Raw genomic sequence first — 56944 nt, 5'->3', positions numbered from 1 at the left:
ACGGCCCGCCGAGCGGATGGCGAACAGGGCGGGGCCGACCCGCGCGCCATGCCGTCGGCACATGGGCGGGCGGCATATCCGTCGCCGCCCGGATAACCTGGCCGTCGCGCTCGTACGGCGTGGTGACCAGGACGGACAGAACAGGGGGCGATGGTGGCGACATGGGATACCTGACGGCGGCGGAACGGCACTCGCGCATCGTCGAGGCGGCCACGCAGGTCATCGCTCGTGACGGGCTCGCCGCCGCGACCACCCGAAGGATCGCCGACGAAGCCCAAGTGAACCTTGCCTCGTTGCACTACAGCTTCAAGGGCAAGGGTGAGATCTACGCTGCGGTCGACGACGCGCTACGCACCAGGATCATAAATTCGAGCCCCGAATCGGCGCAGGCCCACAGCTGCCAGGAGATCGTGCGCTCACTGATCGGCCGGTTCCAGAACCTGTTGCGCACCGAGCGGGAACTGGCCATCGCCCAGTACGAGTTGCTGTTGTGGGCGCTGCGCACCAAGCACAAGGAGCAACACGCGGCCGACAGCTATCAGGCTTTCATCAGCGCGTTCGCCGACGAGCTCGCGCGAGCGGTCGACCTCGAGGACAGGGACGTCACGCTGCTGGCACGCTACGCGGTGGGCGCGATCGACGGTATCTACATGCAAAATCTCGCTGCGGGGACGGGAGGCGTGAGCGAGCCCGAACTCGACGCGATCTCCCGTGCCATCGTCGACATCGCCGACTCGGTACAACCGCGCACGTAACGGGGGCTCGCGCCGGGCTCTCCGGGTGCGAGGTGATCCGAAGGGGACGGCCTTGCCCAGTCGGTTGTTCGCAGCGAGGACCGGGGCGTAGTCGGCGAGTTGCCCCGGAGTGGTCGTCAGGCGGATGTCCGGGCCGTGGGCGTGCGCCTCGGGGAGGGGCGCGCGCAGGTCCTTCCACATGCCCGTCTCGGTCTCCGAGGCTTCGAGCCCGGCGGCGCATCCGGACCGCACCCGCTGCGCGATCCGGATGCGCCGGAGTGGGACGAGGACGAGGTGCCGGTTGGCACCGCGGGCCAACCGGGTTCTCGGTTCCGGTGTCCGTGGTCGCGTGGAGGCGAGGCCGGAGGACACGCCTCAGCGGTCAGTCGAGCAGCGCGGTGGCCTCGACCTCCACGAGCACATCCGGCTCGAAGAGGTACTCGACACCGATCAAAGAGGCCGGCGGCATGGGGAGCCGAAGGCCGATCTCGTCGGCGACGGACTCCACACCGGCCATGAAGTCGCCGATTTTCTCCGGGCTCCATCGGGTCACGTAGAACGTCAGGCGCAGTACATCCGCGAACGACGCGCCCGCGCCTGCCAGTCCGACGGACGTGTTGCGCAGCGCCTGGGCGACCTGCCCGGCCAGATCGCCGGGAGCGACCGGAGTCCCGTCGGCCCGCCGTGCGACCTGGCCACTGACGTGGATGTGTGTCGCGCCGGTACCAAGGGCCACGTGGTGATACGGAGCCGGTTGCAGCATGCCTTCCGGCGTGAAGTGCCGAACAGTCATCGGGGTTCTCCCTCTGAGTAGGTATCTGTAAGCTACCTAGTTGAAGAAGGACACTTCAACGAGACCAGGTTTCTCCATGGATACCGAGAGTGAATTCCTCATCGGCCCTCCGCATCGCGAACTGCTCGATCAGGTCCTCGACAAGTGGTCGCTCAGCGTTCTCGGCGAACTGTGCGAACGCCCTTGCCGCTTCAACGAGTTGCGTCGGGCCATCCCGCAGGTCACGCAGAAGTCGCTGACCGCGACGCTGCGACGACTCGAGCGAAACGGCGTGATCGAGCGCGAGGTCGTCTCCACCCGCCCGGTCGCGATCAGGTATCGGATCACGCCACTCGGCAAGACCCTGCGGCCTCCCGTCGACGCGTTGATGGCGTGGGCCTCGGAGAACATGCCCGCCATCACCCATGCCCGTGAAGCCTTCGACACGAGAGAGGAGACAGCCCTGTTCTCGCATAGCTGATCAGTACTTGACGGCTCTGGTTCGGGACGTTGCTCCCGGACCGGGGTGTTCGAGTGCCGGACCGCCACGCCTGTCGTATACCCGCCGTCCGATGCCTTGCCGTAGAGCGGCGGCCCCGGCGACCGTGCACCGCGTCCTCACCCGCGAACACCACCGGCCCCGGCGCGCGACGGCCGAGGCCCGCCCACACCGTCCGCCAGTGGGTGGAGGCGTGGCGAGCACACGGGTGCTGTGCCGGGTGGTGACGGGGTGTCAGTGGGCGGTGGTGGCGGGAGTGTTCGTAGGGGCATCGACGGCGGGCGGCGGGCCGACCTTCTTCAGTGGCACTTCGATGACGAACAGGGCGGCGAGGAACGCCACGGCGCAGGCGATCGCCGCGGCGAGGAAAATCTGGTGGGTGCCGTCGGTCACGGCTTGCAGGTAGGCGTGCCTTGCGGCGGCGGGAAGCCGGTCCAGGGCATCGGGGTCGGTTGCGGTGTCGCTCGCTGCGGCGGGTACGTGGGAGTGGAGGGAGCGGGTGAAGAGCGCGCCGAACAGGGCCACGCCGAGGGAGCCGCCGAGGGTGCGGAAGAGGTTGACCGAGCTCATGGCTGCGCCCATGTCCCGCATGGACACGCTGTTTTGGGCGATGGTGGAGGCCATCTGCAGGGTGAAGCCGAGGCCGATGCCGACCAGAACCATGTACAGGGCGGTCGTCCCCGGTGAAGTCGCGGTGTTCATGGTGGCCAGCAGGCCGAGGCCCGCGGCCAGGAACGTGGTGCCCAGGACGGGGAAGATCTTGTAGCGGCCGGTGGCGGACATCACCTTGCCTGCGATCGCGGAGACGATAACGACGGGGATCATCATGGGCAGCATGAGCAGGCCCGAGTGGGTGGCCGAGGTGCCCTGCACGGTTTGTTGGAACAGCGGCAGGTAGAGTCCGGCGCCGAACATGACGACGCCGGCGACCAGGATCAGGACGGCGGCGAGCGGGTAGTTGCGGTGGTCGGTGAACACTGTCGGCGGCAGCAGCGGCTCCGCAGCCCGCCGCTCCACCGCGATGAACGCGGCGAGTCCGGTGACGGCGACGGCGGCCAGGGCGAGGATCTGCCAGGACCCCCAGGCGTAGGTGGCGCCGGCCCACGTGGCGGCGAGCACGATCGCGCTGATGGTGAGGGTCAGCAGTACGATGCCTGCCCAGTCGATCCTCGCCTTGATGCGCTTGGCGGGTACGTGGAGTGCCAGCCACAGCCACCCCAGGGTGAGCAGGCCGAGCGGCAGGTTGACGTAAAAGGCCCAGCGCCAACCGAAGTGACTGGTGATGAACCCGCCGAGCAGCGGGCCGCCGATGGTGCCGATCGCCATGATGGACGCGCCCATGCCCTGGTACTTGCCGCGTTCGCGCGGCGGGACGAGGGCGCCGATGAGGGCGAAGGCGCCCGCGCCGATGCCGCCTGCGCCGATGCCTTGCACGATGCGGAAGACGATCAGCTGGGTCATCGATTGGGACAGGCCGCATAGTGCGGATCCGGCGACGAACACCGCGATCGAGGCCAGGTACATGGGCTTGCGGCCGATGAGGTCACCGAACTTGCCCCAGACCGGAGTCGTGACGGCGGTGACGAGGGTGTAGGCGGTGACGACCCAGGAGATGTGCTCCAAGCCGCCGAGGTCGCCGACGATCGTGGGCATCGCGGTGCCGACGACCATGTTGTCGAGCATCGACAAGAGCATGGCGAACATCACGCCGAGCAGTACCCAGCGCACGTTCTTCGGTTCGGCGGCGGGCGTTGCCGAGTCGGCGGAGGGGAGGGATGCAGACATGACTGATCGCTCCTTTCGGGCAGGGGAAGAGAAGGAGGCGGTCGGGCAGTGCCCCACGACCGCCACCCCAGAAGAGCACACTCGTAAACTAAGTGCAACCAATGCACTTTTGAAGTTGGGCAATCGAAGGGTAGGCTCCGCATATGACCGAGACCGGCGCCGCGCCCGCACCACTGGGCCGCCGTGAGCGCAAGAAGGCCGCTACCCGCCAGGCGATCGCCGACGCCGCGCTGCATCTGTTCCTGGAGCGCGGCTACGACGACGTCAGCATCCGCGAGATCGCGGACGCCGCCGACGTGTCCACCACCACGCTCTTCAAGCACTTCTCGGGCAAAGAGGCCCTGGTCTTCGACCGGCAGGACGAGATGAAGGCCCACCAACTCGCCGTGGTGCGCGAACGCCCCCGGGGCCAGTCCATCCCCGCTGCCCTGCGCGAGCACGCCCTGCGCTACCGACAGATCAACCCCGGAGACGAACCCGGCGTCGTCGCCTTCCTCGATCTGGTCAACACAACCCCGGCGCTACTCGACTACCAGCACGCCGCATGGCTGGCGAACACGACGGCCCTGGCCAGGATCATCGCCGAGGAAAGCGGCCTTCCGGCGAACGATTCGGCCTGCACCGCCCTGGCCCACTTCGCCCTCGAAGCACCCCGTGCCGCCCGCCACCACAACGACAGAGCCGAAGCCATCAACCGCGCCTTCGACCTCCTGGAACACGGCTGGCAGAGCATCACGTCAAGGACTCGGAGGTCCTGACACAGGCGTTTCACGCGGCGGTGTATGAGATCCCCGTACTCGGCGATCACCTCGCGCGCCGCGCCCACGATCGCCGCGCGCAACGGATCGGTGTCGCTGCGCATGAGGTGTTCGATGTGCTGCTGCAGGGTCATGTGCCTGGTTTCGGCGGGCTGGCGGGCGGCCTCGGCCGCGTCCTCCTCCAGGCGCACGTTCGGCCGGGCCTTCGCCATACCCGTCGTGCCGGCGGACGCCAGTCCGTGATGCGGGCGGACGATGTCTTGTCCGGCGTGACCGGGCCCGGGGGTCCGGCCGTTGGTGGACTGGGTCGGGATCGGGTTCGGCCACGGTGAGGCCGGATTCGGCGCCGGCCGATCGTCGGGGTCTGTCTCATCAGGGCACGGCCGGGGCGAGGGCCGATGGTCACGGCGCGGATGGTCGTCCGTGGGATTCACGGCCGGCGGCAACGCCCGCATGTGCTCGCGGAGTTCGTCGCCGGCGCGTACGTCCCGGGGCAGGCTGTGGGTCAGGCGGTCGAGGCGAGGGCGTGGTGGTCGTGGGTGGCGATGAGGTCTTGAGCGGCGAAGACGAGGCCAAAGTCGCGGGTGACGGCGCTATGACCGCCCGGTTCGCCCACCCCGACGCGTGGGGGCGTGGTGCGCCTGCCGCCCGGGTTCTTCGGCACCCCGGTCGTACTCGTCGATACCGCGCCGCCGCGCCGGCGCGCACGGTGCCCTCGCGTCGATGCCGGGCCGAACCAGGTCGACGGGACGCCTGCCGTGCGGTTCCGCGCCACCGGTCGGATTCCCGGTCCGGGCTTGCCTCGGTCCGGGGATCTCAGCCGGAAGGGCTCGCCTGGGAGGAGGGCTGCTCGGGCCGTGCGTAGTAGCCGGCGATGTCGCAGTGTAGGGGACCCCACACGCCCGGCTTGCCGAGTTCGCGGAAGTTGACGTCGACGTCGGTGACGGGTCGGCCGCCCGGGATCCGGGCGTTGGCCGCGGTGCAGGTGAGTTGGTGGATCGCCTCCACCGGCACTCGGCCGGCGTCGAGGGGCAGCGTGAGTGTGACGCTGCCGTCCCCGGTGTCGACGCCGACCCGGCCGGCCACGTTCGTCAGGGCGGTCGCGAATCCCTGCCGCTGTTCGGCCACGGTCGGTCCTTCCAGCAGCAGTGCGAGCGCCTCGCGGGGGTCGAGGGTCGTGTCGGTGGGTCGGGACACGGCTTGGACACCGTCGAGGGACACGAAGAACAGACGAGTCCGGTCGGGGACGGCGCCGATCTGAGGAACGCCACTGGCAGGCGGACCGACTCCGTGTGGCTTGGTGGCGGAGATGCCGCATCCGGCGACGAGGGCGGCCGTGAGGGCGGCGACTGCGGCGGTGGGGAGTTTCACTGATCCTCCGGACGTCGGTGTGCGATCTCGCCCGACGAAGCAGGCGCGTCGTCGTGATCGGTTCCGTGTGTGCCGATGTCGTCGAGCCGTCGGGGGTCCGGCGGGGTGGAGGGCGGTACCAGGGGGAGTTCGATGGTGAACACGGTGCCCTCGCCCGGGGCGGTGGTGGCTCGCAGGGTGCCGCCGTGCAGGTGGACGTTCTCGCGGGCGATGGCAAGTCCCAGGCCGCTGCCCTCGGATCGGGTCCGGGCCGAGTCGCCCTTGTAGAAGCGGTCGAAGATGTGGGCGAGCACCGCCGGATCGATGCCGGGACCGTGGTCGACGATGTCGAGCACGACCCGGGCGTCGGCGCGGCGCAGCTCGACCCGGACGGGGCTGCCGCCGTGGCGCAGGGCGTTGCCGACCAGGTTGGCGAGGGCGACGTCGAAGCGTCGAGGGTCGAGTACGACGCGGATCCCTTCGGCGAGTTCGGTGTCGACCCGGTCGCTCCAGCCGCGGGCCCGGAGGGTCCGGCGTACCGCGGCGGCGACGTCGACCTCGTCGGTGTGCAGGATCGCGGCCCCGGCGTCGAAGCGGGAGATCTCCATGAGGTCGTCGACCATGCGGGCGAGTTTGCGGGTCTCCTCGGCCACCAGTCGAAGCGCTTCGGAGGTGTCGGGGTCCAGGTGGGCGGTGTCCTCGTCGAGAACCTCGGTGACGGCGACCATCGCCGCGAGGGGGGTGCGCAGTTCGTGAGAGACGTCGGCGGCGAACCGACGGGCGCCGGCTTCGAGGCGGCGGCGTTCGGTGGCGTCGCGTTCGATGGTGTCGGCCATGGTGTTGAACGTCGTGATCAGGTCCGCGAGTTCGTCGTTGCCGCGGACGGGGATGCGGGTGTCGAGTGCGCCCTCGGTGATGCGGTGGGCTCCCGCGCGCAGTCGTCGTACCGGGCGCAGCACGTGCGCGGCGGCGATGAGCGCCGGGACGAGGGCGAGCGCGACGGCGGGGATGGCGCCGTAGCGGGCTGCGGTGACCAGGGCGTGGATGTCGGCCTGCTCGCCGCGCAGGGACATTTCGGCGTACACCACGATCCGGGTGGGGGCGTCGTCCTGCCGCGTGTGCGTGACCGGCATCCCGACGACCAGCCACGGGCCGCCGGGCCGTGTGACGCGCTGGGCCACCGCGCCGTTCTCCCGCAACAACGCGGACCGCAGGCTCGCGGTGATCACGCCGGGATCACCGGGCGCCTCGGCGGGGACGAGCGGGCCGTCCTGGTAGGAGACGTGCGTCCGCCAACCGCGCGGAGTGCCCGCGCGGTCGAGCAGGACGGTCAGTCGCAACAGGTCCTCGCTGCTGGGCGGATACGGTAGATCGGCCGCGCGCGAGTCGAGTTGGGCGCGCAGTTCGTCGGTCGCGGCGCTCTCGGCGCGATCGAGGATCGCGTCGCGGGCCTTGTCGAACGTCAGCGCGGAAGTGATCAGGGCGCTGAATGCAGCAACCAGCAGAAAGGCGACAACCAACCGGGGACGAAGACTCCGTGGCGACAACCACCGCCGGCGTCCGAGGGTTCGCGGCGACCGGGGCGCGGGATGGGAACGCGCGGCGGGCTCGGTCACAGCGGTCCGAATCGGTAACCGAAGCCGCGGACCGTCTGTACGTAGCGGGGGCGGCGCGGGTCGTCCTCGACCTTCCCGCGCAGCCGCAGCACGCACGCGTCCACCAGTCGGGCGTCCCCGGCGAAGCTGTGTTCCCAGACGCGTTCGAGGAGGATGTCACGGCTGTAGACGCGCCCGGCGGAGGCGGACAGGTACAGCAGCAGTTTGAGTTCGGAGGGCGCGAGCGCGAGGTCGGTTCCGTTCTTGGACACGATGAGGGCGGCCCGGTCGACGGTCAGATCGCCGTACCGGTCGGCCCGGGCCGACACCGAGTCCTCGGCGGTGCCGTCTTCGGGGTCGGCGGGAACGGCGCGGCGCAGGGCGGCCTTGATCCGGGCGCCCAGGACCTCGCCGCCGGCCGGCTTGACGACGTAGTCGTCCGCGCCGGCCTCCAGGCCGACCACGATGTCGATGTCGTCGCCGCGGGCGGTGAGGATGATGATCGGGAGTTGGTGTCGCTCCCGGATCCGGCGGCACACCTCCAGGCCGTTGATGCCCGGCAGCATCAGGTCCAGCAGGACGAGATCGGGGCGGAAGTCCTCCAGGGTGGCGAGTCCGGCCTCCCCGGTGGGCGCGACGGCGACTTCGTGGCCGCGTCGTCGCAGTGCGATGCCGACGCCTCTTCGGACCGCGGGATCGTCTTCGATGAGCAATACGCGTGGCATGGTGGTGACAATTCCCTGCTGAGTCGTCACGGCGGATTACGGGGGCCGTGTCCGGGCCGTCCGACGATGTCGTGGTGAGGCGGGGACGGCGGTCTGCGGTGGCGTTCGACTTTACGACGGATTTCGCGATGCCGATCCCCTCCGGAACCGGTCGGCGGGCGGTGGGCGCCTGCTCGCACGGCTCAGAGCCTCGCCGTTGACCACCGTATGGTCCCGGGATGACGGACCCGTGCGCGATATGTGACGAGACGATGACGGCCTCCGGTTTCGATACCCGAACGTGTTTGGCTCGGCGAGCAGTCGAACGAAGACCCGGGATATCGAGACAGGAATATCTGTGATGATGGGTGGAATACGTCGCCGCGACATGGCGAGGGGCGCGGGCACGGCAATAGCCGTCATCGTGACCGCGGCAACCCTCGCGAGTTGCGCCGGCGCCTCCGACACACCGGCGAACCGGCCCGTCGGCGGCACCCGCCAGGCGGCCCGCCCGGTGCCGGGCGCCGCCGGTGTCGAACCGCCGATCGCCCCGCGCCCCAAGGAGGGCGCCAGGGTCGATCCGTCGATATCGCGGCACTCGGAGGACGGCGGCAAGACGGTCAACCTCACCCTCGACGACGGCCCGGACCCCGTGTGGACGCCCCGCTTCCTGGATCTGCTCGGGAAGCACGACGCCAAGGCCGTGTTCTGCGTCCTGGGGCCCGCGGCAAAGGCCAACCCCGAACTGCTGGGCAGGATCGTCGACGCCGGCCACCGCCTGTGCGACCACTCGGTGCATCACGACACCGGCATGGACAAGAAACCGGTCGACTACCAGACACGGGAAATCCTCGACGCCAAGGACATGATCGACCGGGCGTCGGGAGGCCGACGGATCTGGTACTACCGCGCACCCGGTGGCGCGTTCACCCCGGAAAGCCGCCGGGTCGCCGCCGACCACGGCATGCGTCCCCTCGGTTGGAACGTCGACCCGAGCGACTACCAGCGCCCCGGAGTCGACGCCATCGTCACCCGCGTCCAACAGCAACTGGCCAAGGGACCCACCGTCTTGATGCACGACGGCGGCGGCAACCGCGAACAGTCCTTCCAGGCTCTCGAAAAGCTCCTGACCTGGTTCGACGAACAGGGCTACCACTACAGCTTCCCGCAATCGTGAACCCGCGTGGGCGACCGGCCGCAGCTCGCCGAGGCGCTCCGACTCGCGGCATGCGCGCCACGCCCTCGAGGCCCGGGACCGGCCGGCCTCGTCGCGCAAACCTCAACGCGCGATGGTGAGTTGGGTGATGTCCACGGGGTCCCGCCCCACTGCGGGGCTCCGGGATCACCGCCCACAGGACCGCCATCGTGGCGAACGTGGCCACCAGGGCAACGGCCCCGGTCCGACCGCGCGCCCAGCCGGCCCGGAATCGGATCGGATCCTCCACCACGACCTTGGAAAACACGGCGGCGGCAACGGAGACGGCCACGATGACGGCCGTCCGTTCACTGAAGGCCCGCCCCGCCCGGCTACGACGGTCGAGGTTCGCCCCGGTTCATCCGTTCGCACGGCGCCGCCGGCCCTCCCAGCCTCGTTGGGTGGATATGGGAATGCGGGACAAGAAGAGTGCGGAACAAGCGGATCGGGCCGCAGAACCACCCGCAGGTCCTCGCGGCCGTGGAGTTCGCCGGCACGTGGCCTGCCGCCCTATCCGGTCCCTGCGGCGCGGCCGGCGCGACGCGACAGCTCCGCGAACGCCGCACGCAGCTCCGGCGGGGCAAACACCTCGATCTCGGTGTCGAAGCGGACCAACGCCGCCGCGAGGGCGTCCCAGGACCAGGATCCCGTCGTCAACCTGGTCCGGTCGGCGCCGAGTTCCTCGACGCCACCGTCGCCGGCGAACGGGGCCACCTCCGCCACCGGCAGGCCGAGGATCACCTCGCCACGGCAGGGCCAGGCGTCCGCGCTCTCGGAACCCTTGAACCGGGCCGACAGGAAGGCGGTCACGTCGCCACCCGGCACTTCACGGGGAACGAACCGCGGCCCGGTCGGGACCCGCGGTGTCATCCGGTCGACACGGAAGGTCCGCCAGTCGCCGCGGTCGGGGTCCCAGCCGACGACGTACCAGCGCCCGGCCCGCACCACCAGGTGATGTGGCTGCACCCGGCGAGGCGGGCGCGGCTCGGCATCCTCGGTGCGCCCCGGTGAGCGGTAGTCGAACCGCAGCTCCTCCCCCGCGCGGACCGCGGCACTCAGCGTCAGCAGGACCCCGGTATCGACCTGCGGATCGACACCGTGCCCGGCCGCGCTGATCTCGAGGGCGTCGACCCGCTGCCGCAACCGCAACGGCAACACCTGCCGCACGGTGGCCAGCGCCCGCGCGGCAGCCTCCTCGATGCCCGCGCCCGTCCCGACGGCGATCCGCAGCGCCACGGCCAGCGCGACCGCCTGCTCCTCGTCGAACAGCAGTGGCGGCACCTGGCTGCCCGCTTCGAGCCGGTAGCCGCCGTCGGGGCCCTTGATCGCCCGCACCGGGTACCCCAGCTCGCGCAGCCGGTCGACGTCGCGGCGCACGGTTCGTTCGCTGACGCCCAGCCGCTCGGCGAGCAGGCCGCCCGGCCAGTCGCGGCGGGCCTGCAGCATGGACAGCAGCGCCAGCAGCCGGCTGGAGGTCGTCGTCGAGGAGGCGATCGGCACGTTTTCACCATGCCACAAGTAGCGGACGTTCCCTGACCTGTACTGCCGACATCGTCGGTCCCGTCGCCGGAAACCTCCGGCACCGGAAATCACTCGTGAAGGACCGGAACACGATGTCGCTCAACGCTGTCACGCACCTGAACTTCCACGGCCAGGCCCGCGAAGCCCTGGAGTTCTACCAGTCGGTCTTCGGCGGCCGGCTCACCGTCGCCACCTACGCCGACTTCGGAATGCCCGCCGAACTGCCCGGCGCGACGAACGTCGTATTCGGCCAGGTCGTCGCCGACAACGGCTTCCGGGTCATGGCCTACGACGTACCCGGCGAGCACACGCCGGCCGCCCCTGGCACGCCCACCACACGTCGGGAAAACGGCACCACGATCACCCGGGAACCGTTCTTCCTGTCCGTCCGCGGCGACAGCGTCGACGAGGTCACCCCCGTGTGGGAGGGCCTCGCCAAGGGCGCGACCGTGATCGAGGCGTTCGGTCCCGCCCAGTGGGCGCCTGCCTTCGGGATGCTGGCCGACCGCTTCGGCGTCACCTGGATCGTCGACGTCGCGGCCGAGTACACCCAGGCCTGACCGTTCCGCGAGGTGTGCGGCCGGACCGGCCGCACACCTCCACCCCGGGAGAAACCCATGCGAACCCGTCCGCTCGGCCGTACCGGCATCCAGGTCAGCGCCTACACCCTGGGCACGATGATGTTCGGCCCGTACGGCAACCCCGACCCCGACGACTGCGTCCGCATCGTCCACCGCGCCCTCGATGGCGGCATCAACGTCATCGACACCGCCGACGTCTACGGCGGCGATGGTGAAGCCGAGAAGATCGTCGGGAAGGCCCTGCGCGGCCGCCGCGACGACGTCGTCCTGGCCACGAAATTCAACGGCCCGATGGGATCCGACCCCAACCGGCGCGGCAACTCCCGCCGGTGGATCGTTTCCGCCGTCGAAGGGTCGCTGCGCCGCCTGGGTGTCGACCACATCGACCTCTACCAGGCCCACCACCCCGAGCCCGGCACCGACGTCGAGGAGACCCTCGGCGCGCTGACCGACCTGCTGCGCGCGGGCAAGATCCGTGCGATCGGCCACTCCAACCTGCCCGCCTCGGACATCGTCGAAGCCCAATGGGTGGCCGAACAGCGCGGGCTCGCCCGCTTCCGCTCCGAACAGCCGCACTACTCGATCCTCAACCGCGGGATCGAACGCGAGATCCTGCCGGTCTGCGAGCGCTACGGGCTGGGTGTCCTGGTGTGGAGCCCGCTGGCGATGGGCCTGCTCGCCGGTCGCCTCCGCAAGGGCAGCGCGGAAACGGCCTCGGCCGGGCGCCTGCACTGGGCACGGCGGCACATGACCGACGAACGCAAGCTCGACGCCGTCGAAGCACTCGCCCGGATCGCCGAGCAGGCCGGACTGTCGCTGCCCCACCTCGCCCTGGCGTTCGTGACCGCCCACCCTGCGGTCACCTCGGCGATCATCGGCCCACGCACACCCGACCAGCTCGACGACCTGCTCGCGGGCGCGGACACGCTCCTCGACGACGACCTGCTCGACCGCATCGACGAGATCGTGCCGCCGGGAACCGACGTCGGACCCGTCGACGTCGCCTACGTCCCACCGGCGCTCGCGCAGCCGGAACTCCGCCGACGCACCACGGAAACCCGGGCAGCGCACCGACAGTCGCCACCGTGACGACGGCTTCGGCATTGCCAGGACTGGCATGGGGCCACAAGTCCGAGTCGTCGGAGGTGTGCCTTCGGCCGTTTTGGCAAGCCGAGTTGCCTTCTCAGTCGTGCACGGGTGAACGCGCTCGGATTCCTGCCGCCTCAGCGTGTATCCGACCGGTCCGACCGGTCCGACCCCGGCAAACGGGGCGGTCCCGGCTCACGAGCTTGTGGGTGTGGTTTCCGGACCCGTCGGGTTTCGGGGCCGGCACGGGCTTGTACTGGTGTTGTCGAGGTTCTCTTCGACCCAGGTGCGCAGCAGGCCGAGGGGGACGGCGGCGCTGTGGCCCAGATCGGTGAGGGCGTATTCCACATGCAGGGGTACGGCGGGGTAGACGGTGCGGGTGAGGATGCCGGAGTCCTCCAGGCGGCGCAGGGTCTGGGTGAGGACTTTGGGGCTGATGCCCTGGAGGCGCCGCTGGAGCCATCCGAAGCGTTGCGAGCCCTGTTCGAGTGCGCCGATGACCAGCGCCGACCACTTGTTGGCGAGCAGGTCCAGCATCGCGCGGCAGGGGCACTGGGCGGCGTAGACGTCGTGGTCGCCGTGTCGGCCTGTTGCACACTCCATGGCCATGAACCGCTCCTCGCCTGGTTGCTTCCCAGAGGGAAGTAGTGAACCTTGCGGGTAACTATATGCGCGTGGATACGGTCGTCAGCATCAACGGGAGGCCGCACGAGCGACCTCCCGCCGTTCCACCCACTCGGAGTTGACGCATGTCCGCAACATTGATGCGCGCGGTGATCCAGAACGATTTCGGCGGTCCGGAAATGCTGCGGGTGGAGCAGGTGCCCCGGCCTGTGCCCCTCCCGACCGAGGTCCTGGTGCGGGTGCACGCCGCCGGGATCAACCCGGTGGACTGGAAGACGCGTTCCGGCACGGGTATGGCCGGGGTACTGGGCGAGCCGCCGTTCATTCTGGGCTGGGACGTCTCCGGGGTGGTGGAGGAGACCGGCTTCGGGGTGACCATCTTCGAGCCCGGTGACGAGGTCTTCGGGATGCCGTGGTTCCCCCGCGCGGGCGGCGGCTACGCCGAGTACGTCACCGCACCGGCGCGCCAGTTCGCCCGCAAGCCCGCCGGTCTCACCCACGAACAGGCCGCCGCCGTTCCCCTGGCCGCCCTTACCGCGTGGCAGGCGCTGGTGGACACCGCGGGGCTCCGCGCCGGCCAACGGGTACTGATCCACGCGGCGGCGGGTGGGGTGGGGCACTTCGCGGTCCAGTTCGCCAAGCACCTGGGCGCGCACGTCATCGGCACCGCGAGCAGTGGCCGCCACGACTGGCTGACCAAACTCGGCGCGGACGAACTCGTCGACTACACCGCCGTCCGCTTCGAGGACGCCGCCCGCGACGTCGATGTGGTCATCGACCTGGTCGGTGACGATCACGACCGCACCAGCACCCGATCGCTCGACGTGCTGCGCCCCGGTGGCCTGCTCGTGGCGATCCCCGCCGGGGTCTCGGCCGAGCTGGCCGAGGCTGCTCGTTCGCGCGGGATGCGCGCGAGCGCCTTCCTGGTCGAACCCGACGGCCCGGCCCTGACCCGAATCGCCGAGCTCATCGATGCCGGCGTGGTGACCGTCGAGGTCGAGGCGGTCTTCGCGCTGGAGCAGGTCGCCCGGGCCCACGCCCGCGGCGAAACCGACCGTACCCGCGGCAAGCTCGTCCTGCGCGTCGCCTCCTGACGCAGCCCTTGCCGGCATCCGCACCACCACCTTCGCCGGGCGCACGACCGGCCGGCCTCGACCGGGCCACGCCGCCCGGCTCCGAACGTCCGGCAACCACCGGGGCGCAGCCGCGTCCCGGTGACGCCTGCCGACGCTGGTCGGCGATCAGGGAGGAGACCCCGTCGTGTTCTACGAGCTCCGCCGCTACCAGACCCGACCCGGACGCCGGGACGAATGGGTCCGCTACATGGAACAGGTCGTGATCCCGTTCCAGACCTCGAAGGGAATGATGGTCACCGCGTCCTTCACCGACGAGGAGGACCCGGACGGCTACATCTGGATCCGGCGGTTCGACAACGAGGTGCAGCGCGTCGAGTTGTACGCCGCCGTCTACGACAGCGACCTCTGGAACGACGTGATCGAACCGGTTGTGAAGGACCTGTTGATCCTTGAGAAGTCCGTGGTCACCCGCGCGGCCCCGACGCCCTGCTTCGCCCCGGGCTGACGCGTCCTCGAACCCCCTCCACGAACACCACGAACACCCCTGCACAACAAATCACCCCCAACCTCATCCGTCTCGCAAGAAGGCACCGATGACCCGTCGAACGCAGGCGAAGTCACAGTCCGCTCCCACCATCACCCGCTCCGCGGCCTCCGCGCTGATCGAAGCAGTGCTCGCCACCGCCGATGAGATCAGCTTCCCGGTCGCGGTTGCGGTCACCGACACCGGAGGTCATCTCAAGGCGTTCGAGCGCACCGATGACGCGCCGTTCCTGGCCGCCGAGGTGGCGGTCGACAAGGCATGGACAGCCGTGTCCTATCGCGTCGCCACCCATGTGTGGAACTCCTACGTCACCGACCCCCACGTCGCGCCCCTCGCGCACCACCCCCGGCTGATGGCCGTGGGCGGCGGCTACCCGATCATCGAAAGCGGCACCGTCGTCGGCGGACTCGGCGTCTCCGGCGGCAGCTACGAACAGGACCGGCAGGCCGCGGAGGCCGCACTCGACATGCTCGGCTTCGACATCCCCGCATAGCGGCAACCACCGCATTGGCGGGGGCTCGACGCCGGCGGGCGGTGGGACCGCCGGGAAGGACACGAACGAACCTGCTCGCCGGCACGACGGCACATCCGACGTCGCCCGGCCCTGATCGACAACCGTCTCACCGGAACCGGAACCGGACCGGACCGGACCGGACCGGACCCACCATCCGACAACACCCCGAGCCGATCACCAGGAAATGAGGACTCACTTCATGCCGATCCCACTGTCCGCGTTGGATCTCGTGATCGCGGAGCAGGGACGCACCGCCGCCGAGTCGCTCGGCGCGACCAGCCGAACCGTGATTCGTCTGGACGACCTCGGATACCGGCGTATCTGGTTCGCCGAGCATCACGGAACCGACCTTTCCGCGAGCGTGGTACCGGCGGTTCTGATCGCGCACTTCGCAGCACGGACCAGCAGGATTCGACTCGGGTCCGGCGGCGTTCTGGCACCCAACCATGCGCCACTGGCACTCGCGGAACAGTTCGCCACACTGGCGACGCTGCACCCGGATCGCATTGACATGGGCATGGGCCGCGGACCGGGTACCTTCGACCAGTCGATCGTGCGGGCGCTGCGCCGAGGCGGCGAACCGAGCACGGACCTGGAGTACGGCGAAGACGTGGCCGCGGTGCTGCGTTACCTTTCCGGCGAAGGCGGCGTGCAGCTGATCGCGGGCCGGCAACCGGACAAGGGCGGCACCCGCCCGTGGCTGCTGGCGTCCAGCCCGGCCAGTGCGGAACTGGCGGCACGACTGGGACTGCCGATCGCGCTGGCGCACCACATCCGCCCGGACCGGACAATCGCCACGGCAGTACGTTATCGGGAACTGTTCACGCCATCACGGTGGGCGGACCGGCCCTACGTGATGGTCGCGGTCGAGACGGTCGTAGCGGACACGGAGGTGGAGGCCGCACGCCTGGCCCGCCCGACCGACGTCGCGAGATCCAGGCAGACCTCATCGGCGCTGCTGTCCCCGGAAGAAGCAGCCGTCCACGAGATTCCGGAAGAGACCCGCGGCTACGTGGAGGCCACCGGTGCGGCACAGGCACGCGGCACGGTGACGACGGTACGGCGACGATTCGCGGAGATCGTTGAGCAGACCGGCGCGAACGAGCTGATGCTGTACGCCTCCATCTACGATGCCGACGCACGGATCCGCTCCTATGAGCTGGCCGCAAAAGCCGCCGAGTAGGCCCAACGGGCGACACGACACTTCCGACCAGGTCTTCGAGGTCCGGCAGGAGGGTGCGGGCGGTATGGGGTGGTGAGGAGTTCGTCGGGCGTGCGTGGGGTGGCGCAGTGCGAGTCGGTGGTGGTCGGGGTCGTGGGTGTGGCTTTATTCACGAGTAGTTTCTCGTGAACATTCCCGAGCCCGTCGACCTCCAACTGCTGCCCGAAGTGTCGGACAAAACGCTGCTGTCGACGCCATCGGGGCCGCACGCCCACAGCAGTGAACCGGTACGCCCGGGCGGCCACGCCCACCGCCGAGGAACCGGCGCCCATCGAGGTGCAGGCGCCCGGACGAAAGCGGCGGCGCTCTCGGGCACCGCACTGAAGAACACCGCTCGCCCACGTCGACGGCCTTCGCCACCCACCGCCGTCACGGGGTCGACAAGCGAATCGAGGACCATCGGCACAACGGACGCCGAGGCGGCGAGCAACTCCGTCCCAGCGCGTCGGGGGCGAGGGGAGAAGCGCCGGCCGTCCTCTCTCATCCCTCTGCCTTGCGCTGCTCCTACTCGTCGCCGCGCCTCAGGCGTTCGCGCAGGTCAGGGGCTGTCCTGCGCGAGTAGCCGCGCAACGACGTCGTCGAGGATGGCGAGCAGGTCGTGCAGGGGGTACGTGTAGTCGCCGAGTGCGTGGTGGAGTTCGATGCCGTCGACGGCCGCGTAGACGAACTCGCCGATGACGCGCAGGCGTTCGGGATCCAGCATCGGACGTTCGTTCGAAGCGGCGTCGCCGTGGATCGTGTCGGCGAACGCACGGACCGTCCAGGCGTTCAGTTTGGCGAGCCGGGCGCGCAATGCGTCGTCGTGGAGGCCGAGTACGGCAATGGCGAAGTACGCGCGGGTTGCGTCGCCGTCCTGACACATGCGTACGACGCCGTCGAGGTACGCCTGCCAGCGCTCGCGCCCGGGTCGCAGTTCGCGGGCCTTGTCGGCGAAGTCGGCCGCCTGGTCCTGGTAGAGCCGGTCCATCAGGGATTCGATGAGTCCGTGCCGGGTGCCGAAGTGGTACGAGACGGTGGTCACGTCGACGTGGGCTTCGCGAGCGACGGCGACCAGAGTCAGCCCGGCCGTCCCGGCGCGGAGCAGGACGCGGTGCGCGGCGTCGAGGATCGCGGCAGTCGTCCGTGGAGAGTCCGCGGGGCGACGGTCCAGCGGGGTGCCTTCCCCGGGGGCGCGGCGGACGACTTCGCGCGGCCGACCGCGTCTGCGGCGAGGCTGGGGTGTGCCGGGTGATGTGTCCATGTCACTCCGTTGAGATGCCGGCGAATTCTTCCCATGGTCGCGCGTTCTGCGGCGACTAGCGTCACCCGCCTGTCACGTCGCGAAGGGGAGACACGGATGAAGCATCTCAGTGCGGACGCAAAGTGGGGGATGACCCGGGCATGTCTGGTCGGCGCGAAACATCTTGCCTTGCCGTTCAAGGAACTGCCCTCGGCGTCGCCGGAGCGTTTCCCCAAGGTGCGGGTGGTGCGGGGCGCGATGGTGTCGATGCGCGACGGCGTGCGCCTGCTGACGGATGTCTACCTGCCGGCCGACCGCACCGCACGGCCGTCCGGGAACCGGCACCCGGCGATGCTGATCCGGATGCCGTACGGGATCCGCGAGGCGTACGCGTACATGCCCGCCGTCGGCCGTTTCTGGGCCCGGCGCGGCTACGCGGCGGTGGTGCAGGACGTCCGCGGCCGGTTCGGTTCGGAGGGCGAGTGGCGTCCGTTGGTGCACGAGGTCGACGACGGCTACGACACGATCGACTGGGTGGCCGACCAGCCCTGGTGTGACGGCCGGGTGGCGATGACCGGCGAGTCCTACTACGCCTTTACCCAGTGGGCCGCCGCAGCGTCCGGCCATCCCGCGCTGGCCTGCATCTCGCCGGGCGACATGGGGCTGGACATGCACACGCTGCTGTTCGAGGGCGGCGCGCTGTGCCTCGGCAGCACCGCGATGTGGGCGTGCGACCAGGCCGGGCGCGGGTTCCTCAACTGGCACCGCTTCGATACCCGGCATCTGCCGGTACGGGACATGGCGGACGCGGCCGGACTGCCCAGCGGGCTCTACCGCGAGTTCGCCGACCGCCCCCAACGCACGGAGCGCGACGACGACTTCTGGAACGCGCACGACTTCCGGCACCTGCTCGACCGCGTCGAGGTGCCGACGATGGTGTGGAGCGGCTGGTACGACAACCTGCTGCCGGGCACGCTGCAGTGCTGGACCGAGCTCGAGGAGCGCCGCCCGGACCTTGCGCACCTCAGGCGCCTGGTGATCGGCCCGACCGACCACGAGACGAGCTGCGACTTCGACGGCAAGGTGGGCCGCATTGCGATCCCGACCGGCTCTCGCTCCTGGGACCGGGTGCTGGCGTTCACGGACGAGGTCCTCGCCCAAACCGGCGGGTCGACGGCGGTACCCGTCAAGCTCGACGGACCCCGGGTACGGGCGTACGTCACCGGAGCCGACCGCTGGCACACCGACGACGCATGGCCACCCCGCGACACCGCCGAACTCCGCCTCTACCTGCGGGGCAACCGCGAACTCACCGCCGGCGAACCCGAGGTCACCGAGCACGCGGCACGGTTCGCCTACGACCCGGCCGACCCGGCGGCGCCGTGGGAAGGCAAGGACCTGTGGGCGATGACCAAAGCGCTGGCAGACCGCCGCGATCTCCACACGCGCCCCGATGTGTTGGTCTACCGCAGCGATCCGCTGACGGACGAAATGGTCGTCGTCGGCCCGATCACGGCCACGATCCACGCCTCCACGACCGCTGATGACGCGGACGTCACCGTCGCGTTGGTCGACATCGCCCCTGACGGTTGCGCCCAGCTCGTCCAGGAGGGCATCCGGCGCCTGGCGCACCGCGATCCCGCCAACGCGCCGACGCCGGTGGAACCGGGTCGCGTGTATGCCGCGCACGTCAGCCTGGGGGCCACCGGTCATCGCTTCCGCGCGGGTCATCGAATCGGCGTCGAGATATCCGGCAGCGCCTTCGACCGCTGGGACCGCAACACCCGTGCGGGCACGACGACGATTCATCACGACGCGGCCGCCGCGTCCCACCTGGACCTGCGGGTTGCCGGAGGCACGTCATGACACGCCCCGCATGCGCCCGGGCCCTGCCGAGACGCGTGCGGTGGGGGTATGGAGGCGGCGAGTGGGCCAACGCCGTGATGTGGACGGCGTTTTCCACCCTGTTCCTCTACTACATGACCGACGTCGTCGGCGCGTCCGCCGCGCTCGGTGGAACGGTGGTGGCGCTGGGCACGGTGTGGAACGCGGTCCTCCAGCCGTACATCGGCCGGCGCTCGGACCGCCTGCGCTCGCGCCACGGACGCAGACTCCCCTTCCTGACGGCCGCGGCGATCCCATACACGGTAACGTCCTGGCTGCTGTTCACCGACTTCGGCCTGACGGGCATCGCCCGTGCGGCCTACTACACCGCGGTCGCACTGGCCTGGTTCACCAGTCTGACCGTCTTCTACGTGCCGTACGGAGCCCTCGGCGCCGAACTGAGCACCGACCCGACCGAGCGCACCGCCCTGTCGAGCGTACGCACCGCCTTCTCACAACTCGGCGCACTCGTCGGCGCAGTCACCCCCCTCGCGCTCCACGAGGTACTCGGCGACGCCCTGGGCGGGAGCGACAAGGCGGGCTGGTCGGCCGCCGCCGCGGTATGCGCCCTGTTGGCCACCGGCGGCCTGCTGGTGACCTGGGCGACGGCGCGCGGCCGCGAACCGGCGGCAGAACCGGCGACCGTCCGACCACGAGACGGCATGGCGATGGTTCGCGAGTCCCGGACCGTGCGACTGACGCTGGGCATGCTCGCGTTCGGTTGGGCACCCTTGAGTGTCACGGGCGCGGTCGCGGTGTACTACGGCATCCATGTCATGGGCTACAGCGAGGACACCGCGTCCCTGGTGATGCTCACCTGGTTCGCGGCCGGACTCGCGTGGCTGCCGTTGGTGCGCCGAATGACCGACCGGTTCGGCAAGCCCCGTACATACCTGCTGTTCACCGGCTGCTGGGCCGTGGTGCAGTGCCTGTTCGTCTTCCCGGGCCGGGGCGACGACGTCCTGTTCTGGACGCTCATCATGCTCAGCTCGGCCGGCAGTATGGCAGTCGCCGTCACCGGCTGGGCCCTTCTCCCCGACATCGCCGACATCGAATCGGCCCGCACCGGAGAACGCCGTGAAGGCACCCTCTACGGCCTGGCGGCCTTCGCCCAAACCGCACTCGCCGCGGTCGTCGTCTGGATCGCCGCCCTTGCCCTGTCCTTTGCCGGGTACGGCGGCGGCGACCACCCGGATGCCCGAGCACGTCACGCCATCACCGTGCTGATGTCCCTGGGAACCGCCATGTGGATGCTCCCGGGCATGTGGTGCGGCTGGCAGATCCACAACACCGTCCGCGCGCCCCAACCACAGGTGGGGGTTCTCCCCGATGCGAGGACACGTCTTATGCGGCTTGAGTGAGTGTGGTTGTGCTTGTGGTGAAGGCCGCTTCGTAGGCGGTGGGGCCGACTTGTCCGAGGCTTGAGTGCCTGCGGCGATCGGAAGGTGTCGAGGCGGGCCTGGCAAGCGGTGTCCCGGTGTGTCATGCGACTGGTGTTCGCGTATGCCATCTCGTACAGGTCGGCAAAGTAGGTGCCGCGGGTGTGGTGGATGGGGGTGTGGTGGCCGCGCCGGTGGGTCCCGGGCAGTCGACAAGCCGGCCTTCGGGGCCGTGCCGGATCCGTTCGGGCGGCGCTGGGCGTACGGCTGGGGAGCAGGCGGACCGGGATCGTGGCTGCGACCGCCACGCCGCACGTGAAGATCGAGGACGTCGCCAACGCACGGGCCGCAGCGCCGCCCCGGTCACCGGCGGCCGGGGCGAAGGAGCCGAAGAAAGAACACTCCGATGACGGCGCCCGCGAGCGCGCCGCCGACCTCGCCGCCCGAGGTCTGCTGCCCGGCGTGGAACTGATCGTCGTCGAACCCGCTGCCGGGAACGACACCGCCCCGTCGATTGCGGCGGGGAAGCGCGTGCGCATCCCCGTCCCGCACACGATCGCCGACCGGCCAACCATGTCAGGTCAACTGACGATGCCACCGGAGAGACACGCTCCAGTGAGGATCGCGTGAGCGCGCCAAATATGACCGTCAGTCTAAATCTGCCGCGCAAAATTCAGCCGAAGCGCCAAAGATGCCCAGGGCATCGGCTGGTCTACTGATCGGAATACGAGACGCACATTCCGCGAGGGCGCACCTTCGAGGACGTGGACACGCCGGTCGCCGGCGTGAGGGAGGCTCAGTATGTCGTGGAGATCCGCATCAGGTTGTCGCAGGTTTCACCCCCGAGTCTCTTTCTCGCGAGTCGCCACCGCGTCTCTGGCAGCGATAGCTCTTGCAGCGTTCCTTACCAGCATGTTTACCGCGTCCTCCGCCGTTGCCGGTCATCAGTCGGGGACCGATGCGGTTGCATCAGGACCTGGCAGCGCAGGCACGCGGGGCGCGGGCGGAAAGCTCACTATCGGGGCCGTTGGCGAGGTCGACACGCTTAATCCCTTGACATACATCCTGTCCAACTCGTACGCCCTCATACCGTACCTGTTCGAGGCGCTGACCTCGCCCTCTCACGATTCCCTCACCGAACAGGGACCGGGGCTCGCCGAATCGTGGAATGTCGCGACTGACGGCCTTACCGTCACGTACCACATGCGGCCTGGTCTCAAATGGAGCGACGGGACACCGCTCACCGCGGCCGACGCAGCATATACGCTCGGCCGCGTGCTTAAGGGTGGGCAGGGGAACAGTACATGGGGAAATTATCTCGACAACGTGCAAACCGTGGAAGCCCCGGATGACAACACCGTCGAGCTGAGCCTTGGCGCGCCGAGCGCGACACTGCCAAAAATGCCGATCCCTATACTCCCGAAGCACATCTTGGAGCATTATCCCGACGAGAAACTCGACCGGTATCCTCTCGGTCCGAAAAGCTTGGTGACATCCGGGCCCTACCGACTTCTTGAGGGAGGGACGGGCAGCTCGCTGTACCGCTTCGAAGCGTGGCCCGGCAACTGGCGTGGGCTCAGTCCGGTCACGTACGTCGACTGGCAGTTCTTCAAAGCACAGGACACGATCATGCAGGCGATTCGAAAGGGGGAGATCGACTATACAGCGAGCGTGAACGCGCTGCAGGTTCGAAAGCTCAAGAGTCAGCAGCACATGTTCGCCGATCAATTCCCGCTCCTCGGCAACTTCGTCGAAGTGGGTTTCAATTCGGGCTCTGCCGACCTCGAGACAGGCCACCCGCTCGGTGATCCGAACCCTGCGGTTCTCGATCCGAAGTTCCGTTTCGCGTTGTCCACCGCCTTCGATCCGGCGGAGCTTTCACGCAAGGCGTTCAAAGGAGGCCTGTCACCTCTGCGGACGATCGTCCCCGACGGCTTCCCGGACTTCCAGTGGAAGCCGCCGGCAGACGGCACGGCGTACGATCCGAAACTCGCCGCCAAGAGGCTCGACGAGGCCGGCTACAAGCTGGACGCCCACGGAAGGCGCACCCTTCCGACCGGCCGCTCGGTACCACGGCTCCGGATCGCGGTTGACGCGTCGGACCAGTCATCCCTTCTCGCCACTCGACTCATCCGCGAGTGGATGGAGAATCTCGGATTCGACATCACGATCGACGCGATGACGGCCGACAAGCTGACCGATGAAATCCTGAGCGGGAATTACGACATGTTCTGGTGGGGGTGGGGATTCAGTGACGACCCCGACTCGATGCTCGTCTACCTGACCTGCGGCCAACGCGCGCTTCAGAGTGACAGCTGGTACTGCTCCAAGGAATACGACGAACTGTACACCAGCCAGAAAAACGAACTGGACCACGACAAACGCGTCGAGATCATCAAGAAGATGCAGCAGATTCTCTACCACGATGCTCCCTACATCGTGATGGGACAGCCGATGGCGCAGCAGGCATATCGCAGCGATCGGTGGAGGGGATGGACTTCCGCGTTTCAGCCTGGCGGTGACGTCATGGCCGACGTCACCAGTCTCTACGACCTGAGGCCGACCGATGGTGCCGCTCAGGACGTGAGTGCGGACCGAACCGCGCGAACGGCCACAGTCGTCTACCGCAGCCTCGCAACGCTGATTCTGGTCTTGCTACTCGGGCGATTCGCAGTAGCGCGATGGCGCCGAGCGACAGCGGAGGAGCGAGAATGACGTCGCAATCGATCTCTACCACCCCCCATGTCGACGGGCTGGTCGGACCAGGCTTTCCTCATCGACGTTCACGGCTCGCCGGCCGCTTCAGCCGCAGGTTCGTGCTGACGCAGTTCGCCGGTTCGGCTTTCGCGCTGATGTTCGTCATCGTCGTGAACTTCTTCCTGTTCCGGGTGATCAACCCCCATCCCGAACGGACCCTCGGACGAGGAAAGGCTCGTACCGCAGAGGACCTGGAAGAGATCCGGCGCCGGCTGGGACTCGACGAATCGATGTGGATCCAGTTCGGAAAATACCTGAAGCAGGTCTTCACGGGAGACTTCGGCGTTTCCTTCCAGTACTCCAAACCGGTCCCCGAGCTCATCGCGGAGCGCGTATGGCCGACCCTCCTCCTCGTCCTGCCGGCGACAGTTCTGTCGATCTGGCTGGGAAGCCGGCTGGGCAGCCGGCAGGCGTGGAAGCACGGCGGGCGGTTCGACCGCTCGACATCGGTCTTCGCGACCGTCATGTACTCCATGCCGGAATGGTGGCTCGGTCTGTTGCTGTTCATGGTGTTCGCCGCCAACCCCGTCTTCGGCGTCTTCCCCATCGGCGGGCTCCATTCGCCCGGAGTCGAACCGATGAGCGTCGAGGGCGTCGCGGACACCATCTGGCACCTCGTCCTGCCGACGACGACACTGACGGTCACGTATCTCGCCGAGTACTCGATGATCATGCGGTCGTCAATGCTCGACGTCATGGGAGAGGACTACCTGCTCACCGGGCGCGCCAAGGGGCTCTCCGACCGGCAGGTTCTGCACCGACACGCCCTTCCGAACGCCCGGTTGCCCCTGACCACGCTCATCGCACTCAACCTGGCGTTCACCGTGGGTGGTGCGATCACCATCGAGACCGTCTTCTCCATCCCGGGGCTCGGACTGCTCACGAGCGAAGCCATGAGGATTCCCGATCTGCCGCTTCTGCAGGCGCTGTTCCTCGTTTTCTCAGCCGCGGTCGTGGTCGCCAACATGGTGGCGAACTTCATCTACGCACTCCAAGATCCGAGGGTGAAAGTATGACCACAGCACCCGCTCCCCCTCGACGGTCCAGCGCGACAGCGCTCCGTTGGAAGCTCCGTCGCGAAGCCTGGGGTCGTACGTGGGCGAAGTTCCGCGCGAACCGGGCGGGCATGGTTGGACTCGCCGTACTCCTGGTCTTCGCGGTCATCGCGGTCTTCGCGCCGCTGCTGGCCGACTCCCATGAGTTGCGCGTGAGCGCCGCGTCGGGTCCGATCCTGGCGCCGCCGAGCCGGAAGTATCCGCTCGGAACCGATGACAACGGACGTTCGGTGCTCACCCTTCTCATATTCGGGGCCCGCGTTCCGCTTCTGGTCGGCCTGATGGCCACGGTCATCTCGATGGTGATCGGCACGATCGTCGGCATGGCCTCGGGGATATCGGACGGGTGGGCAGGCACCGTCCTCTTCCGGTTCACCGAATGGTTCATCGTCATTCCGTTCCTGCCCCTCGCCCTCGTCCTGGCGACCTTGCTGGGCGGCTCCTTGCTCTCGATCATCGTGGTGATCGGCATCACCGGCTGGCCCGCGACGGCGCTGGTGATCCGGGCGCAGACATTCTCGGTGCGCGAACGGCCGTTCATGGAACGAGCGCGGGTGCTCGGCGCGGGGCCCTGGCACCTCATGTCGAAACATGTGTTCCCCAACGTGCTGCCGCTCGTGTTCGCGAACACGACACTCACGGTCGCCGGGTCGGTTCTTGCCGAGACCACGCTGTCCTTCCTCGGCTTCGGCGACCCGACAGCGGTTTCCTGGGGCACGATGCTCAACGCGGCGTTCGGCACCGGCGCCGTATCGCTGGGGGCATGGTGGGCGCTACTCCCGCCCGGTATCTGCGTCATCGTGGTGGTACTCGCGTTCACGATGGCCGGCCAAGCGCTCGAGGACATCGTCAATCCGCGCCTCAAGGAGGGCCGATGACCCAACTGCTGAGGATCGAGGATCTCCGGGTCACGTACCGATCCAGTCGAGGAGACATCGCCGCTGTGCGCGGCGTTTCCCTCTCACTCGACCAAGGCCGCTCCCTTGGCATCGCCGGCGAATCGGGTTCGGGAAAGTCCACGGTTGCGAGCGCCGTGCTGCGGCTCCACCCCCGCAAGGCAGGCGTGGAGGGGCGGGTCGAGGTCTGCGGCAAGGACGTCAACTCCCTCACCTGGGGCGCGCTGCGCCGCATGCGCTGGTCGGATGCCGCGATCGTCTTTCAGGGAGCGATGAACTCGCTCAACCCCGTGCGGACGGTGGGCGAGCAGATCGCCGAACCCATTCTCGTCCACCGACCCGAGACGACGCGGCGTGCATCCGATCTCCGCGTGGCCGAACTGCTCGACATGGTGGGCCTCGCGGCGGAGCACACATACAGCTACCCCCATCAGCTTTCGGGCGGACAGAAGCAGCGCATCATGATCGCCATGGCACTCGCCTGCGACCCCAAGCTGCTGATCGCTGATGAAGCGACCACCGCGCTCGACGTGAAAGTGCAGGCCCAGATCCTGCGCCTGCTTCGAAACCTGGCGGTCGAGCTCGAGCTCGGCTTGATGATGATCAGCCACGACCTCGCGGTCCTGTCGAGCGTGTGCGACGAAGTGGTCGTCATGCACGGCGGCCGCATCATAGAGCAGGCTCCCGGTCCGAGGGTGTTCGAGCAGGCGAAACATCCCTATACGCGGGCTCTCGCAGGCGCGTTCCCCACGATCGGCGACCCGGCGTCAAGGTATCGGCCCCAGGGGCTCGCGGACGATCCAGTCACCGTCATCGACGACGTGGCCGAGCGTGAATTCGCCGCGCAGTGCGCGTCTCTCGACGGCGACTGCCTCGTCCACAAGCCGGAGTTCGCCAGGTACGCGCACGGGCTGAAAACCGGCTGCCTGCGCGCCGAGGATCTGGGCATCGCCCGTACCGAATCGACGGTGGCCCGATGAACCGCATCGTGCTGAGCGCGACCGATCTCCATGTCACGTTCCCCTCACTCCACGGTCGCAGCGAGGTCCGTGCCGTCGACGGCGTGAACCTCGAGGTCCGGGACGGCGAGATCCTGGCGCTGGTCGGTGCGTCGGGCTCCGGAAAAACGACGCTGAGCAGAGCGCTGCTCGGCCTCGAACGTCCCACAAGCGGAGAGGTGACCGCTCTCGGCAAGCGGCTTCCCACCGGTGGCGCCGCGCTTCGCGGCTACCGCCGCCGGGTCCAACTCGTCATGCAGGACCCGGCGGGTGCGCTCAACCCGAAGCACTCCGTCTACGAGTCGGTGGCCGAGGGCATTCGGCTGCACCGGCTCGTCGCCGAGCACAACGCTCGCGGCGAGGACGTCACCGAGGTCGATCTCGTCGCACGAGCGCTCTCGAATGCCGGCCTGCGCCCGCCGGAGCAGTTCTTCCTGAGCTACCCTCACGAGCTTTCCGGCGGTCAGCGTCAACGCGTCCTCATCGCCGGTGCGCTCGCCGTCGAACCCGAGACCATCATCGCCGACGAGCCCGTCGCAAGCCTCGACGCGTCGCTCCGCGGAGAGATCCTCAGCCTCTTCCTCCGGTTGCGCGAACGGATGCGCCTCAGCGTCATGGTCGTCACGCACGATCTCGGCCTGGCCTGGAACATCGCCGATCGTGTCGCGGTGATGCAATCCGGACGGCTGGTCGAGGTCGGAACGACCGAAGAAGTGCTGCTGAATCCGCAACACGCCTACACGCGTGAGCTGCTGGCCGCACTGCCAAGCGAGCAGCACCGGACCGGCCATGAGCCGGCCATGAAGGAAAGTGAAGGATGAAACCGACCATCCACTACGACGGACGTCCTCAGGCCGGTGCGGACGACGAAGCACCGTACGCCGACGCGTTGCTTCGTCATGCCGCCCGCAGGCCGGTGTCGTTCATGGTGCCCGGTCATGGTGCCACCGGCGACGGTTTCGCCGCGGGGCAGGCGGAGTTCGCCGGGGAACGGGCGCTGGCCATCGATGTCACACAGCTGCTCGACGGCATCGACCTCGGAAGCGACTCCCCGCGCGAGCGTGCCCATCGGATGGCCGCCAGGGCATGGGGCGCCCGGCGGACCTGGTTCCTCACGAATGGGTCCTCGCAGGGCAACCGGCTCGCGGCGCTCGCGGTGAGTCAGCTGGGTGACGGAATCGTCATTCAGCGCAGCGCGCACTCGAGTGTGGTGGACGGTGTCATCCTCGCCGGGTTGCGTCCGGCCTACGCCCTGCCCGGCGTGGACGTACGCAACGGCATCGCCCACGGTGTCACGCCGGCGTCCATCGCGAAGGCGATCGCCGGCCATCCCGGGCCGGTGACAGCGGTCTACATCGTGAGCCCGAGCTATTTCGGGGCGGTCGCCGACGTGCCGACCATCGCCCGGTTGGTCCACGACGCGGGCGCCGTGCTCATCGTTGACTGCGCCTGGGGAGCCCACTTCGGGTTCCACCCGGACCTGCCCCCCTCCCCCGTGCGGCAGGGGGCCGACATCGTCGTCATGAGCACGCACAAGATGACGTCATCCCTGCACCAGAGCGCGGTGCTGCACCTCGGCGACACCGATCTCGCCGACACTCTGGAGCCCGCTCTCGAACGGGCCTATCGAATGACGACCTCCACGAGTGAGAGTTCACTGCTGATCGGATCGATCGATGTCGCCCGTCGCGACCTTCAACGGGGCGGGCCGCAGGTCGATGACGCGCTGCGTGCCCTGGGAGCGGCGCGTGACCGCATTCGGGCGGAGCAAGGAATCTCGTTGATCGAGGACACCTTTTTCTCCCACCCGGACATCGTCGACCATGATCCCCTGCGCATGCCGATCGACGTCAGCGGGATCTGCGCGGATGCGCACGCCCTTCGGCTCACGTTGGCGCGCGACTTCGGCATATGGGTGGAGATGGCGACGCGCACGACTCTCGTCCCGCTCGTGGGGATCGGCAAGCGAACCTCGTTCGACCGACTCATCGACGCCGTCCTCGAAACCCGAGGAGACGCGGCGCCGAATGAGATCGGGGACCTGGCGGACCTGCCGTCGCCCGGGAGAATACAGGTCTCTCCGCGCGACGCGTTCTACGCGCCGTCCGAGGTCGTCCCGCACACGGAGGCGGTGGGCCGGACGAGCGCTGACGCCCTTTCCGCGTATCCTCCGGGAATCCCCAATATTCTGCCCGGCGAGGAAATCACTCGACCCGCCGTCGACTTCCTGCGGCAGGTCGCCCGTTCACCGGGCGGGTACGTTCGAGGCGCCGTGGTTCCCGACGTGAGCCGCTTTCGCGTGATCGGGAAGCCGTAGCGGACATCGACTCTCGGGAATCGGACCGCGGCACCTCTTCGGTCACGCCCCGCGTCAGGAGGCCGGGACTCCGGAATGAGTGCGCAGCTGCAACCAGACGCTCAAGCACGAATCGGCATCCTCCAGGTCCACTCCTGTCAGTTCGGAGAAGCGGCGAAGCCGATACCGCAGCGTGTTGGGGTGTACCTGGAGCGCCTGCGCCGCCCGGCTCACCTCGAACCGTGCGTCGAACCACGCCGCCACGCTGCCGGCGATCTCCCGATTGCGGGCCGAGGCGGTGAAGATCCGGGTGATCTCCGTATCACGCAGCCAGGGAGTTCTCGTCAGCTCGGCTGCGACGTGTCGCAGAATCACGTCCACCCGGACGTCGCGCAGGGTTGCGGTAGGCCGGTCCGAGCGGGCGACGAGCGCCTCCAGCACGTCGTCCGCCTCGGCGCGCAGGTCCGTGAGCGGCCGCGTCGCGTCATGGTCGACGGCCAACGCTCCGAACAGCCGCCGCACTCGGCCTCCCGGGATGCCGGTGATCGACTCGGCCAGGGAGGACGCGGCAGAGCTCACGTGATCGTCGGCGAGGAGGACGTACACAACCCCTCCGGACACCGTGATCGAGGCGCTGGGGCGCAGAGCGGTGATCTGACGTGCGACATTCTGTGCGGCGCGGGCCGTCGCCGAGGATTCGGACTGGTCCGCCGCTGTGCCCCCGAATCCGAACGCGAGCAGTGCGCGAGGCACATCGTCCCGCAAACGGAGCCGCGTACGCGCAACATCCGCGTTTCCCGTTCCGTCGATGAGCGACCGCAGAGCGTCGCCGCGGAGTTCGTGATGGAGCTCGAGAGGGCCGCGCGCACGCAGCATGTGCAACGCCGCCAGCTGAGCGCCCTGCCGCAGAGCGGCTTCGTCACGAGCGCTGACGCCGTGCTCGCCCTCGATCGCCCAAATCGTGCCGAGCGGAAGGTCACCGGCCCTGATGGCCATCGCCGCACGCGCGAGTTCGTCACCGTCCCGCTCGAACCTGACCACGCCGTCCGACCGCAGGATGCGCCCGTACCGTTCCCGATCTCCCGGATCGTGCGGAGCGCTCCGGTCGAGGATGCCTTCGCTGCGTACCGCGTCGATACGCTGGCCCGGAACGCTCGAGTAGGCGACGACGCGCTGAGCGAGATCCTCGATTGACACCGAGCCACCGATCGTCGCCGCGACCGCGTCGGCGATCACGTACAGCTCCTCGACACCGACAGCGGGTCCTCCATCGGACGGTGCCCAGTGCGATTCGATCACCGTGTCGAGCAGAGCGGCCAGCTCACGCCAGTTCAGCTCGCTGTCGAAGGACATCAGCGAAACCCCGGCCTCGGCTGCCGTGCGCAGGACTGTCGGCGTCGCCGACGCACCCGCTCGGAGGAACACCGCACTGAACCCACGCTCGGCGGCTTCCCTCACCGATGCCTCGATCTGCGGCACGTCGCCGTACCCCGCCAGTAGGAGGATGCCACCCGACACATCGGGTAGCCCCTCCCCCGGCCCCGCGATGACGGTGCTACGCACGAAAAGCGCACCCGCGGCGGTCGGCTCGACGAGAACGGTGACCTGCAGCGGGAGAACCCGCTGCAGGAGTTCCTCAAGGGAGCAGCCGGCTTCTGGCCGATCGGACAAGTTCATACGTGAATCCTAGTCACTTCGGCCACAGATTCGCCCCGGATCGAGTCCCTAGCCTGATCGTAAATCAGAAGGCGGGAACTCATATGACGACGTCGACCCTCGACGCATCAGACACAAATCCGAACGACGACGCGCGCGCATTGATTGAATTGTTCCCCGAAGGAACATATGTCGATGCCGAGGACGAACTGGTCGTGGGAGGCGTTCGGTTGACGGATATCGCGCAGCGGTTCGGCACCCCTGCGTACGTGCTCGACGAGACCGCGCTGATCCGCCGGGCGACATTGTTCCGCGAGGCGCTGGCCGCCAGATGGCCGAACTCACGCGTTGTCTTCGCATCGAAAGCGTTCCCGGCGACAGCCGTCTATCGGACGCTCGCGGAAGCGGGGCTCGGGGCGGATGTCGCGGGCGGTGGCGAGCTTGTTCTCGCGCTCGGTGCGGGGGTTGAACCCGACACCATCGTGATGCACGGTAACGCGAAGTCGGTGGACGAACTCCAGGCCGCGGTCGACGCGGGAGTGGGGCTCATCGTCATCGACAACTTCGATGACATCGCGAAGCTGGAAGAGATCGTCACCGGCCGCCAGGACGTTCTGATCCGTGTGCTCCCCGATGTCGCGGCCGAGACGCATGAGGCGCTGGCGACGGGAAAGCAGGGGTCGAAGTTCGGTCTGCAGCGGGCAGACGCCCAACAGGCGATCACTCGCCTCCGTTCCAGCGAGCACCTCAATCTTCGCGGTCTGCACATGCACATCGGAAGCCAGATATGCGAAGTCGAGCCCTATGTCGCGGCCGTGCGAGCGCTCGCCTCCTACGGCGAGTTCGACATCTACGATCTGGGCGGCGGTCTGGGTGTCCGCTACACATATGACGACGCTCCGCCGAGCGTCGAAGTATGGCTCGACGGCCTCATCGGCGCCGCCACGGAGTATCTGCCGCCCCACGCGCAGTTGCTGATCGAGCCGGGCCGCAGCGTCGTGGCGCGAAGCGGGCTGACGCTGTACCGGGTCGTCTCGGTGAAGGAGGGACGGCCGACGTTCGTCGCGGTCGACGGGGGTATGGGTGACAACCTCGAAGTGTCCCTGTACGGGCAAAGGTTCGAGGCGACCGTCGTGAACCGCGTCGGTGGCGGAGAGGCCGTGGACCTCGTCGGCAGGCACTGCGAATCCGGTGACCGGATCAGCACGGGCGTGGCGCTGCGCGAACCCCGGGTCGGCGATGTCGTGGCGGTGCCCGTGACGGGGGCGTACTGCCACACCATGTCGAACAACTACAACGGTGCCCGTCGGCCACCTGTGATCTTCGTCGGCGGGGGGCGGTCGCGTGCGGTGGTCCGCCGCGAGACCTACGAGGATCTGAGGCGCCGCGACCTCCTCCACCCCGAGGAAGGCGTGTGACATGTCCGAGGTGACGAACGACCTCATCATCCGCGGCGGTACCGTCGTCGACGGGACCGGAACGCCGCGGAAGACCGCCGACATCGCCGTTTCGCGCGGTCGAATCGTTCACGTCGGGGACATCGAGCCGGACGGGCGATTCGAGCTCGACGCGACCGGGCTCGTGGTCGCTCCGGGGTTCATCAACATCCTGAGCCACGCGTACGAGTCGCTGCAGCAGGATGCCCGTGGATTGTCGGATCTGTATCAGGGCGTCACCACAGAAGTATTCGGAGAGGGATACTCGCTCGGCCCGGTCATCGACCGCGCCGTCGAAATCGTCGATCTCACGCCCCGGGAAGACGGAGTCCGCACAGCCTTTCCGCGGTTGAACGACTTCCTCGAGAGCCTCGAGGCCAACGGCGTCGGACCGAACGTCGCGAGTTTCGTCGGCGCCCACAATCTCCGTGCGATCCGCGCCGGCGCGGACGAACGGCAACTCACCGACGACGAACTCCGATCGGTCTGCGGCATCCTCGACGAGGAGCTCGCCGCCGGCGCACTCGGCGTCGGCTCGTCACTCCTGTACGCCCCCGGCATCTATGCCTCCACCGAGGAGCTGGCGGCGTACGCGGGGGTGGCGAGCGCGCACGGCGCTCTCTACATCTCACACATCAGGGACGAGGCCGCGCATCTGGAGAAGTCCGTCCGTGAGGTGATCGACATCGCCCGGATGTCCGCCGGCCGGGTACATGTGTGGCACCTCAAAGCCTCCGGCCGTGACAACTGGCACCGGATGGCCGAAGCGATCCGCCTGATCGCGGACGCGCGTGAGGAAGGGATAGAGATCAGCGCTGATCTCTATCCCTACGAGGCAGGCGGTACCAGCCTGGCCGCGTCCATTCCACCGTGGTACTTCGACGGCGGAGAGAAAGCCCTGGTGAAACGTGTCGCCGACCCGGTTGTCAGGGCGCGGATCATCGCGGACATTCAGGTGCCGGGCGGAACGTGGGAGAACATCTATCTCGATGCGGGCGGCGCCGAGGGTGTCCTGCTCCAAGGCGGACGCGGCTCGAACGCCGAGGCTGCCGGAAAGACGTTGGCGCAGTTCAGTGCCCTCCGTGGCTACGACGATCCCCTCGAAGCGCTCCTGGATCTCGTGGCCGAGGACCCGCACACGGAGGCCCTCTACTTCTGCATGTCGGAGGAGAACATCCGCCTCGGTCTGGAACAGTCGTGGGTGAGTGTGTGCTCCGACGCCGAAGCGGCCTCGACGGAGCCGCCGTTTTCGGACTCCCCGACACACCCGCGAGCCTACGGCTCCTTCGCGCGCGTCCTCGGTCCATACGTGCGTGACGGCCTGCTGACGCTGGAGGAGGCCGTGCGTCGCATGACGAGCCTGCCGGCGGACACGCTCGGACTCGTCGGACGAGGGAGGGTCGAGGCCGGCGAGTGGGCCGACCTCGCGATCTTCGATCCGGACGCGGTCCAGGATCACGCGACGTACTCCGAACCCCACCGCTACGCCACAGGAATGCGCCACGTGCTCGTCAACGGCCGCTTCGCACTGCGTGACGGGAACCCCACGGGCGCACTCGCGGGTCGGGCGCTGCGGCGCGGCGTGCGCTGACGCACCCGAGGACGCCCCCGCAGCATTCATCATCACTTCACGGAGAAGAACACATGGCGATCAGCAAGATCACCCTTGCTCCCGACTTCACCAAGGCCGTTCGCGGGGTGCTGGAGGACACCTCGTGGGCGGCTGGTCTCTCCCTGGCGATCACGGACCGGCACGGGGTTCTCGCACAGACGTCCGCCGGATTCGCCGACCTCGCCGCCGGGAGCCCCGTGCGTGACGACACGCTCTTCGAGATCGGTTCGATCTCCAAGGGTTTCACGGCGGCACTGATCCTTCAGGCACGTGACAGCGGGCTGCTCGACCTGGACGCACCGGTGACCCGCTACCTGCCCTGGTTCACGGTGAAGTCGAGGTTCGCGCCGATCACCGTCCGGCATCTGCTGAACCACACAGCGGGTATCGTCGGCGGCGCGGAGTACACGGGCGAGTCCGCATTCGAGGTCTGGGCGCTCCGCGACACGGAAGCGACGACCCCACCCGGTACCTGGCACTACTACTCCAACACGGGTTACAAGGCGCTCGGTCTCGTTCTGCAGGCGGTCCACCGCCGGCCCTACGAGCAAGTACTCGCCGAGCGCCTGCTCGATCCGCTCGGAATGACGGGATCGGACGCGGCGATCACGCACGACACACGCCGCCGTCTCGCCGTCGGCTACGGTCCCTTCTACGACGACCGGGCGCCTCGTCGCGCTGATGGACTGGCACCGGCGAACTGGCTCGAGACGGCCACCGCCGACGGCAGCATCGCCTCCACGCCCTCGGAGATGACCGCGTGGATACGACTCCTACTGGGGGACGGCAGCGGCCCGGGCGGCGTCCGCCTTCTGCGGACCGACAGCCTGCACGAGATGATCACCGACTGCGTCGAGGCCGAGGAACCGCCCTACACCTACGGGCTCGGCATGTATGTGTACAAGCGTGCGGGCCGCGAGTACGTCGCGCACACCGGAGGAATGGTCGGCTACAACGCCGCTCTCGTCTGCGACCGCGAACGGGGTCTCGGCGCCGTCGTCCTCGCGAACGGCAGCGGAGCGTGGTCGGACGTCGCCCACTTCGCGATCGATTGGGTCGACGCCGCGCTGTCCGGTCGCCCGTCGCCCGCGCTCGTGCTGCCCGAGTCCGCGATGGAGGAAGCGCCGCGGGAGCCCAGCGTCATCGAGGAGCCGCCTGCGGAATGGAAGCCCATCGTCGGCCATTACCGCGGCTACAACCCGTGGCTTTCCAACATCCGGGTGCAGTGCAGCGGAGGCCGTCTCTGGGTCTGGCAGGGCGACTTCGCGAGCGACCTCGGCGAGCCGCTGGTTCCGCTGCCCGACGGCAGCTTCCGCATCGGTGAGGACGAGCGTTCACCGGAGCGGCTGGCCTTCGACGTCGTCCTCGACGGCAAGGCGACCCGGGCGACGCTGTCGGGGTATCCGCTGTACCGGACGTTCACGCCGTGACGTCAGAACCAGAGAAAGGTGCGCCTCGGATGATTCTGGTCATCGACGGGCACAATGACCTCGCGTGGGCGCGTCGCGCACGCCACGGTTACGCCTCGGCAGGACTCAACGAGCACGTGCCGGGGCTGCACACCGATCTCCCACGGCTGACGGCCGGCGGCGTCGGCGGACAGTTCTGGTCGGTATGGGTCGATCCGGAACTCGTGGGCGCGGATCAGGTGACGGCGACGCTCGAACAGATCGACTTTGTCCACCGTCTCGTCGACTCCTACCCCACTCGGCTACGGTTCGCCCGGACAGCGGCGGATGTACGCGCTGCCTTCGACGAGGGACGAATCGCCTCCCTGATCGGGGTCGAAGGCGGGGCGCAACTGGGTGGCTCGCTCGCCGTGCTGCGTCAGTACGCCCGGCTCGGAGCGCGCTATCTCACCCTCACCTGGTCACGGACCACGCACTGGGCGGACTCGGCGACGGACGACGCACGGCACGGGGGCCTCACCGACTTCGGCCGGGATGTCGTCAGGGAGATGAACCGGATCGGCGTCCTGGTGGATCTCGCCCACGTCTCCCCCGCGACGATGCGTGACACGCTGGCCGTGAGCACGCGGCCCATGATCGTGAGCCACTCGGGCGCCCGCCGGATCTGCGACCACCCCCGTAATGTCCCCGACGATGTTCTGGCCGCCGTCGGCGCCGCTGAGGGGGTCGTCATGGTCGCCTTCGTCCCGTCGTTCCTCACCGCCGAATGCTACGCATGGGAGCGTGCCGGTGAGCAGGGGGAGATGCCCCCGGTGGGCGTCGCCGATGTAGCCGATCACATTGAGCACGTGCGCGAGGTCGCGGGCGTCCATGCGGTGGGCATCGGTGCCGACTACGACGGAACCGACCGGATGCCGGCAGGTCTTGAAGACGTCTCGCGCTACCAGGAGCTGCTGCACGAGCTTCGCCGCCGCGGCTGGAGCGAACCCGACCTCGAGCGCCTCGGCCACGGCAACATCCTGCGCGTGCTGGAGGTCTCCGACGCGGATCACCTCTCCTTCCTCCAGGGCACCTCCGACGGCAGCGGGACGTGGACCGCGTGAACGACAGACACAGCGCATCGGTGCGGCTGGCCGTCTCCGAGACGGACGCGGAGACCATCGCGCGGGACTGCTACGGCATTGAGGCGGTGGCGCGCGAGCTGGGCAGCAACCAGGACCGCAATTTCCTCCTGTGGGAACCCGACGGAACGCGCAGCGTGCTGCGGATCGACAACCCGGCCTTCGGGGACGACGCCCGTGATGCCCAGCACGCCGCGCTGGACGCCTATCGCGCCGCGGGTATCCCCGTTCCTTTTGTCCTGGCCGGTTCGAACGGGGAGCTGACACAGCGCAGTGGCGGCGGGTATGCCGTTCGGCGCAGTGAGTTCGCAGACGGCGAACCGATGCTCGACGCAGGTTACTTCGCCCCCGTGGTGCTGCGGGAGTTCGGCGCTCTCGCGGCCTCGTCCGTGAACGCGCTCGCAACTCTCGCGCATCCGGGACTCGACCGCGAGCACATGTGGGTCATGGCGGTCGCGCATCAGGAAGTCGGGAGGTGTGCGCCCGCGATCCGCGATCGCGCGCTCCGTCATCGCGTGACCGCCGCTGCCGACGAGGCCCGATCCGTCCTTGACGAAGTCGCGAGCGGCCTACCGGTCCAAGCGATCCACGGTGATCTCACCGACGACAATGTCATGGGGATACGCGGGGAGGACGGCCGTCTGCACCCCCGCGTCGTGCTCGATCTCGGTGACCTCGCCTATGGCTGGCGCGTCGCAGAGCTCGCGATCACGGCGTCGTCGCTGCTGCATCACGAACCGGAGCGTCCGCTGCGCGTGTTCGACGCGGTCGAGGCGTTCCATTCCCGTGCGCCGCTGTCGGACGCCGAGGCGCGAGCCCTGTGGCCGCTCATCGTCCTGCGCGGCGCCATCCTCGTCGCCGGCGGATGGCGGCAACTGGAGATCGACGGCAACAACGCGTACGCACGCGACCGAATCCGCGTCGAGCAGGCGATCTTCGATGCGGCGACGTCTCTGCCGCTTGCCGAGGCCGTCGAGCACATGACCGGGCGTCTTCGCTCCGCCGACCCTCTCGCGGTGCCGGATCGCCTCGGCTCGGATGCCCCGGAGCCTCACGCGAAACGCGCCCAGTCCTTGCCTGTCCGTTCGCTGCTGCCCGAGATCGCCGGCGACGTTGTCGTGGTGGACGCCGGTGTGGAGAGCCCGTGGCTGGATGCCGGGCGGTGGCTTGACGCCGACGCGGAGGACGGCCTCGTGGCGCGAGCCTTCGCCGGTGGCGCCGCGGTCGCGGTGCTTCCCTTCGGCGTCTACCGCCTCACGCGCACGACGATCGACTTCCCGGACGCCGCGGCGACCTGGCCCATCGGCACGGAACTGCATGTTGCCCCAGGGCCCCGGCTCGTAGTGACGACTCCCGTCGAAGCCACCGTGTTCGCCACGGGCGAGCACGGCGTCAGGCTCCGCCTCGGCGACGGTTGGTATCTCGACATCGACGGTTTTTCCGTCGATGTCGAAGTGAACAGTGTGCTTTCGCCGGGAACGCGCCTGGGCGTGCTCCCCTCCGCGTCGGAATCCCGCTGCCTGTGCGTCACCCTCATTCGCGCTGACGCGGTCGAAGGCGCGTCGCCGCCCGTCGACGCAGTCAAGGAACCGGACACCGGGCGTTCGGGACTGGTCACGCCGGAGCGGGTACCGGCATGGTCGGCTCTCGCCCGCGACCCGGCCGGTCTGCTCGGCCTCCCCTTGCAGGCCGAGCGGGACGAGTCGGCCGACGAACAGCGACGCCGCGAGCAGATCCTCGCCGGCGCTCAGGAGCGCTACTACGAGCATCCGATGCAGATCCAACGCGGTTGGCGTCACCACCTCGTCGACACCACGGGCCGCGCCTACGTCGATCTCGTCAACAACGTGGCCGGCCTCGGGCACGGGCACCCGGGTATCGCCGACGCCGTCGACCGGCAGATTCGCATCCTCAACACGAACTCGCGCTTTCTCTACCGCGAGCTGGCCGAATACAGTGAGCGACTTCTCGCGCTGCTTCCTCCGGATTCGCCGCTCGACACCGTCGTGCTCGTGAACTCCGGATCCGAGGCTGTCGATCTCGCCCTGCGGCTCGTGCAAGCGACGACCGGCCGCAAGACCGTCGTCGCACTCCGGGAGGCTTATCACGGGTGGACAATGGCCAGTGACGCGGTCACCACCAGCGCGTACGACAACCCGTACGCTCTCGATACACGTCCCGAGTGGATTCACGTCGCGGACGTTCCCAACCGCTTCCGCGGTACATACCGGGGCGCGGCGGAGGACCGGTCGGTCGGCGCTCGCTACGCCGCGGATCTCGGAGCCGATCTGGACCGGCTCGCACACCGTGGCCGCCCGGTGGCCGGATTCATCTGCGAATCGGTGCTCGGCAACGCCGGCGGAGTCCTGCTGCCGGAGGGATATCTCGCCGATGTCTACGCGCGGGTACGCGCGGCGGGCGGCTTGTGCATCGCCGATGAGGTCCAGGTCGGCTTCGGGCGCACGGGGTCGGGCTTCTGGGGATTCGAGCGGTCCGCAGTCATACCGGATCTCATCGCCATCGCGAAGCCGATGGGCAACGGTTTCCCCATCGGGGGAGTCATCACCTCGCGGGCCGTGGCCGACGCCCTCACCTCCCAGGGGCAGTTCTTCTCCTCGACAGGCGGAAATCCGCTCTCCTGCCGCGTCGGGCTCGCGGTGCTCGACGCCATGGAGGCCGAGGGCACTCAACGGAACGCGCAGGAGATCGGTCGTCGCCTTGCGGCCGGTTTCCAGGCGCTCGCGGAACGGCACGGGATCATCGGGCCGATCCACGGCGAAGGCCTTTATCTCGGCGTGGAACTGGTCCGCGACCGCGACACCCTCGAACCGGCGGCGCAGGAAGCCGCAGCGATCTGCGAACGCCTGAGGGAACTCGGCGTGATCGTCCTCACCACGTCCGAACGATCGAACGTTCTGAAGGTCAAACCGCCCCTGTGCATCACGGCCGAGAGCGCCGACTACGCGGTCGCCGCTCTCGATCGCGTCCTCACCGAGGGATGGTGACGACACGTCCGAGGCACGCATGCTGGGCGGACACATCGACCTCGTCGAGGCTCCTCTCGACGAGTTCTGGATGCGGGACTTCGGCCCGACGTTCGTCGTCGACGACGAACAGCCGGGCGTCCTCGGCGCTGTCGACTGGATCTTCAACGGCTGGGGCGACCCGGAGTGGTCCGAGTGGCGCCGGTCCGCCGACATCGCCCGCCGGGTGACCGATCTGGTCGGCGCCGAAGCTGTGCGATCCCTGCTGGTGAACGAGGGCGGCGGCATCCACGTCGACGGCGAGGGCACGGTGCCGGCGACGAAGACGGTCCAGCTCGATCCCCGACGCAACCCGTTCGCGCGCCAAGACCACGTCGAGGCGGAGCTCATGCGCACGCTCGGTGCGACCAAGGTCGTATGGCCGGCCCGGGGGCTGACGCGCGACTACGAGCTGTTCGGAACGAAGGGCCACGTCGACATGGTCGCGACGATCCCCTCCCCCGGGGTGCTGCTGCTGCACACGCAGACCGATCCCGATCACCCCGACTTCGCCGTGACCCGCGACTTGCGCGCTCGGCTCTCGGACGAGACGGACGCCGCCGGCCGCCGGTTCCAGCTCATCGAACTCCCTGCGCCCACGGCCATCCGCGACAAGGACGGTTTCGTGGACTACTCCTACGTCAACCACCTCGTAGTCAACGGAGGAATCATTTCGTGCGGATTCGGAGACGACCGAGCGGACCGCGCCGCTCGTGACACCCTCGAATCGGCCTATCCCGGACGGCGTGCCGTCACCGTCGATTCCCGGGCGATCTTCGCCCGCGGCGGGGGTATTCACTGCATCACCCAGCAGCAGCCCGCTCTCACCCCGGAGGAGGTCGCCCGATGACATTCGAGGTCTACGAGGCATCCATCGCAGAGCTACGCCACGCCCTCGAATCCGGTGCCGCGCGGTCCGTGGACCTCGTGAACGCGTACCTCGCACGCATCGCGGCGTACGACCGGCCGGAGAGCGCAACGGCTCTCAACGCCATGGTCGTCATCAATCCCGAAGCCCTCGACGAAGCCCACGCGTCCGACGAGCGCCGGGCGCGACGTGAAGTCCGGGGGCCGCTGGACGGAATTCCCTACACGGCGAAGGACAGCTTCCTCGTCCGCGGTCTGACCGCAGCGTGCGGCAGCCCGGCCTTCGCCGACCTTGTCGCGCAACGCGACGCGTACACGATCGAACGGCTGCGAGCCGGCGGAGCCATCTGTCTCGGCCTGACGAATATGCCACCGATGGCCAACGGCGGCATGCAGCGAGGTGTTTACGGCCGCGCAGAAAGTCCCTACAACGCCGACTGGTTGACGAGCGGATTCGGCTCGGGGTCGTCCAACGGGTCGGGGACCGCCACGGCCGCCTCGTTCGCGGCATTCGGCCTGGCCGAAGAGACATGGTCGTCGGGCCGGGCTCCCGCTTCGAACAACGCGTTGTGCGCGTACACGCCGTCTCGCGGTGTGATCTCGGTACGCGGCAACTGGCCGCTCGTGCCCACGATGGATGTCGTGGTCCCGCACACGCGCACCATGGCCGACATGCTCGAAGTGCTGGATGTGGTCGTCGGCGACGACGAGGACAGTCGCGGCGACTTCTGGCGAGCCCAGCCCTGGATATCCCTTCCCGCCGCTTCCGATGTGCGCCCGAAGGCCTATCCGTCTCTCGCGCCCGCGGATGCGGTGGCCGCGAACCGCACGCTTTCCGGAATCCGCCTCGGCGTCCCGGCGATGTACATCAATGCCGACCCCGGGGCCGGCACGAACCCCGAGGGAGGAATCGGAGGTCCCACGGGGCAGCGCATCCATACCCGCGCGTCGGTTGTCGAGCTGTGGAATGCAGCACGCCGCGATCTTGAAGCGGCCGGAGCAGACGTGCTCGAGGTCGATTTCCCGGTCGTCTCGAACTACGAAGGCGACCGGCCCGGCGCTCCCACGGTGAAGACCCGAGGACTCGTCGGTCCTGCGTTCCTCATCCGGGAGATCGTCGATCTCTCGGCGTGGGCATGGGAAGACTTCCTCCGGGCCAATGGCGATCCTGCACTGTCGACCCTCGCAGGCGTCGACGGCGCGACGATCTTTCCCCACCCGGTCGGCGCCCTGCCGGACCGCTACACCGGCTTCGATGACGACATCGCCGAATATCCCCAGCGGGTGCGCGAGCACGCGTACGCCGCGTTGACGGACATTCCCGAACTGGAAGCGGGTCTGCGGGGGCTGGAGGAAACCAGGCGCATCGACCTCGAAGAGTGGATGGACGAGCGGGAACTCGACGGGGTCGTGTTCCCGGCTGTCGCGGATGTCGGCCTCGCGAACATGGACGTCAACCCGGCATCGGCCGATCTGGGCTGGCTGAACGGGGTATGGGTGGCCAACGGCAACCTCGTCCCACGCCACCTCGGCATCCCCACGATCACCGTACCCATGGGGACGATGCACGACATCGGAATGCCGGTCGGGCTCACGTTCGCCGGACGAGCCTACGACGACACCAGGCTCCTCGCGATCGCCGCCGCGTTCGAGGCGACGGGGGAAAGGCGCACATCGCCGCCGCGCACGCCCCCGCTTGACCGAGGCTGAGCCCGCATCCCGACCCTGTGTCTCCGAGCTGACCCGAGTTTCGTAGAGTCCATCAGACGTCGGCCGGTACCACCAGTGTGGCGATCGCCCCCGAGGTCCCGGTCCGGTCCGTTGAATCGGGGTCCGTGTCACCGGGAGTGAGCGTCGCTGCCGCCGCGGCCGCGGCATCCGCACCGACCTCGGCCACCGAGGCGGATCGACGCAGCCAACTCGAGACGGTAGCGGCCAGGGAACCCTTGGGCTTGAAAGCTCACCGAGCCGCGCGACCAACGCAACGTGTTCGGCCCGGTCGTCTGCGCCCCGACCGCCCGGCGGTCCTGGCGGCCATCGACACCAACGCCCTGACCGCGCTGCGGGCGGCCCGGGCCACCCCCGCAGCGCGGTCGCCCGGCGACAGGCGCACCCGGCTAATCGCGCCGGCACCCGGTATCCCCAGGGTCCGACAGCAGCCCCGCGACCCTACGACGCAGGGATCACCCAGATCAGCCGAAGCGAACCGAAACGCGGAGGTTGATCCTGGTCACTGAGTCCGCCTTGTGCCGGCTCACAGTGCGATCACGATTTTGCCGTGGACGTGCCTCTCGGCCTGCGTCGTCACGGCTTCGCGAATCTGCTCAACCGGGAAGGTCGCCGCGATCGGAACCGTGATCTCGCCGGAATGAATCGCGTCGGCGATCCGTTCCAGGGCGCCCGGACCCGCATCGAGGGCGCCGGTCTTGCGCACACCGGGCGGCGGGGCGGGGCCGTCGGCTACGACGGAGATCCGCTCGGGTGCCACGCCGAGCTTGAGCGCGGTCTCGGCCGCCTCCCTTCCGAACAGGTCGATCGCGGCGGTGATCCCCTCGGGCGCCAGGGCCCGCACCCGGTCCGCCAGGCCGGGGCCGTACGCCACGGGTTCGGCGCCGAGCCCGCGCAGGAATCCGAACGTGCGCTCGGAGGCGGTGCCGAGCACCCGGGCACCCGCAAGCTTCGCCAACTGCACGGCAAAAATGCCCACGCCACCCGCCGCCCCACCAATCAGGACGGTGTCCCCGGTGCGGAGCCCAATCGCGGCGAGCGCGGCGGAGGCCGTCAGGCCGGACACCGGAAGCGTGCCCGCCACCTCGTCGCCGATGCCCTCCGGAGTGGGCCACAGGTGTGCCGCGGGTGTCTTGACCAGCACGAAATCGGCGACGGACCGGCCGATCGCAGCCCCGTACACCCGGTCGCCAGTCGCGAATCCCGTGGCTTCGGCGCCCACCTCGTCCACCACTCCCGCGAAATCGCTGCCGAACCCGGCGGGCAACGTAATGCCGAACCGCGCCGCCATGTCGGGCTGTGTGGTGATTTGCCAATCCATCGGATTCAGCCCGGCAGCCGTGACCCGGACGCGAATCTCGTCCGGTGCGGCGTGCGGCTCGGGTATCTCCTGCAGTTCGAGCACTTCGGGACCGCCGAATCGCCGGTAACGGACAGCTTTACTCATCGGTGACCTCTCCCGGCCAGTGATGGGACTTTGTCTTATGACCGTACACCAGTGATGGGACGAAGTCCCGTACACTGCTCCCATGGCTCGCTGGCAACCCGACGCACCAGGACGACTCGCCGCCGCCGCACTCGACCTCTTCGAGGAGCACGGCTACGAGAACACGACCGTGATCGAGATCGCGGAGCGCGCAGGACTCACCAAGAGCACGTTCTTCCGGTACTTCCCGGACAAGCGCGAGGTGCTCTTCGGCACGGGCACGGTGACCGATCTGCTCGTCGAAGGGATCGCCTCGGCGCCGCCGGCAGCCGGGCCGCTCGACGCGGTGGCGAACGCTCTCGATGCGCTCGGCCGAACGTTCTTCGCCGACGACCGCCGCGAGTTCAGCGGCCGACGCCAGGCCGTGCTGAACGCCAATACGGAACTGCGTGAACGCGAAGCCCTGAAAAGGATCGACCTCACCGCCTCGATGATCGAGGCCCTCAACCGCCGCGGAGTCCCGAACCTGACCGCGCGCGTGGCCGCGAAACTGGGCACGCTCGTCTGGGAGGTCGCCTACGACCAGTGGATCGACACCAACAACAGCAAGGGCTTCGGCCCGCTGGCACGGCAAGCACTCGCCGAAGTACGCGCGGAAGTACGCGCGGCCGGAGCCGTGCGCTAGTGTGATGCGCCAGAAATTCCAGCGATATATTTTGCTAGGGAATTGAGGATCTCGTCGGCGGACTTGCTCCAGACGAACGGCCTCGGGTCCTCGTTTCAGGTCCGGATCCACTCACGGATGTCGACTTCGAGGGCCTGGACCGACCTGTGGGTGCCTCTGCGGATCAGCTTGTCGGTCAGATGCCCGAACCATCGTTCGACCTGGTTGAGCCAACTGGAGCCGGTGGGCGTGAAATGGACGTGGAAGCGTGGGTGCCGCGCGAGCCATGCCTTGATCGCGGGGGTCTTGTGGGGGGCGTAGATGCCCCAAAACTCGCCTGAGCGGATCGCCCCGGCGAGTTCGACGGCGGCCTCGCCGACAACTCCGTGATTCCGACTACGGAGTCGGCCGGTCCGCGATGCTGAGGTCGGCGGGTGCCCTCCTGAGCGCGGCTGCGCAGTCCGGTTGTGGGAATCGACCGGATGGTCTCGGTCCACTCGACAATCAACCGGGCTCCTCCGGGCTCACGACGCCGGCGAAAAGGCGCGTGCGGATCTACTCGACCGCGCCGTGGATCCGGAAGGCCGCCTCATGCCGGCATTCAGCCGGGCGAACCTCGCAACACCGCTGTGCGGTCGGCCCCGGCGCATCATCGAACGCACCCGCCACCGCTACGAGAACATCCTCCACCTGCCGGAGGAACGCCGGACGATCAGCCCATCGCCCGCCGTCTGAACCTCGACCGCAAGGTCGTGCGCCGCTACCGCGACACCGACCTCGACGAGCTGCCGGCCTCCGCCCGCGACCGCCGTCCCAACGGCGTCCTGGAGCCCTTCAAGGCATACCTCAACGCCCGCTTCACCAGAGCCCAAGGCCAGGTCAGCGGCACCCGAGTGTTCCTGGAGATCCAGGCTCGCGGCTGCCGCGGCAGCCGCCGGGGCGTACGCAAACACGTGGCCCCCTCCGTTCAGGCACCGCAGAACCGGCCCGAGCCGACATGCCGCCGAGCCCTGCAAGATCAGCTCGTGGATCACGCGGGCCCGGGAGACGCTCACCGAAAGCCGGAACGCCCGATGCCCACGCACGCCAGCCCTGCGGCCGGCAAACTCAGCCTGCACACCGCTCTCCTCTGAGGGCTTGCTCGGCGCGGGACTCCGCGGCGCCGAGCACCTTCTCCACTGCTGCTGCGGCTCCTGTTCCGGCGAAGACCGCGCTGGACGATGCCGTGCTGGGTGATCAGTCAATCGACGTGGACAGAGTCTCGAGCGGTCGAACCCGTGCGATCTGGTTGCGTGAGCTCTCGAGCAGGTCTTCGGACAGGTAGGGGTCGTCGGCGTACTTGTCGCGGTAGGCGTCGTCGACTTGGTCCTTGACCGCGTCTCGGGTGACCAGGGTGAACTCCGCAGGCAGCGCATTGCCGGCGATTGACACGGAGCCGCGCCGGTAGGTCACCGCGGAGGCGAACCATCGCGAGTCCGGGTTGGCGGAGCGAACGTAGATGTCCTCATCGATCGTCACTGCCCAGACCCAGATCAACCGTCCCGGGGTCAGGTCGGCGTCGCGGTCGGGGGCGATGTGGAAGTCGTTGCCGTGAGCGATGTGGTGCAACCGGTCGTGGGTCCAGCGGGTCATGGCGGTCCTTGGTCGTGAGGTGGACGGTCGTCGACGCCGACCCGTGGTCGGCATGGCGGCTGCAAGGGTCGCGGGCTGGGGCGGGAGGGGTTGGGAGTGGGAGTCCGCGTGCCCCTTCAGCCCTTCTCGCGCACGGTTCCCAGGTGGGCGGACTCGCGAGCCAGTCGTGTCGTCTCCTCGGTCCAGGCTTGGGGGTCGAGGCCGAGTCGGGTGCGCAGAAATGCGGCGGTCAGGCGCATCACCATGGCAGCTCGGGGGAGGCTCTCGTCGGTGGTCTCGGCGACGTCGTATCCGGAGATTCCTCCGAGGCTGTGTTCGCCGCCGTGCACGTCGAGCAGGAACTTTGGGCCAGGTGCCAGGTGGTACGCGTCCGTCTGCCAGGCGGCGCCGATGACGTTGAGGTGCCGGGCATGGTCCCGGTCGCCTGCGACGACCAGGGTGGGCGCGGTCATGGCGGTGAAGTCGGTGTCGGCGAGGACCGGGTAGTGACGCGCCGCGTTCGGGTTGAGGGCGTCGCCACCACGGCCCGGGGCGGCCATCATCACGCCGGCTGTGATCCGCTCGTCCCGGGCGTTCACGAGCTCCCCGGTGGCTGGGTCGCGTGGGCGGGCGCCCAGCACCATCCCCGCCGTGTGACCGCCCATCGAGTGCCCGACAACGGCCACGTGTTCGACGTCGAGGCGTTCGGCGACCTGGGGCACGAACTCGACCAGGACTCTCAGGTGGTCCAGCACGCGTGACACGTCGTGGGCGCGTGAGCGCCAGTAGAGCGGCGCTTCCGGGTGGTCGGCGCTGCGCAGCCCGAGGGTCAGCGAGTCCGGATGGGTGGGCTGCAGGACCGCAAAACCGCTGGCCGCCAGGTAGTTCGCGAGCGAGGCGTAGCCGTACAGCGACGAGACGTATTGGGAAGGACCGTGCCCATGGGAGAGGACGACCACGGGCAACGTCCGGTCCGTCATCGGCGCCGTCACCCGCAGCTGAAGCTCGGCCGGCCTTTCTTCGGACGGCAACGCGATGGGTGCCACCGAAACGAGCGGTCCGGACAGTGGCTCGCCTGCCCGGGGAGGGATGGTGATGTGTTCAGTCATGAGGTCTCCGATCCGGCCGAGGGGTCACCGGGTTCCATGTGCGCTTTGTGAGGTGCCTCGGCACGGACGGAGCCGGGCGACCAACCGTGCCTCCCGGCCCGTGCACGCCTGAGGCGGTGGGTCGGGAGCGAGGGTTGCGGAAGTCAGTCCTTGCGCCGCAAGGATGCCCTCCGCTCGGTCTCCGCTGCGACGCGGAACTCGGACCAGGCGTCGGTGCGGACGTCGAGAGCGTCGAACAGGTAGGCGCCGACCGCGTCGGCCACGAGGGCCACGCGGGCAGGGTCGGTGTCGGTGGTCTCGGCCACGGCCTCCCCGGCGATGCCGCCCAGGGTGTGCTCGCCGTTCGGTACGATCATCAATCGCTTCGGCGCGGGGCTCAGGCGGTAGGCGTCGAAGAACCAGTCCGGGCCTCGGGTGGACATCCTCGACCGGTCCTTCTCGCCGGCGATGACGAGCGCGGGAGTACTCATGGTGCTGTAGTCCGGCCTCATGAAGGACAGATGCTCGACAGCGAACGGAGTCAGGGAGTCCCCCGTTCCGGTCGCGGCGATCAAGACGCCGGCCTTGATGCCGTCGCGGGAGAAGTCCTCCCCAGGGTTGCCGGCGTCGTCGAAGACACGGGCACCGAGGAGCGCACCCACGGTCTGGGCGCCCCAGGAGTGGCCCACCAGCGCGACTCGTGACCCGTCGACCCGGTCGGTGAGCCCGGCCTGCTCCATGACGTGGTCGAGGTGGTCGAGCACACCATGGAGGTCGGCGATCCGAACCCGCCAGATGGCGCCGAAGCGCGGGTCGTCGAACCCGATGCCGAACCGGCGGGAATCCAGATGCGTGGGCTGGACGACGACAAAGCCTGCGGCGGTCCAGCGGTCGACCAACGGCCCGTAGCCGTCCATCGACCACGCGTTGCCGTGGGAGAACACGATGACGGGCAGGTCGGCGCCCTGGACGGGGGCGGTCACCTTCACCCGCAGCTCGAAGTCTCGACCATCGGCGGGAACGACGATCGGCTTGATCGCGATCGTCCGGTGCTGTGCGGGAATAGGCATGGGTGCTCGTCTCCTCATGGAGGGGCACGTGCCGCATACTTGGCGGAACGATGTTCCGTCACTTTAGCGGAACAGTGTTCCGCTAATCAAGGAGAGGCCGTGCCGCGAGAAGGAGGCGCCCGGGAGGCCGGAGCTCAGCGCACCCGTCAGGCGCTCTTGACGGCAGCGGCCCAGGTGTTCGTCGAGCAGGGCGTGAACGCGCCCATTCGTGCCATCGCCGGCCGCGCTCAAGTGGGCCTGGGCACCGTGTACCGACACTTTCCCCATCGAGCAGAGCTGGTCATCGCCGTCTACCGGCATCAGATCGATGAGTGCGTTGCCCTCGCGATCGAGCTTGCCGGTTCGCCGGAACCAAGGAACGCCTTGTCTCGGTGGACCGACGCGTTCGTCGAGTTCCTGGTCACCAAGCACGGGCTCGGGGCGGCCCTGCAGTCGGACGACGCCGGCCTCCACACGCTGCACTCCCTGATGCTCGACAAGCTCGTGCCGGCGTGTGGGCTGCTCATCGACGCCGCCGTGGCTCGCGGACAGCTGGACCCCAGGTTGAACGCGTACGTACTGATGCGAGCGGTCGGCAACCTCTGCATCCTGGGTCCCGGCTACGAGCGGGAAGACGCGCGCGCCATGGTGGCCCGGCTGCTTGCCGGCTGCCGGCCGGATGCATCGCCCACGAGCGTCGTCGACAGTGAGCAAGCGCCCCTGTGACACGCGGCAGGCATCGCCTGGAGGAGGGTGGCGCGGTTCATTGGAATCCCCGCTTTCCGTCGGCTGTTCCCCTGCCGGCCGCCCTGGCGCCCGTCCCCTCCCGATTTCGCAGGTGGCCTCACCCGCCGGCGCTGACCTGCCCGCACGGACGGCCCGAACATCTTTGCCGAGCGCTGCGAGGTAGCCGAGCAGCAAGCGCCCTGGCGATCGCGACGCGTTGACGCTCCCCGCCGGAGAGAGCGGACGGCTTGCGTTGCGTGTACGCGGGAGAGAGACCTACCGTCTTCAACAGGTCGGCCACCGCGCCCGCCGTGTCCTTGATGCCGCTGTCGTGCGACCTGATCGCCTCGGACAGAGTCGATCCGATGCTTCGCATCGGGTTGAGGCTCGCGTAGGGATCCTGGAAGACCATTTGCACAGTCCCACGAAGGCGACGTCGGTCCGCGGCGCTCAGTCGGGACCAGTCGTGCGCGGGAACGCCGTCGATGCTGATGTCTCCGCTGGTACACCGCTCGAGCCCCAGGAGAGTGCGGGCGAGGGTGGTCTTGCCCGAGCCCGACTCCCCGACGATGGCGACGCTCTCGCCTTGGTTCACCAGCAGTGACACCCCGTCGAGCGCGGTGACGGTGCGCTTCCCGATGCGGAATTCCTTGCGAAGGTCCCGGATGTCGATCAGCGGTTGCTCCGACTGCGCCTCTCTCACCAAGGGCTCCGCGACGTCGATCCGGGCTGCTTCGCCTCCATGTCGGCACCGATCTCCGGCAGGCGGACACACGCCGAGTGGCGCAGGTCGCCGACCTCGCGCAGTGGCGGCCGTCCCTGGCGACACGTCCATGATGGCGCGAGCGGTCAGGGACTTGCCGCTCCCGGACTCGCCCACGATCCCGATCGTCTCTCCTGGACCCAGGTCGAGGCCGAACGACGACACGATCGGGTTGCCACCGTCCGGACCCACCGCGTCGACGCCCAAGTCGCGCACCTTCAGGAGTGTGCCTGAGGTCATCCGTCTCGATGCCCCTGGCAGTCGACGTCGGCAAGCAAAGGATCAACCTCGGGAGAACGCAGGTCCGGCCGGACAATGCGGTCGTGGAACACAAGGAGTACGAGGGGCGCACCTATCACGCGTGCGCCGTTGAGACGACTGGCTGCCCGCGCCGTCGCGACCCTGCCCGTTGAGCGAGCGGCTATACGGAAAGTCGCTGCAGCCATTCCGTCAGGAGGTGCCGTTCGGCGTCGCTGAGGACGCTCTGGCCGGGCAGTGCCGCGCGCAGGGCGCGGGCGGCGCCGGCGGGCCCCGGTTCCCGCACGGCCGGTTCCCGGGTGGTGACGGTGGTGATCATCGCTTCGCGCAATGTGACGAGGAGTGCGGGGTCTCGCTCGGACTCGGGCATGGACAGCCAGGTCAGGACGGCGCCGCCGGCAGTGGCGTGGACGATCTGAGCCGCGAGGCCCTCTTCCACACTCAAGAGGCCCGCGGCGGCGATGCGGCGGATTCGCTCCTTGAGGCGTTCGAAGCCGATCCGGAAGACGGCGGTGGACCGGGTGGGTTCGCCGTACATCAGTGTGTACAGCGCGGGGTTGGCCAGTCCGAACTCGACCACGACGTCCCAGCCGTCGCGCAGTTCCTTGACCGGATCCTGCGGGGCGGGATCGATCTGCTGCTTGGCGGCCAGGAACCGGGTGAAGCCGTACACGGCCACCGCGTCCAACAACCCCTCCTTGTCGCCGAACAGCCGGTACAGGGCGGGTGGCTGCAGTCCGGCGGCGTCGGCGACCGCCCGGGTGGTGACCGCATCGCGGCCGCCACGCTCCAGCAGGTCGATCGCGGCGTCGACGACTCGACGGCGCGTCTGCTCACGCGCGGCGGTGCCGGGATCCGCGGCAGGCCGCGTATGGGTCGGTTCGACAGGCATGGATCAACGATAACGCTGCGAGGGCCACAGCGTTACTATCATCGATATCACTGTCACGTTGACATCGATACCATCGCTGGTAGCGTCGAGGGCATTCCACTGGAAACATCGATACGAGGAGAACCGTCGTGTCCGAACGTCTGCGGATCATCGGGGTGGAAGAGACCGTCGTCGTACCGGCCGTCTACAACGCGTACCAGCGGGCCGGATCGCCGCAGATCTTCTCGCGTGGCTTCGGCGACAGCCCCATCGCGAAGAACCTGCACGAGGTCGGTGAACGGCGACTGGCGCACATGGACGACCAGGGCATCGACGTCGCGGTGCTGTCCCTGTCGTCGCCGGGCGTGCAGGACCTGCCGGAAACCGACGCCGTCGCGGTGGCCCGCGACGTCAACGACCAGCTCGCCGAGATCGTCGCCTCCCGGCCCGACCGCTTCCAGGCGTTCGCCGCGATACCCACCCAGTCGCCGGCCGCGGCCTCGGCCGAGCTGGAGCGCGCGGTGTGCGAACTGGGCTTTCCCGGAGCCATGCTCTACGGCCGCACCGGAGACAAACCGGCCGACCACCCGGACAACGACGAGCTGTACGCCACCGCCGAGCGGCTGGCCGTGCCGTTGCACTTCCACCCGCAGACGCCGGTCCAGCCCGTCATCGACGCCTACTACTCCAACCTCCCGGAGCCCGTGGGCACCGTGCTGGCCGGGGCCGGACTCGGCTGGTACTACGACCTCGGTGTCCAGTACCTGCGCATGATCTTCTCGGGGGTCTTCGACCGGTTCCCCGACCTGCAGGTGATCGCCGGCCACTGGGGCGAGGTCGTCATGTTCTACCTCGACCACACCGGCTTCTTCGGCGAGGCGGGCGGTCTGCGGCAGCCCTTGGCGGACTACTTCAAGCAGAACTTCTGGGTCGCCGGCAGCGGCACCAACAGCCCCCGCTACCTGCGCTGGACCGCCGAGGTCATGGGCACCGATCGGATGCTGTACTCCACCGACTACCCCTTCACCTACGGCTTCCGCCCCGGCGGCTTCCCCTACGTCGACACCAGCAACGGCGAAGCCCGCTCCTTCCTGGAGAACTCGCCCTTCACCGACGACCAGAAAGCCGACATCGGCCACCGCAACTGGGAACGCCTCACCGCCCGCGCCAAGCGCCCGACGGCCTGAAGCGTCACCCACAGGGGCCGACCGGAACACCGCCATGCGCTTCGGCAGAGGTCTACGCCAACCTCCTGAACAGCGTTGACGTGCCGGCCACTCAAGCTCGCCATCGGTTTGCGAGAACGCCGGCTGCGGACGCCGTGTGGGGGACGCGTCAGCGGGTGCGTTCGTAGTGGCGGCGCGCCTTTTCGCGGTTGCCGCAGACCGCCATCGAGCACCAGCGGGCACGGTTGGCGCGGCTGCGGTCGAGCAGGAACAGCCGGCACTCGTCGTTGGCGCAGGGGCGTAGCCGGCCGGGCAGTCGCTTCTCGGTGGCGGCCCAGGCGAGAACCGCCTCGACGGCCGGGCGGGCGTGCCGGGGGGTCTTGACCGTCCACTGAAGACCGTCCGCGGTGATCTCCGGGATCTGGTGGACTCCTTCGAGCAGTGGGCTCAACGCGGTCGGCGGGCGTTCTCCGCGTACTACGTCCCGCAGGACGTCCCGCGTCTCGCGCAGCAGCGCCAGTTCCGCGAGGCTGCCTTCGCCGCCGTGCTCCCGCGCCCAGCGTCTGCCACCGACCGGGTCGCCGAGCGCGTCCTGTTCTTCCCCGTTGACCAGTGGCCTGCTGTTGAGCAGGTCCAGCAGCGTGTCCACCGGGCACCAACCTCCCTCTAACCGGATCGAATCATTTGACAGGTTAGCCCATCGCGTGTTTGCATGACGAGGAACTAACCGGATCAGACATTTAAAGAGGTTAGGTATGCATTCGGTGCACCACCGGACCGCCACCGTCGACGGCCACGAGATCTTCTACCGGGAAGCCGGCCCCGCCGACGCCCCCGCGATCGTCCTGCTGCACGGCTACCCGACCAGCTCCTTCATGTTCCGCGAACTGATCCCGCTGCTGGCCGACGACTACCACGTCATCGCGCCGGACCACCTCGGCTTCGGCCACTCCGACGCCCCCCTCGTGGAGGACTTCACCTACACCTTCGACGCCCTCGCCGAACTCACCTCCGGTCTGCTCGACCAAGTGGGCCTGGACCGCTACGCCCTCTACGTCCAGGACTACGGCGCCCCCATCGGATGGCGCCTCGCGCTCGAGCACCCCGAACGAATCTCCGCCCTCGTCACCCAGAACGGCAACGGCTACGAGGACGGTTTCGTCGACTCGTTCTGGACCGACGTCTGGGCCTACGGGGCCAACCCCGGCCCCGACACCGAACCCGCCGTCCGCGCCGCGCTGAGCGTCGACGCCATCCAGTGGCAGTACGTGCACGGCGTGCCCGACCCGAGCCTGGTCAGCCCGGACACCTGGGAGCACGACTTCGCCCTCGTCTCCCGCGAGGGCAACGACGAGGTCCAGCTGGCGCTCTTCCGCGACTACCGCAACAACCGCCCGCTCTACCCGCCGCTGCACGAATTCCTGCGCACCAGCGAGGTCCCGGTGCTTGCCGTGTGGGGCCGCAACAACGAAATCTTCGGCCCGGCAGGCGCGCGGGCCTTCGCCCGCGACGCCAAGGACGCGGAGGTGCACCTCATCGACGGCGGCCACTTCCTCCTGGAGAGCCACCTGGACGTCGTCGCCGGCTACCTGCGCGGCTTCCTCGGGCGGGTACTGGGATAAGAGATCCCAACAAGAACGTGTCACGAAGCAATGGGTGACGAGGCAAACGGCGATCCGCAGGAACACCACGTGGATGTCGTCGCTCCGCCTATACCGGATACGTGGCGCTTGCTGCCCAGCCGCGCGCGGTCGACGGGGCTTGGACCGCTTTTGGGCCCCTACGAGAAGCCCTGACGTGGCTGGACTCGATCACCGCCCGAGACCGGTCGAGAAAGCGACCCCACACCGGCCTCGTTCTGGGCTGCGAGACGACGCCGACACGTCGTCCCGACCCTGTTGCGCGACCGCACGGCGTACGTGACCGATCCGGCCGCCGACAAGCTGTACACGGTGGACCTCGGTACAAGGCAGACCAGGGCCACCACGGATCTGCCCGACACCCCCGAGACAAACTCAGCGGAGTAAGCCCTTGAACGGGCCCCGCCGGGCCCGGGGCGTGGGCCTCAAGGAAGGAGCAACCATGCGGGGAACGACCGGAGCACATGCGTTGGTGCGCACGTTGGTGGACAGCGAGGTACGGGTCTGCTTCGCCAACCCGGGCACGTCCGAGATGCATTTCGTGGCCGCGCTCGACACCGTGCCGCGGATGCGCGGGGTGCTGTGCCTCTTCGAGGGCGTCGCCACGGGCGCGGCCGACGGCTACGGACGCATGACCGGACGCCCGGCCGCGACGCTCCTGCACCTCGGCCCCGGATTGGCCAACGGAATCGCGAACCTGCACAACGCCCGCCGCGCGAACACCCCGATCGTGAACGTCGTCGGGGATCACGCCATCGGCCACAAGCCTCTGGACTCCCTGCTCGAATCGGATATCGATGCGCTCGCCGGCACCGTCTCCGGCTGGGTGCGGCGTTCGGCGACCACAGAGGCGCTCGGCACGGACGCGGCCGACGCGGTCGCGGCGGCGCTGACCTCCGCAGGCGCCGAACCGGCCGGGCAGGGCTCCTCGCGCACCGGCACCTCCGGGTCCGTCTCGACCCTCATCGTCCCGGCGGACCTGTCCTGGTCGGTCGGAGGCCGGCCGGCTCCACCGGTGAAGTCGGCCGCCCCTCCTGCGCCTTCCGAGGCGCACGTGCGAGTCATCGCACGCGTGCTGCGCTCGGGAGAACCGTGCGTACTCCTGCTCGACGGTCGGGCGTTGAGCGAGCGGGGACTGCGCGCGGCAAGCCGGATCGAGCGCGCGACGGGCGCGCGGCTGCTCTCGCGGAACTGGGCCGCCCGTCAGCGCCGAGGCGCCGGAATACCCTCCGTCGAGCCCCTCGCCTATCGGGGCGAGGAGATCACCGTCCAGCTCCGGGACGCGCGGCACCTCATCCTGTGCGGCGCACGCATCCCGGTGACCTCGTTCGCCTACCCCGGCCGCACCAGCCTGCCGACGCCCCCCGACACCCGCGTGCACGTCCTGGCCGAGGACGGAGGCGCCGACACCCTGCTCGCCCTGGACATGCTGGCCGACCTGATCGCGCCGGACACCGAACCGGTCCTCGCTCCACTGTCGCCGCCGCTGCTGCCGCACGGTGAACTGACCGTCGACAACTGGGCGGCGGTCGTCGGCGCCCTGCTGCCCCCGGAGGCCGTTGTCGTCGACGAGTCCATCACCGCCGGCATGGCCACCCTCCACTCGGCCACCGCCTGTGCGCCGCCCCACGACCTGCTGGGGTTGACCGGTCTTTCGATCGGCCAGGGGCTGCCGTCGGCCACCGGGGCCGCGATCGCCTGCCCCGACCGTCCCGTGATCTGCCTCCAGGCCGACGGCAGCGCCATGTACACCCTGTCCGCCCTGTGGAGCCACGCCCGGGAACAGCTCGACATCACGACCGTGATCCTCAACAACAGGTCCTACGCGATCCTGCGTGCGGAGCTGGAACGCGTCGGCGCCATCGCCGACGCGTCGGCCCAACTCTTCGACCTGTCCCGCCCCGACCTGGACTTCGTCTCCCTCGCCAACGGCATGGGCGTACCCGCCACCCGTGCCGGGACCGCCGAGGAACTGGCCCGGCAATTCGAGCGCGCCCTGTCCGAACCCGGCCCCCACCTCATCGAGGCCATGCTGTCGCCCAACGGCCGTTGACCGGCTGGTGGGCGCCGAACCCGAACTCCACGACGCGCTCGACATTTCCGCTCCGTCCCGCAGTGGACAGCACCAGGACGGAAACAGCCATGCACATCGGCATCCCCGAGAACAAGGACCCGCTCGCCTACGTGTGGGTCAGGTGGTACCCGAGATCGGGTTCGCGGCCTCCACCTTCTCGATGAAGGGCTACGACGCCTCGAACCTGGACCTGCGCGAGCTCGAAGCCGCGCGACGATCGCCCGGATCAGCGGGTGCGTCAAGACGCCACGGACACGATCCTCGCCGGCGCCAGGACAAACCGGCGGTCGAACGGCGCAAGCCCGACAGTCGGTGCCCGCGTCGATCGCCATCGGGGATTCCCGCAGGCCCACCCGCGGCATCGTCCGGACCTCGGCACGGCACATCCCGCCAATGGACCGCGGCCCGTGGCAGCGCGGCACCAACGAGAACACCAGCCGGCTGCTTCGGCAGTACCTGGCCAAGGGCGCGGACCTCCGCACGTTCAGCTGGGCCGACTTGGAGGCCATCGCCCACGAGCTCAACCATCGGCCCCGCAAGACCCATGGCTACCGCACTCGGGCAGAGGTCTACGCACCACCTGAACAGCAGTGCTGCGCTGACCACTTGAACTCGCCATCATATGCCGACAGGACCGAGCGGTCGGGTAAGGAAGTGGGAGGGGCACCCGCTGAAGGTCAGCCGAAGCCGGCATCGCACCGCGGCGTACGGATCCGCACCGGCATGGCGGAGCCGCGGGGACAGCGAGTGTCGGGGTCTTCCTAGGGCCTGTTTCAGAAGTGGATCTTGGTTACAGCCATTCGCCGATGGCTGCGATGGTGATGGTGGCTTCGAATCGGACGGCGAGTTTGTCGTACCTGGTTGCGACGGCACGGTTTCGCTTGAGGCGGTTGATGCCGCATTCGACCGCGTGGCGGGCCTTGTAGTCCTCGCGGTCGAACGCGGGCGGCCGGCCGCCCTTGTGGCCGCGTTTGCGGCGGTTGCGGGCCTGGTCGACCTTCTCCGGGATGGTGCAGGCGATGCGGCGCCTTCGCAGGAGCGCGCGGTTGGCTCGGGAGCTGTAGGCCTTGTCGCCGCGCACCCGGTCGGGCCGGGTGCGCGGGCGGCCCGGCCCGATCCGGGGCACCCGGATCCCGTCCAGGACCGCCGCGAACTGCGGCGAGTCGCCCCGCTGTCCGGCCGTGACCAGCACCGACAAGGGTTTCTGGCCCTGTTCGCAGGCCAGGTGGATCTTCGTCGTCAGCCCGCCGCGCGAGCGCCCGAGCGCGTGGTCGTCGGGCTCGACGGCGACACCACCGGGCGGCTCCCTCTGGAGTGCCCCTTTTTACGGGCTCCGGCGGCGTGTTGGTGCGCGCGGCAGATCGTGGAGTCGATGTTGACGTCCCAGGTGATCAGGCCTCGCGCGTCGGCGTCGGCCTGGAGTCGCTCCAGGATGCGTTTCCAGGTGCCGTCGCGCTGCCACCGACGGAACAGGCCGTAGACCGTCTGCCACGGCCCGTACCGCTCCGGCACGTCACGCCAGGGCACCCCGGCCCGCGTCCGCCACCGGATCCCGTCGATCAGCTGCCGTTTCGTCCATATCGGTGGTCGTCCGGACTTGACGCCGACCGGCAACAGCGGTTCCAGGCGCGCCCATTGACCATCCGTCAGATCTCCCCGTCCCACACGATGATCATGGCAGATCAAGATCAACTTCTGAAACAGGCCCTAGC

General features: G+C 68.7%; 50 protein-coding genes and 3 pseudogenes. 35 read left to right on the top strand and 18 right to left on the bottom strand.

The genetic code is table 11. The features are described 5' to 3' along the window. Positions 1 to 161: 161 nt before the first annotated feature. Complete coding sequence (locus tag A3IC_RS0130285) at positions 162 to 755, top strand: TetR/AcrR family transcriptional regulator (RefSeq protein WP_020553831.1); 594 nt, start codon at positions 162 to 164, stop codon at positions 753 to 755. Positions 756 to 1116: 361 nt separating this feature from the next. Here A3IC_RS0130285 and A3IC_RS0130280 read toward each other — a convergent pair whose 3' ends face one another. Further along, positions 1117 to 1527 carry a RidA family protein gene (locus tag A3IC_RS0130280; protein ID WP_026218912.1) on the bottom strand — a complete coding sequence of 137 codons (411 nt, stop codon included), beginning with the start codon at positions 1525 to 1527 and terminating at the stop codon, positions 1117 to 1119. A gap of 76 nt (positions 1528 to 1603) precedes the next feature. Here A3IC_RS0130280 and A3IC_RS0130275 point away from each other — a divergent pair, with 76 nt between their 5' ends. Continuing rightward, on the top strand, positions 1604 to 1987 hold the full coding sequence (locus A3IC_RS0130275) for a winged helix-turn-helix transcriptional regulator (RefSeq protein ID WP_020553829.1): 384 nt from the start codon (positions 1604 to 1606) through the stop codon (positions 1985 to 1987). 252 nt (positions 1988 to 2239) lie between these two features. Here A3IC_RS0130275 and A3IC_RS0130270 read toward each other — a convergent pair whose 3' ends face one another. Further along, entirely contained in the window at positions 2240 to 3790 is a 1551-nt protein-coding gene (locus tag A3IC_RS0130270; RefSeq protein WP_026218911.1) for an MDR family MFS transporter, read from the bottom strand. A gap of 143 nt (positions 3791 to 3933) precedes the next feature. On the opposite strand from A3IC_RS0130270, the gene A3IC_RS0130265 reads away from it, so the two are divergent. Continuing rightward, positions 3934 to 4548: a TetR/AcrR family transcriptional regulator gene (locus A3IC_RS0130265; protein WP_020553827.1), complete on the top strand. Its 615-nt coding sequence runs from the start codon at positions 3934 to 3936 to the stop codon at positions 4546 to 4548. Positions 4549 to 5364: 816 nt separating this feature from the next. Here the strand turns inward: A3IC_RS0130265 and A3IC_RS57370 are convergent. The 3 genes from A3IC_RS57370 to A3IC_RS0130240 form a co-directional block, all read right to left on the bottom strand. Continuing rightward, positions 5365 to 5745: a hypothetical protein gene (locus A3IC_RS57370; RefSeq protein ID WP_245599685.1), complete on the bottom strand. Its 381-nt coding sequence runs from the start codon at positions 5743 to 5745 to the stop codon at positions 5365 to 5367. A gap of 170 nt (positions 5746 to 5915) precedes the next feature. Further along, positions 5916 to 7418: an ATP-binding protein gene (locus tag A3IC_RS57365; protein ID WP_020553823.1), complete on the bottom strand. Its 1503-nt coding sequence runs from the start codon at positions 7416 to 7418 to the stop codon at positions 5916 to 5918. Between the two features lie 92 nt (positions 7419 to 7510). Then, positions 7511 to 8218: a response regulator transcription factor gene (locus tag A3IC_RS0130240; protein ID WP_026218910.1), complete on the bottom strand. Its 708-nt coding sequence runs from the start codon at positions 8216 to 8218 to the stop codon at positions 7511 to 7513. Positions 8219 to 8621: 403 nt separating this feature from the next. On the opposite strand from A3IC_RS0130240, the gene A3IC_RS0130235 reads away from it, so the two are divergent. Next, complete coding sequence (locus tag A3IC_RS0130235) at positions 8622 to 9374, top strand: polysaccharide deacetylase family protein (protein ID WP_020553821.1); 753 nt, start codon at positions 8622 to 8624, stop codon at positions 9372 to 9374. 528 nt (positions 9375 to 9902) lie between these two features. On the opposite strand, the gene A3IC_RS0130230 is transcribed toward A3IC_RS0130235, so the two are convergent. Then, the gene (locus tag A3IC_RS0130230) at positions 9903 to 10892 is read right to left on the bottom strand and encodes a helix-turn-helix transcriptional regulator (RefSeq protein WP_020553820.1); all 990 of its coding nucleotides are present in this window, start codon (positions 10890 to 10892) and stop codon (positions 9903 to 9905) included. Between the two features lie 113 nt (positions 10893 to 11005). On the opposite strand from A3IC_RS0130230, the gene A3IC_RS0130225 reads away from it, so the two are divergent. Then, entirely contained in the window at positions 11006 to 11473 is a 468-nt protein-coding gene (locus A3IC_RS0130225) for a VOC family protein (RefSeq protein WP_026218909.1), read from the top strand. Positions 11474 to 11530: 57 nt separating this feature from the next. Further along, a complete protein-coding gene (locus A3IC_RS0130220; RefSeq protein ID WP_020553818.1) occupies positions 11531 to 12583 on the top strand; it encodes an aldo/keto reductase in 1053 nt (350 codons plus the stop codon). A 192-nt stretch (positions 12584 to 12775) separates the two neighbouring features. On the opposite strand, the gene A3IC_RS57360 is transcribed toward A3IC_RS0130220, so the two are convergent. Then, positions 12776 to 13189, bottom strand: a complete 414-nt coding sequence (locus A3IC_RS57360; RefSeq protein ID WP_052173878.1) for a winged helix-turn-helix transcriptional regulator — start codon at positions 13187 to 13189, stop codon at positions 12776 to 12778. A gap of 140 nt (positions 13190 to 13329) precedes the next feature. Between A3IC_RS57360 and A3IC_RS0130210 the strand changes: the two genes are divergently transcribed. From A3IC_RS0130210 to A3IC_RS0130195, 4 genes are all read left to right on the top strand, one after another. Next, on the top strand, positions 13330 to 14298 hold the full coding sequence (locus A3IC_RS0130210) for an NADP-dependent oxidoreductase (protein ID WP_026218908.1): 969 nt from the start codon (positions 13330 to 13332) through the stop codon (positions 14296 to 14298). A 166-nt stretch (positions 14299 to 14464) separates the two neighbouring features. Next, positions 14465 to 14785, top strand: a complete 321-nt coding sequence (locus A3IC_RS0130205) for an NIPSNAP family protein (protein WP_020553815.1) — start codon at positions 14465 to 14467, stop codon at positions 14783 to 14785. Between the two features lie 88 nt (positions 14786 to 14873). Further along, complete coding sequence (locus A3IC_RS0130200; protein ID WP_020553814.1) at positions 14874 to 15317, top strand: GlcG/HbpS family heme-binding protein; 444 nt, start codon at positions 14874 to 14876, stop codon at positions 15315 to 15317. A gap of 241 nt (positions 15318 to 15558) precedes the next feature. Beyond that, positions 15559 to 16521, top strand: coding sequence for an MsnO8 family LLM class oxidoreductase (locus A3IC_RS0130195; RefSeq protein ID WP_245599683.1), 963 nt, complete (start codon positions 15559 to 15561; stop codon positions 16519 to 16521). Between the two features lie 577 nt (positions 16522 to 17098). Here A3IC_RS0130195 and A3IC_RS0130190 read toward each other — a convergent pair. Further along, on the bottom strand, positions 17099 to 17800 hold the full coding sequence (locus tag A3IC_RS0130190; RefSeq protein ID WP_079026779.1) for a TetR/AcrR family transcriptional regulator: 702 nt from the start codon (positions 17798 to 17800) through the stop codon (positions 17099 to 17101). 33 nt (positions 17801 to 17833) lie between these two features. On the opposite strand from A3IC_RS0130190, the gene A3IC_RS0130180 reads away from it, so the two are divergent. The 10 genes and pseudogenes from A3IC_RS0130180 (at position 17834) to A3IC_RS0130140 (ending at position 29065) form a co-directional block, all read left to right on the top strand. Further along, entirely contained in the window at positions 17834 to 19645 is a 1812-nt protein-coding gene (locus tag A3IC_RS0130180; RefSeq protein ID WP_079026778.1) for a CocE/NonD family hydrolase, read from the top strand. After that, entirely contained in the window at positions 19642 to 21024 is a 1383-nt protein-coding gene (locus A3IC_RS0130175; protein ID WP_079026777.1) for an MFS transporter, read from the top strand. The genes A3IC_RS0130180 and A3IC_RS0130175 overlap by 4 nt, the downstream gene beginning before the upstream one ends. Positions 21025 to 21333: 309 nt before the next feature. Continuing rightward, on the top strand, positions 21334 to 21672 hold the full coding sequence (locus A3IC_RS73105) for a hypothetical protein (protein WP_040877392.1): 339 nt from the start codon (positions 21334 to 21336) through the stop codon (positions 21670 to 21672). A gap of 423 nt (positions 21673 to 22095) precedes the next feature. Next, positions 22096 to 23757 (top strand): ABC transporter substrate-binding protein, encoded by a 1662-nt coding sequence (locus tag A3IC_RS65425; RefSeq protein WP_158696153.1) that lies wholly within the window; start codon positions 22096 to 22098, stop codon positions 23755 to 23757. Next, on the top strand, positions 23754 to 24815 hold the full coding sequence (locus A3IC_RS0130160; protein WP_158696152.1) for an ABC transporter permease: 1062 nt from the start codon (positions 23754 to 23756) through the stop codon (positions 24813 to 24815). Before A3IC_RS65425 ends, A3IC_RS0130160 begins: the two co-directional genes overlap by 4 nt. Next, positions 24812 to 24982, top strand: a pseudogene (locus tag A3IC_RS72665) (ABC transporter permease); the annotation flags it as partial. The gene A3IC_RS0130160 and the pseudogene A3IC_RS72665, both read left to right, overlap by 4 nt. 171 nt (positions 24983 to 25153) lie before the next feature. Then, the gene (locus A3IC_RS71465; protein ID WP_245599689.1) at positions 25154 to 25732 is read left to right on the top strand and encodes an ABC transporter permease; all 579 of its coding nucleotides are present in this window, start codon (positions 25154 to 25156) and stop codon (positions 25730 to 25732) included. Further along, complete coding sequence (locus A3IC_RS0130150) at positions 25729 to 26730, top strand: ABC transporter ATP-binding protein (RefSeq protein WP_020553804.1); 1002 nt, start codon at positions 25729 to 25731, stop codon at positions 26728 to 26730. Before A3IC_RS71465 ends, A3IC_RS0130150 begins: the two co-directional genes overlap by 4 nt. After that, positions 26727 to 27569 (top strand): ABC transporter ATP-binding protein, encoded by an 843-nt coding sequence (locus A3IC_RS57355; RefSeq protein WP_020553803.1) that lies wholly within the window; start codon positions 26727 to 26729, stop codon positions 27567 to 27569. The genes A3IC_RS0130150 and A3IC_RS57355 overlap by 4 nt, the downstream gene beginning before the upstream one ends. Further along, positions 27566 to 29065 (top strand): aminotransferase class I/II-fold pyridoxal phosphate-dependent enzyme, encoded by a 1500-nt coding sequence (locus A3IC_RS0130140; protein ID WP_020553802.1) that lies wholly within the window; start codon positions 27566 to 27568, stop codon positions 29063 to 29065. Before A3IC_RS57355 ends, A3IC_RS0130140 begins: the two co-directional genes overlap by 4 nt. 54 nt (positions 29066 to 29119) lie before the next feature. Here A3IC_RS0130140 and A3IC_RS0130135 read toward each other — a convergent pair whose 3' ends face one another. After that, positions 29120 to 30721, bottom strand: a complete 1602-nt coding sequence (locus A3IC_RS0130135; RefSeq protein ID WP_020553801.1) for a PucR family transcriptional regulator — start codon at positions 30719 to 30721, stop codon at positions 29120 to 29122. 83 nt (positions 30722 to 30804) lie between these two features. On the opposite strand from A3IC_RS0130135, the gene lysA reads away from it, so the two are divergent. Genes lysA through A3IC_RS0130100 form a run of 7 tightly spaced genes read left to right on the top strand, consistent with a single transcriptional unit; the run spans position 30805 to position 41878 of the window. Continuing rightward, on the top strand, positions 30805 to 32118 hold the full coding sequence (lysA, locus tag A3IC_RS0130130; protein WP_020553800.1) for a diaminopimelate decarboxylase: 1314 nt from the start codon (positions 30805 to 30807) through the stop codon (positions 32116 to 32118). A gap of 1 nt (position 32119) precedes the next feature. After that, positions 32120 to 33727, top strand: a complete 1608-nt coding sequence (locus A3IC_RS0130125) for an N-acyl-D-amino-acid deacylase family protein (RefSeq protein WP_020553799.1) — start codon at positions 32120 to 32122, stop codon at positions 33725 to 33727. A 53-nt stretch (positions 33728 to 33780) separates the two neighbouring features. Continuing rightward, a complete protein-coding gene (locus A3IC_RS0130120) occupies positions 33781 to 35178 on the top strand; it encodes a serine hydrolase domain-containing protein (RefSeq protein WP_020553798.1) in 1398 nt (465 codons plus the stop codon). A gap of 29 nt (positions 35179 to 35207) precedes the next feature. Continuing rightward, entirely contained in the window at positions 35208 to 36260 is a 1053-nt protein-coding gene (locus A3IC_RS0130115) for a dipeptidase (protein WP_020553797.1), read from the top strand. Beyond that, complete coding sequence (locus A3IC_RS0130110; protein WP_211232317.1) at positions 36257 to 39283, top strand: aminotransferase; 3027 nt, start codon at positions 36257 to 36259, stop codon at positions 39281 to 39283. Before A3IC_RS0130115 ends, A3IC_RS0130110 begins: the two co-directional genes overlap by 4 nt. Beyond that, positions 39258 to 40151, top strand: coding sequence for an agmatine deiminase family protein (locus tag A3IC_RS57350; protein WP_079026775.1), 894 nt, complete (start codon positions 39258 to 39260; stop codon positions 40149 to 40151). Before A3IC_RS0130110 ends, A3IC_RS57350 begins: the two co-directional genes overlap by 26 nt. Continuing rightward, complete coding sequence (locus tag A3IC_RS0130100; RefSeq protein ID WP_020553794.1) at positions 40148 to 41878, top strand: amidase; 1731 nt, start codon at positions 40148 to 40150, stop codon at positions 41876 to 41878. The genes A3IC_RS57350 and A3IC_RS0130100 overlap by 4 nt, the downstream gene beginning before the upstream one ends. Before the next feature lie 544 nt (positions 41879 to 42422). Here A3IC_RS0130100 and A3IC_RS0130090 read toward each other — a convergent pair. After that, positions 42423 to 43343 (bottom strand): NADP-dependent oxidoreductase, encoded by a 921-nt coding sequence (locus A3IC_RS0130090; RefSeq protein WP_026218905.1) that lies wholly within the window; start codon positions 43341 to 43343, stop codon positions 42423 to 42425. A gap of 82 nt (positions 43344 to 43425) precedes the next feature. Between A3IC_RS0130090 and A3IC_RS0130085 the strand changes: the two genes are divergently transcribed. Continuing rightward, positions 43426 to 44007 carry a TetR/AcrR family transcriptional regulator gene (locus A3IC_RS0130085; RefSeq protein ID WP_020553791.1) on the top strand — a complete coding sequence of 194 codons (582 nt, stop codon included), beginning with the start codon at positions 43426 to 43428 and terminating at the stop codon, positions 44005 to 44007. Here A3IC_RS0130085 and A3IC_RS65420 read toward each other — a convergent pair. Beyond that, positions 44004 to 44306, bottom strand: a pseudogene (locus A3IC_RS65420) (transposase); the annotation flags it as partial. The gene A3IC_RS0130085 and the pseudogene A3IC_RS65420 overlap by 4 nt on opposite strands. A gap of 250 nt (positions 44307 to 44556) precedes the next feature. Between A3IC_RS65420 and A3IC_RS69005 the strand changes: the two are divergent. Further along, positions 44557 to 44721: a hypothetical protein gene (locus tag A3IC_RS69005; RefSeq protein ID WP_158696151.1), complete on the top strand. Its 165-nt coding sequence runs from the start codon at positions 44557 to 44559 to the stop codon at positions 44719 to 44721. Positions 44722 to 44738: 17 nt separating this feature from the next. Further along, positions 44739 to 45119, top strand: coding sequence for a hypothetical protein (locus A3IC_RS69000; RefSeq protein WP_158696150.1), 381 nt, complete (start codon positions 44739 to 44741; stop codon positions 45117 to 45119). Between the two features lie 103 nt (positions 45120 to 45222). Here A3IC_RS69000 and A3IC_RS57345 read toward each other — a convergent pair whose 3' ends face one another. The 3 genes from A3IC_RS57345 to A3IC_RS0130060 all read right to left on the bottom strand — a co-directional run bounded on the left by A3IC_RS57345 (position 45223) and on the right by A3IC_RS0130060 (position 47755). Continuing rightward, positions 45223 to 45618 (bottom strand): DUF2255 family protein, encoded by a 396-nt coding sequence (locus tag A3IC_RS57345; RefSeq protein ID WP_020553788.1) that lies wholly within the window; start codon positions 45616 to 45618, stop codon positions 45223 to 45225. A 116-nt stretch (positions 45619 to 45734) separates the two neighbouring features. Beyond that, entirely contained in the window at positions 45735 to 46706 is a 972-nt protein-coding gene (locus A3IC_RS57340) for an alpha/beta hydrolase family protein (protein WP_106669047.1), read from the bottom strand. A gap of 143 nt (positions 46707 to 46849) precedes the next feature. Further along, entirely contained in the window at positions 46850 to 47755 is a 906-nt protein-coding gene (locus A3IC_RS0130060) for an alpha/beta hydrolase family protein (RefSeq protein ID WP_020553786.1), read from the bottom strand. 99 nt (positions 47756 to 47854) lie between these two features. Between A3IC_RS0130060 and A3IC_RS57335 the strand changes: the two genes are divergently transcribed. Beyond that, positions 47855 to 48460 carry a TetR/AcrR family transcriptional regulator gene (locus A3IC_RS57335; protein WP_052173877.1) on the top strand — a complete coding sequence of 202 codons (606 nt, stop codon included), beginning with the start codon at positions 47855 to 47857 and terminating at the stop codon, positions 48458 to 48460. A gap of 118 nt (positions 48461 to 48578) precedes the next feature. On the opposite strand, the gene A3IC_RS57330 is transcribed toward A3IC_RS57335, so the two are convergent. Together A3IC_RS57330 and A3IC_RS0130045 are read right to left on the bottom strand one after the other, a co-directional pair. Beyond that, complete coding sequence (locus tag A3IC_RS57330; protein ID WP_205354479.1) at positions 48579 to 49430, bottom strand: ATP-binding cassette domain-containing protein; 852 nt, start codon at positions 49428 to 49430, stop codon at positions 48579 to 48581. Between the two features lie 214 nt (positions 49431 to 49644). After that, positions 49645 to 50373, bottom strand: coding sequence for a TetR/AcrR family transcriptional regulator (locus A3IC_RS0130045; protein WP_020553782.1), 729 nt, complete (start codon positions 50371 to 50373; stop codon positions 49645 to 49647). Between the two features lie 128 nt (positions 50374 to 50501). On the opposite strand from A3IC_RS0130045, the gene A3IC_RS0130040 reads away from it, so the two are divergent. Further along, positions 50502 to 51539, top strand: coding sequence for an amidohydrolase family protein (locus A3IC_RS0130040; RefSeq protein ID WP_020553781.1), 1038 nt, complete (start codon positions 50502 to 50504; stop codon positions 51537 to 51539). Between the two features lie 148 nt (positions 51540 to 51687). Here the strand turns inward: A3IC_RS0130040 and A3IC_RS0130035 are convergent, their stop codons facing one another. Then, on the bottom strand, positions 51688 to 52167 hold the full coding sequence (locus tag A3IC_RS0130035) for a CGNR zinc finger domain-containing protein (RefSeq protein ID WP_020553780.1): 480 nt from the start codon (positions 52165 to 52167) through the stop codon (positions 51688 to 51690). A 106-nt stretch (positions 52168 to 52273) separates the two neighbouring features. Here A3IC_RS0130035 and A3IC_RS0130030 point away from each other — a divergent pair, with 106 nt between their 5' ends. From A3IC_RS0130030 to A3IC_RS71460, 3 genes and pseudogenes are all read left to right on the top strand, one after another. Then, positions 52274 to 53140, top strand: coding sequence for an alpha/beta fold hydrolase (locus A3IC_RS0130030; protein ID WP_020553779.1), 867 nt, complete (start codon positions 52274 to 52276; stop codon positions 53138 to 53140). 460 nt (positions 53141 to 53600) lie between these two features. After that, positions 53601 to 55211 (top strand): acetolactate synthase large subunit, encoded by a 1611-nt coding sequence (locus tag A3IC_RS0130020; RefSeq protein ID WP_026218903.1) that lies wholly within the window; start codon positions 53601 to 53603, stop codon positions 55209 to 55211. Between the two features lie 420 nt (positions 55212 to 55631). Further along, positions 55632 to 55805 (top strand): annotated as a pseudogene (locus A3IC_RS71460) (IS30 family transposase); the annotation flags it as partial. 217 nt (positions 55806 to 56022) lie between these two features. Here the strand turns inward: A3IC_RS71460 and A3IC_RS65410 are convergent. Next, positions 56023 to 56897 (bottom strand): IS5 family transposase gene (locus tag A3IC_RS65410; RefSeq protein WP_425387326.1). Its coding sequence is split into 2 segments (ribosomal slippage): positions 56023 to 56531 and positions 56531 to 56897, totalling 876 coding nucleotides; the frame shifts between segments, so codons are not numbered across the junction. Positions 56898 to 56944 lie beyond the last annotated feature (47 nt).

It is taken from the genome of Embleya scabrispora DSM 41855, from assembly GCF_000372745.1.
Taxonomy (GTDB): domain Bacteria; phylum Actinomycetota; class Actinomycetes; order Streptomycetales; family Streptomycetaceae; genus Embleya; species Embleya scabrispora.
This window is presented reverse-complemented; position numbering and strand designations above follow the sequence as displayed.

Excerpts from the sequence above, each read along its gene's own strand:
- A3IC_RS57355 (WP_020553803.1), top strand. The coding sequence starts at position 26,727 with ATGAACCGCATCGTGCTGAGCGCGACCGATCTCCATGTCACGTTCCCC.
- A3IC_RS0130020 (WP_026218903.1), top strand. The coding sequence starts at position 53,601 with ATGCGGGGAACGACCGGAGCACATGCGTTGGTGCGCACGTTGGTGGAC.
- A3IC_RS0130225 (WP_026218909.1), top strand. The coding sequence starts at position 11,006 with ATGTCGCTCAACGCTGTCACGCACCTGAACTTCCACGGCCAGGCCCGC.
- A3IC_RS57360 (WP_052173878.1), bottom strand. The coding sequence starts at position 13,189 with ATGGCCATGGAGTGTGCAACAGGCCGACACGGCGACCACGACGTCTAC.
- A3IC_RS0130045 (WP_020553782.1), bottom strand. The coding sequence starts at position 50,373 with ATGCCTGTCGAACCGACCCATACGCGGCCTGCCGCGGATCCCGGCACC.
- A3IC_RS0130140 (WP_020553802.1), top strand. The coding sequence starts at position 27,566 with ATGAAACCGACCATCCACTACGACGGACGTCCTCAGGCCGGTGCGGAC.
- A3IC_RS0130125 (WP_020553799.1), top strand. The coding sequence starts at position 32,120 with ATGTCCGAGGTGACGAACGACCTCATCATCCGCGGCGGTACCGTCGTC.
- A3IC_RS0130280 (WP_026218912.1), bottom strand. The coding sequence starts at position 1,527 with ATGACTGTTCGGCACTTCACGCCGGAAGGCATGCTGCAACCGGCTCCG.
- A3IC_RS0130030 (WP_020553779.1), top strand. The coding sequence starts at position 52,274 with ATGCATTCGGTGCACCACCGGACCGCCACCGTCGACGGCCACGAGATC.
- A3IC_RS0130220 (WP_020553818.1), top strand. The coding sequence starts at position 11,531 with ATGCGAACCCGTCCGCTCGGCCGTACCGGCATCCAGGTCAGCGCCTAC.
- A3IC_RS0130100 (WP_020553794.1), top strand. The coding sequence starts at position 40,148 with ATGACATTCGAGGTCTACGAGGCATCCATCGCAGAGCTACGCCACGCC.
- lysA (WP_020553800.1), top strand. The coding sequence starts at position 30,805 with ATGACGACGTCGACCCTCGACGCATCAGACACAAATCCGAACGACGAC.
- A3IC_RS57340 (WP_106669047.1), bottom strand. The coding sequence starts at position 46,706 with ATGACTGAACACATCACCATCCCTCCCCGGGCAGGCGAGCCACTGTCC.
- A3IC_RS0130090 (WP_026218905.1), bottom strand. The coding sequence starts at position 43,343 with ATGAGTAAAGCTGTCCGTTACCGGCGATTCGGCGGTCCCGAAGTGCTC.
- A3IC_RS0130270 (WP_026218911.1), bottom strand. The coding sequence starts at position 3,790 with ATGTCTGCATCCCTCCCCTCCGCCGACTCGGCAACGCCCGCCGCCGAA.
- A3IC_RS0130190 (WP_079026779.1), bottom strand. The coding sequence starts at position 17,800 with ATGGACACATCACCCGGCACACCCCAGCCTCGCCGCAGACGCGGTCGG.
- A3IC_RS0130200 (WP_020553814.1), top strand. The coding sequence starts at position 14,874 with ATGACCCGTCGAACGCAGGCGAAGTCACAGTCCGCTCCCACCATCACC.
- A3IC_RS0130210 (WP_026218908.1), top strand. The coding sequence starts at position 13,330 with ATGTCCGCAACATTGATGCGCGCGGTGATCCAGAACGATTTCGGCGGT.
- A3IC_RS0130265 (WP_020553827.1), top strand. The coding sequence starts at position 3,934 with ATGACCGAGACCGGCGCCGCGCCCGCACCACTGGGCCGCCGTGAGCGC.
- A3IC_RS0130060 (WP_020553786.1), bottom strand. The coding sequence starts at position 47,755 with ATGCCTATTCCCGCACAGCACCGGACGATCGCGATCAAGCCGATCGTC.
- A3IC_RS0130175 (WP_079026777.1), top strand. The coding sequence starts at position 19,642 with ATGACACGCCCCGCATGCGCCCGGGCCCTGCCGAGACGCGTGCGGTGG.
- A3IC_RS0130275 (WP_020553829.1), top strand. The coding sequence starts at position 1,604 with ATGGATACCGAGAGTGAATTCCTCATCGGCCCTCCGCATCGCGAACTG.
- A3IC_RS0130240 (WP_026218910.1), bottom strand. The coding sequence starts at position 8,218 with ATGCCACGCGTATTGCTCATCGAAGACGATCCCGCGGTCCGAAGAGGC.
- A3IC_RS0130285 (WP_020553831.1), top strand. The coding sequence starts at position 162 with ATGGGATACCTGACGGCGGCGGAACGGCACTCGCGCATCGTCGAGGCG.
- A3IC_RS0130150 (WP_020553804.1), top strand. The coding sequence starts at position 25,729 with ATGACCCAACTGCTGAGGATCGAGGATCTCCGGGTCACGTACCGATCC.
- A3IC_RS0130085 (WP_020553791.1), top strand. The coding sequence starts at position 43,426 with ATGGCTCGCTGGCAACCCGACGCACCAGGACGACTCGCCGCCGCCGCA.
- A3IC_RS0130120 (WP_020553798.1), top strand. The coding sequence starts at position 33,781 with ATGGCGATCAGCAAGATCACCCTTGCTCCCGACTTCACCAAGGCCGTT.
- A3IC_RS0130135 (WP_020553801.1), bottom strand. The coding sequence starts at position 30,721 with ATGAACTTGTCCGATCGGCCAGAAGCCGGCTGCTCCCTTGAGGAACTC.
- A3IC_RS71465 (WP_245599689.1), top strand. The coding sequence starts at position 25,154 with ATGGTGATCGGCACGATCGTCGGCATGGCCTCGGGGATATCGGACGGG.
- A3IC_RS0130180 (WP_079026778.1), top strand. The coding sequence starts at position 17,834 with ATGGTCGCGCGTTCTGCGGCGACTAGCGTCACCCGCCTGTCACGTCGC.
- A3IC_RS0130115 (WP_020553797.1), top strand. The coding sequence starts at position 35,208 with ATGATTCTGGTCATCGACGGGCACAATGACCTCGCGTGGGCGCGTCGC.
- A3IC_RS0130160 (WP_158696152.1), top strand. The coding sequence starts at position 23,754 with ATGACGTCGCAATCGATCTCTACCACCCCCCATGTCGACGGGCTGGTC.
- A3IC_RS57345 (WP_020553788.1), bottom strand. The coding sequence starts at position 45,618 with ATGACCCGCTGGACCCACGACCGGTTGCACCACATCGCTCACGGCAAC.